This is a genomic window from Pseudaestuariivita rosea (assembly GCF_017592335.1).
In the GTDB taxonomy this organism is placed as follows: domain Bacteria; phylum Pseudomonadota; class Alphaproteobacteria; order Rhodobacterales; family Rhodobacteraceae; genus Parasulfitobacter; species Parasulfitobacter rosea.
Window position 1 is genome coordinate 1 of sequence record NZ_JACNMP010000021.1, and the last position, 56,599, is coordinate 56,599.

A 56,599-nucleotide genomic window follows, 5' to 3' on the forward strand; every position below is an offset into this window, starting at 1 on the left:
CGACGCAAAGATCCTGAAAATGAGAGAGGAGATCAAAAAGAAGACAATCCAAACACGTCGCTTGCAGCACCAATCAGCTGCCGCATAAACTCAAACTCAAACTCAAACTCAAACTCAAACTCAAACTCAAACTCAAACTGAAACTCAAACTGAAACTGAAACTGAAACTGAAACTGAAACTGAACCAGAGCCTCCACTACCAAACAGCCTCAGTTCTCCGAAAAACTCTGAAGACGGACACAAGTTTTCGAAGTGCCGCATCTGAGAATTATATCTGACGAGATGTGGGACGCCGTTAAGCAACGTCAAGCGAACTATGAAGCAAATAACTCTAAGTCATCTCCCTCGACCCGGGAAAAACTCGACCTTAACCAAGCTCTGCGGCGCAAAAAATATCTGCTGTCGGGGTTATTGGAGTGTGGTCAGTGTGGTGGTAAACTCACTATTGCAGGTAGCGGCGCTAGAAGGCGTTACTATTGTGCGAACGCAAAAGAAAAAGGTCCGGCAGTCTGTGTGGGCTTCAAAGGGATACTACAAACCGAGGTCGAAAAACTTGTTTTGACCGGTCTCCGCGATAAATTGCTGGAGCCAAAAGCCTTTGAAATATTTGTAAAAGAATTCAAATCACATATCCGAAGCTATAATAAAGATCTAGAAAATGTTATCTCTCAGGGTGACAAAAGCATAAGAGAGACTGAGGACAAGCTTCGACATATCATATCAGCGATCGAGAATGGCGCCTTTGCTCCTGCTTTGAACGACCGTTTGAAGGCACTTCAATGTGAACTGGAGGAAAAGCGTGCCAGACGAGAAGCTATTAGTTCAAGTGAAGTTCCGTTTCCATCAAATCTTCCAGCCCTCTATCGCACATACATTGATGATCTTGCGAAGACACTGGCAAAGGAAGCAATTTCTGGAAGAGCGGGCGAAGAACTTCGTTCGATGATACAGCGCATCGAAGTACAATACGATAGGCAATCCAAACACCACTGTATCGACATAGAAGGCGACATAATAGCAATGCTGAGCGCCGCCAATCCCTCAAGCGCAGATGAATATGAACTCTCCAAAAGTTCGATAAAGTTGGTTGCGGGAGTAGGATTTGAACCTACGACCTTCAGGTTATGAGCCTGACGAGCTACCGGGCTGCTCCATCCCGCGCCAACAGTGGCTAGTTATGCCAAGTTGTCAGCAGGTTCAACCCCTGTCTGGGACAAAATGTAACCGATTTATTACAAGGCGACGTAAGCCCTTTGTTTCTTGATCTGCCGCGCAAAACTTTAATCTATCTTGCTCGAAGGGCTTCTGATTTTGTCAGTCATCGCATACCCGCTTTGGGCATGTTGTCGGATGATAGATACAGGAACTCTGCGGATTGTCGGACGACCTGTGACAGTTGCAGCAGTTGCTTTGCCATCGGGCTGGTCTTGCGCCAGATCATTCCGATGGTCCGCGATGGTTGAGGTTCTTTAAATCGGGCGACCGAGACGGCGGCTGATCGTCGTTCTACTGATAGCGCCATTTCCGGGATCAATGTGACGCCTATGCCGACGCTGACCATCTGAACCAGAGTTGATAGCGAACTGCCTTCCAGCATTTCACGCGGCAGCGCAGATTGGATGTTGCAGAACGACAGGGCCTGATCGCGAAAGCAGTGGCCCTCCTCTAACAGCAACAGGCGCATTTCGCGCAGGGCGTCGCGATCAGGGGTCGGTTTGTTCTGATCTGCCATAGGCCTGACAAGAACGAAATTTTCCTTGAACAATTCGACCTCGGTAAAGGATGGCTCGGACACGGGCAAGGCGACAATCGCAGCGTCCAGGCGGCCCCGTGACAGTTCTTCGATCAGGTTCGGGGTAATCGTTTCGCGCAGATAGATGTCCAGTTCGGTATGCGTTTTTGACAGCTCGCTGATCAGCGTAGGCAACAGATAGGGCGCCACCGTCGGAATGACGCCCATGCGCAGCCGGCCCGCCAGTTCATCCTGCGAGGCGCGTGCCAGATCGCCCAGTTCATCGACCGCCCGCAGAATATCGCGCACGCGTTCTGCAAACTCTTCGCCCAGTGTTGTCAGCCGGACCTGCCGTGCACTGCGTTCAAACAGCGTTGCGCCAAGGGTTTCTTCAAGGTCCTTGATCTGAACTGACAAAGCCGGTTGGGTAATGGAACAGACAGCCGCAGCGTGTCCGAAATGCCCGTGCCGGGCCAGGGCCTCAAAATATCGAAGCTGTTTCAGGGTTAAATTCTTCATAAGGGAAACTAATCGCACCTATTAGTTTATTCAACTTAATCTTATGATTGTCGTCTGGTAAACTATTAACTGAACATCGGAGTTATCAATATGTCAGATCATTCGACTATCGCGGCCTGACGATTTTCCTCTGATGATCATCATCCACGTATCAGCTCACGCAGACCAAATCGGAGATTATCATGGACGGAGCCCCACTCGAAGAGAAAGGTCAGTGCCCTGTTTTCGGCGGTACCAACAGGAACAAAGCCATGGGCAGCAACGCAAATCAGCATTGGTGGCCGAACCAGTTGAACCTGAAAATCCTACATCAGAATTCACCTGCGTCCAATCCGATGGCCAAAAATTTCAACTATGCGAAAGAATTTGAAAGCCTCGATTTCAAGGCGCTGAAAGAGGATCTGTATGCACTGATGACAGATTCGCAGGATTGGTGGCCTGCGGATTACGGGCACTATGGTCCGCTGTTCATTCGGATGGCGTGGCATAGCGCGGGCACCTACCGTATTTCTGATGGTCGCGGTGGCGGTGCTTCGGGCACGCAACGGTTTGCGCCCCTGAACAGCTGGCCCGACAATGCCAACCTGGACAAGGCACGCCGCCTGCTTTGGCCGATTAAGCAGAAGTACGGCAACAAGATTTCCTGGGCCGACCTGATGCTGTTGGCGGGCAACTGTGCCATCGAATCGATGGGGGGCAAGACATTCGGTTTCGGCGGTGGCCGCGAAGATGTGTGGGAACCTGAAGAAGATATCTATTGGGGCCCTGAGGCCGAATGGCTGGGCGACGCGCGCTATTCCGGCGATCGTGAGCTGGCAAACCCGCTGGCCGCTGTCCAGATGGGTCTAATCTATGTGAACCCAGAAGGTCCCAATGGCGAACCTGACCCTGTCGCCTCGGCCCGTGATATTCGGGAAACTTTTGCGCGTATGGCGATGAACGACGAAGAAACCGTCGCCCTGGTCGCTGGTGGTCATACCTTTGGTAAGTGCCACGGCGCGGGTGATGCGGGCCTGGTCGGCCCCGAACCCGAAGGTGCGACAATCGTGGAACAGGGTCTGGGTTGGACCAGCACATTCGAAAGTGGTCGCGGCATGCACACGATCACCAGCGGGCTGGAGGGCGCCTGGACACCGACCCCGACCAAGTGGGACATGAGCTATTTCGACATGCTGTTCGGCCATGAGTGGGAACTGGTGAAAAGCCCCGCAGGCGCCTGGCAGTGGGCCCCGAAAGACGTGGCCGAAAAAGATATGGCACCCGATGCCCACAATCCGGACAAGCGCGTGCTGACTATGATGTCGACAGCCGATATGGCGCTGCGGATGGACCCGGCCTATGAAAAGGTTTCGCGTCGGTATCATGAAAACCCCGATGAGTTTGCCGATGCTTTCGCGCGCGCGTGGTTCAAACTGACCCACCGCGATATGGGCCCGCGCGACCGTTATCTGGGCGAAGAGGTGCCAGCCGAAGAGTTGATCTGGCAAGATCCCGTACCCGCCGTTGATCACGATCTGATTGACGATCAGGACATTGCAGATCTTAAGGCGAAGATTCTGGAAACAGGTCTTTCCTTGCAGGAACTTGCATCTACAGCCTGGGCGTCGGCATCGACCTTCCGCGGCAGTGACAAACGCGGTGGCGCCAACGGCGCGCGTATCCGTCTAGCCCCGCAGAAAGACTGGGCGGCGAATAATCCCGACCAGTTGTCCCGCGTGTTCAATGCGTTGGAAGGCGTTCAAACGGCGTTCAATGATGCTCAATCCGGTGGGAAAAAAGTATCGATGGCCGACCTGATTGTTCTGGGTGGTTGCGCCGCCATTGAGCAAGCTGCAAAGGTCGCCGGGCATGATATCACAGTTCCTTTCGCACCGGGGCGTACGGACGCAACGGACGAACAGACTGATGTCGAATCCTTTGCCGTGCTTGAACCCAAAGCCGACGGTTTCCGCAATTACCTGGCCAGCGATGTTCAGGGGGAACCTGCCGATTTGCTGGTCGACAAAGCCAATCTGCTGACACTGACCGCACCTGAGATGACAGTGCTGATCGGTGGCATGCGCGCCTTGGGCCTGAACGCCGACGGCTCAAAACACGGGGTCTTCACAGATCGCCCCGGCACGCTGACCAATGATTTCTTTGTCAACCTGCTGGACATGGGCACCGAATGGAAACCCGCGCCGGACAGCGACGAAGTGTTGGAAGGTCGGGATCGCAAAACCGGTGATCTGAAATGGACAGCGACCGTGGTCGATCTGGTCTTCGGATCGAATTCGCAGCTGCGCGCCCTGTCCGAGGTTTATGCGACAGATCAGGCCGGGCTGAGCTTTGTTCAGGATTTCGTGGCCGCCTGGACCAAGGTCATGAACCTGGATCGGTTTGATCTGGCAAAGTAAGTTCACCGTCACAGACCAACATAAAAAACGACACCTCGATTTTTCATTGAGGTGTCGCATTTTCGAACCGGCACCGAAATGCCGCAAAGCCCTTCTTGACTTATAGCGGGTTATCCACGCGGGCGGTCAGCATAACCGTGCCACGACAATTCTGGGGCCATCGCAATTCGATCTCGCTTCCTGATGCACCTTGGCTCAGTTCAACATAGGGCTGCGAATAAATCGTGGTGTTACCGCTGCTGATCGGGCCATCGTTAACCACACTTTCACACCAACGTGCGCGACCCCCAAATGGCAGATGTGGCGCAAGATCGATCCGCCAGACCGACTGGTCAGAATTCTGTTCATGCCGGATGGATACCGGGTTCTGTGTGACTTCATCGACTGAGTTATAGGTATTCCCCTCAATCAAAATATTCCGCAGCCGGTTATAGTTCAGATCAGCAAAGCTGGTGTCCACCTTTTCGATCCGCCGAATATTGTTGTTCAACGATTTGTAGACATTGCAGGACATGTTCAGCCCGTGCACAAAATGTCCCGCGCCATAGGGCTTGATTACAAAGAAGCTGAAGTCGCTTGATACATCGTTGCAGGTAAAGATGTTACCCGTAACAGTCAGCCCGCCGAATGAGAACTGTGAATTATACTCAGGCGTTGGATCGTGTTCGTTGGTCCATTCGATGAAGTTGTTATCGATGTAATTGCCAGTGATCGCCGATTTCACATTTGGCGTGGTGAAGATAAGACCACCGATTGCAACGCCTTCGGGTTCGTCATCGCCCTGAAACCAGTGATTGCCCACAATCAGATTGCCTTCACCGCACAGCATCGCAAAGTGCTTGAACTTCATCGCGCGGTTGTTGCGCAGCTTGACGTCGTTCTTATTGGCGTTCAGCGCAACCGTTGTCCGATCCTGAACCCGCAAAGCGGTCTCATTCGACAAGAATTGGCAGGCCTCGATAATCATGCCTTGGCAGGCCGAACCGGCTGATGTGATCCCACGATCCTTGGGTTTGTTGATCGTGCAATTGTGCATCTCAAAAATGCTGCCGGACTTCGCCATGATCAGGCCACTGCTGCGCCCGTTACACTGCAGCTCGATGCTGTCCAGAACCAGTCTGGAATATCTTTCAAACCCCAGGAAATCCAACAGATACTTGAACCGCTTGAAGGTATAGGTCTGGGTACCGGCTGCACCATAAAGCGGTTGTGTCAGCGTCAGTGTGCCTGCTGCGATGTTGCGATCAGCCACGTAAACCTCACGCCCCACGCCGTTGCCTTCGATCAGTGAACCCACCTCAATGTTTGCGACATTCACTACATTTATCAGCATGCGGTCGTTCTGTATCGAATAGGATGCGGTTGATGTGACCTCGGTCGTGTCCCAGCCACTGCTGGATAGGGCGTCCAACTGGCCATTCCGGATCACCCGACGGATCTGATAGGCATCGCGATTGTTGACCGCCGCCTGCATATCAATCGGACGATCCAGTTGAACCCGGCGACCACCCATATCCAGACTTTCATGATCACCGCTGTTCAGCATCGCCTGAAACGCTTTTTCGAAGGCCCGGCGTTCGTCCTTGAAGGCTTCGATATAGGTTGGCAGATCGAAGTTTTTGCGCAGGTTCAACCTGTTTTCGTCAGGCATGATAATACGGCCTTCGAACCGAATGCGGGAATCGATCGTGACGTCATCGGCCAGCAGATATGTTCCCTCTGGCACCACGATGACCCGACCGTTGGCAGCCCGATCTGCGGCCTCAAACGCCGCAGCGTCATTGGCCACGCCATCACCAATTGCGCCGTAATCCTGAACGTCGACAATATCGATCATGTCCCGCAGGAACAGGTTTGTTACATCTTCAATGATCAGATCATCGATCCGCACAACACCCCCGGCAGGTCCGGTCAGATCCAGACCGAAGTGGCCATAAACCACGTCACTGTTCCACGGCATGTCGACGCCGTCCCGTGTGCCGGTTCCGACGATCGCCGATACCTCAACCACCTGACCGTATTGCGTCAAACTTGTCGCCGGGCCCACGGCGGTCAGTCCCGTCACATTCGACCCGCCAGCATCCCCGGCCCAACCGGCAATACGAACGTTGGGCAGGTTGCCCGCAATCGCCTTGATCCTGGCCGTCACTCGCAGATAGCACCCCGGCAAAATCGGCGTCTGCCCCATATAGCGCAGCTTCTGCACGTCCAACTCGGTCTTGACCATCTCAAGACAGCCGCCAAAGTCCTGATCGGCCGGCACAAAAGCCGCGTTCGCAGCGCCGTCATACGTATCCGATCCGGGCGTTCCGTCGCCGCTGGACCATTGATCCAAACCAAATTGGAATGCGGGCGGCATAAAGACCAACCCATCGGTGATTGCTTTGTTCATCAAAACCCCTTTCAGGCCGCAAGGGACAGGCCTGCGCGCTATCCTTCTCTTAGCCGTTTGCACGGAAATCCCTGATCCGAAGACCCTGCGCCTTCGGTTGCGAAAAGAAGTATCAACGAATGGTAAACAGCTTCTCATACCACCGTACGGTGGGTCGCCGGGACGATTTTGCATCTTGCAGCCGGGGAACCAGCGCGATACCGACAGTGCTATCGTGATCCGGTTTTTTGCCCATATCGCATTGCTGCCCCGCGGTCTTTTGATCGCCTGTATCGTCTTGGGCGTTCTTGTCCCGCGTATGGGGGCCGTCATCGGCGAAGCTGTCGGGCTTCAGACCTTTGTGATCTGCACGGGCGATGGCTTGCGGGCCGTCACTCTTGACCAAAACGGTGATCCAATCGAAACCGAGATCGAAGATCACGGTCCATGCCTTGCCGCCATTGTGCAGGCGCAACTGACCGCACCGCCGTCTGCATGGCAGCGATTGATTGGTCAGCCCGACGGCCCGCCCAAGGCACTCGGCACAATCATAACCACAACTGTCTGGGATGGCCCGCCGCCCAAAAGGGGACCCCCTGCGATCGTCTGAAATCATTCAATTTTCAACGATACTGATAGGAAAACCTATGACAGAAATCTCCGCCTCGGGCCCCGAGCGGCGTGATGCTGCACATGGCGGCACTCTTTACCGCATGGTATGGAAATGGCACTTTCTCGCTTCACTTTATGTCTTGCCGTTTATGGCAATGCTGTCGCTGACCGGCGGCATTTATCTGTACAAACCACAAATCGAAGCCTGGCTTTATGCCGACCGCATGACCGTCACCCCGCAGGACGACACGCTATCGCTTGAAGAACAGGCAGCCACACTACAGGTCGGTCGCATCCGCGGCATCACGCTGACAGGTGCCGACGATACCTCAACCGTCATCGAATATGATACATCTGATGGTGTCCGTTCATTGGCCTGGGTCAACCCATATGACGGAAATATTCTAGGTAGTGTCGCTCGTGATGAAATGGCTATGCAGGTCGTCCGCAAGATACATGGCGAACTGCTTTTGGGCGATTTCGGCACTAAGTTTGTAGAACTGGCCGCACATTGGGCTGTGGTCATGTTTGTCACCGGCATCATCCTGTGGTGGCCGCGTGGATCACGCCGCCTGTCCGACGCCATACGCCCGCCGCGCGGATCACCCAAAACACGCAACTGGTGGCGCGAAACACATCTGTTCACCGGTATGCTGGCCACTATTTTGATCGTTCCTATCATAATTTCCGGTCTGCCATGGACCGATATCTGGGGCGGCAGTCTTGATCGCGTGCAGCAGGCGACCGGGCAATCCTCAAAAAGCCTGCGGTTTGGCAGCGACACCCCGAAAAGCCTGGCGTCCCAGGGGGATACGATCCCTTGGGCACAAGTTATTGAGACCGCAAGGGCCCAGGATCTGGTTTATCCATTGGAAATGCGTCCGCCCCGTAAAGCCGATGACGCCTTCTGGATCCGCAGCGCCTCAACCAACAGGACCGATCAGACCGAACTGGTCATCGACCGCTACAGTGGCGCCGTGTTGGCCCGTGTTGATTTTGCTGATAATCCGCCCGTCGCTAGGGCTGTCAGTTGGGGTATTTCGTTCCATCAGGGCGAAGCCTACGGCTGGTTGAATCTGGCCCAGAACACCATCGCAGCGATACTGGGCGTCGCCCTGTCGCTGTCAGGGTTTGTCGCCTGGTGGAAACGACGGCCTGCGGGATCATTAGGCGTGCCTGCAGCGCCTGAGGCATCGCTGGGAACCGGAATGATCATACTGGCCATCGCCCTGATGATCCTGTTCCCGTTGATGGGCGCATCCCTGATCATCGTTCTAATCCTGGATTGGCTGATCTTTCAAAGGGTTGGATGGTTTCGACCTAAAGCACTCTGACAAAAAGGCTGGTCCGGCACCGGGCCACAAAATCATCGAAAAAGGATATCAAAATGGACAGACGCACTTTTACCGCCATCGCAGCCCTTGGTTTGATAGCTGCACCTACGCTGCGATCACAGGCGAACCAACCGTTACCAACGGGATCAGTTCGGGAAAATCTGGACACACCCTTGCATGATATGTCGGGCTGGCCCGAAGACTGGGTGGGCGATGAACAGGTTGTCATGCTGGCCTATCCAGGTATGACTGCGCTGGATCTGGTCGGGCCACAGTACATGTTTGGCAGTCTTTGGGGCGCGACTGTAAAGGTTGCTGCCAAAACTCTGGACCCCATTGTCAGTGACACCAGATTGACAATTCTACCGGATGTCACGTTCGAACAAGCCCATGATCGCCCTGATATCCTGTTCGTACCCGGTGGTATCAGCGGTACATTGAACGCGATGGAGGATCAGGAAACGGTCGATTTTCTGGCGTCTCGGGGCGCGGCGGCGTCCTATGTCACGTCTGTCTGCACAGGGGCGCTTTTGCTGGGTCAGGCCGGACTGCTTGATGGGTATCGGGTCGCAACCCACTGGCTGTCGGCGTCCGTCATGGATGCCTTTGGTGCCACCGCAGTCAACGAACGCGTCGTTCGCGACCGAAACCGCATCACAGGCGGTGGTGTCACGGCGGGTATCGATTTCGGCCTGGCCATGATCAAGGAATTGCGCGGTACCGAATACGCCCAAAGCATACAGCTTCTGGCCGAATACGCGCCCGAGCCACCTTTGAACGCGGGTACCCTGGAAACCGCCCCTGCAGATGTGACCGAACGAATGACCGCCATGTTTGCCGGTTTTGAAACCCACGCCCGGGCGGTGGCCGACCTAAGGCTGAAGTAGCACTTTAGGCGCTGCAACCTGTCCCAAGGCCAGTTCGGCAAAGGCCTTGGGTCCCTCTTCCAGCGGGCGGGTTTCGGTTAGCGCCTCAAGGTGATCACTCACGGGCAGTCGCCCATCAAAAATCGCCTGGGCCGTGTCCCGAAAATCATCAGCGGTATAGGTGTAAGTACCGAAAAACGTGATTTCCTGCAGCGTCGCATAGCGCGGATCAAATCCGCCGTTTCCCCCGCCCAGGCCGATATGGGCAATCACACCACCGGGACGCACGTGCGAAAAGGCGGTGGTGCGGGTGGCATCAATGCCCACGGCGTCAATCACTGTGTCGGCCATAACCGGACTATCCAGAACATCTACATCAGGCAAATCCATCAGACGCTTTGCACGGTCCGTATTTGGCTCAACAACCGTCACCCTATCCGCGCCCATCGCGCGCAGTGACAAAGCTGCACCCAGTCCGATTGCGCCGCCGCCCAGCACCATCGCCTCACCCAACGGCGCGATGTTCATGGCCAATCGAACCGCATGCAAGCCGCAGGCAATCGGTTCAGTCAGCGACGCGGCCTCAAGCGGGATACCATCTAGAACAGGCACGCAGTTCGCCTTTGGCGCAGAAACAACCTCAGCAAATCCGCCCGGCCGCGGGGGCATCGACAAGATCTGGCGGTCAGGGCAAAGGTTGTCGCGGCCCGTCGTGCAATACTTACAGACGCCACATGTGACCAGCGGATTAACTGTGACCGGCCGACCATCGCTATCCCATCCGGCGACTTCATGTCCCAGCACGATAGGCGTGGGTCTGCGGGGATCATGGCCTGCATAGGCGTGCATATCTGATCCGCATATCCCACAGAACGCCACGCGGATGGCATTGTTCTCGGGCTCAGAAACCTCTTGCATTTCCAAGGCGTTAGGGGCGGTCTGAACAAGGGCCCTCATTTCGCTGTGAACCCCCCGTCCACATGCAACACCTGGCCCGTCACATAACCAGACGCGTCTGAGGCCAGAAAAACCGCTGGCCCTGTCAGATCATCCAGCACTCCGTTTCGACCAATACAGGTTTGCGCGGCATTGCGGGCGGCGCGGTCCGGATCGGAAAAGACGGGCCCCGTCAGTTCAGTCGGAAAGAACCCCGGCGCGATGGCGTTGACTGTGATGCCCTGGGGCGACCAGGCCTCAGCCATGGCGCGGGTCAGTTGGGCGATGCCACCTTTCGACGCGCCATAAGGGATTGAGTTTGGAAAGGCGCGGCTGGATTGCAGCGATGCAAAAGTGATGATGCGCCCCCAGCCATCCATTGCGGGCATCAGCGCACGCGACAGGAAGAAGGGCACCTTCAGATTCAGGTCCAAAGTCTTGTCCCAACTGTCATTGCTGATCTGCTCGGCGGGTTCGCGAAAATTCACACCAGCCGCATGCAACACGATCTGCGGCGGGCCAAAGGGACCCGCCAGATCGCGTGCCAGCGTATCCCAATCGTCGATCTGCAACAGATCAGCGGGGCAGGCCGCGATCCTATCATTGGCCAGTGCCTCAAGCTGATCGGCGCGCCGGGCAACCGCCACAACCCGGGCCCCGTGATCGGCCAAGGCGCCCGCCAGATGCGCACCGATGCCGGATGAGGCACCGGTGACAACAGCTACACGCCCCGACAGATCAAAAAGCCGCATCAGTCAGCGGCAGACAGATCGAAGTTTTCGCCAGGGAAGTACTTGGCCAAGCGGACATCTGCGGTGCGTGCGTGGCCTTCCATCCCTTCCAGACGGCTGATCCGAGCGCAAGCCTGGCCAATGCTGCGGTTCGCTTCACGTGTCGACCTTTGCCATGTCACCGTCTTGATGAATTTGCCCACCGATAGACCGCCGGTGTAGTGCGCAGCCCCCTTGGTTGGCAGAACGTGGTTGGTGCCGGAACACTTGTCGCCATAGGCCACGGTCGTTTCCTCGCCCAAAAACAGCGATCCATAGTTTTGCAAGTTGGCCAGCCACCAATCCAGATCGTCTGCCTGCACCTGAAGATGTTCCGAGGCATATTCATCACTGATCTTGGCGGCCTCATCCCGGTCTTTCGCGACGATGATTTCGCCATATTCATCCCAGGCCCGAACAGCGTTTTCGCGGTTCAGTTCAGGCAGTTCCTGAATGAACATCGGCACCAGTTTTTCGACCTCTTTCGCGAGTTCTAGATCGGTCGAGATCAGCCAAACGGGCGAGTTATACCCATGTTCGGCCTGCCCGACCAAATCCCATGCGACAATGACAGGATCGGCGGTTTTATCGGCGATCACCATGCTTTCGGTGGGGCCTGCAAACATATCGATGCCAACGCGCCCGAACAGAATGCGCTTGGCCTCGGCCACGAACTGATTGCCGGGGCCCGCCAGAACGCGGGCAGGGGGTGTGCCAAACAGACCGAACGCCATGGCCGCGATGCCCTGCACGCCACCCAAATTCAGGATTGTATCTGCGCCGCAAACATCCAGCGCGTAAAGAATCGCGGGGTTCATGCCTTCGCCCGGTTTCGGGGGCGAACAGGCCGTCACATGGGGCACGCCCGCAACCTTGGCCGTTGTCACCGTCATGATCGCACTGGCGACATGGCTGTACCGCCCACCGGGCGCATAACAACCGGCAGCTGACACGGGGATCTGCTTTTGCCCGGCGATGAGGCCTTCGACCACCTCATATTCTGTATCCCGTAGCGACGCGCGCTGTTGTTCGGCAAAGCGGCGCACATTATCGCGGGCAAACAGAATGTCGTCTTTCAGTTTCTGACTAACTTTGCCAGACGCAGCAGCCCGTTCTTCGGCTGACACAACAATCTCGCCTTCGAACCCATCGAACTTGGCTGCGTATCGGCGGGCGGCATCATCTCCGCCCGCCTCAATCTCATCAAGGATGGACTGCACGGTATCACGCACATCACGCTCACCGGTCGCCGCTGTCTTTGAGGCTTTCTTCAGGTAGTCCATCCTTGTCGTCTCCTTTTTTATCTACAAACGTTATTCGCCGCGGGCAAAGGCGGCCAGTTCAGGGGTATCTGCAACAAGCTGCATGTATTGCGCATCAATAAAGCTGGCTGCATCCAGTTCCTGTTCAAGGGTGCCGGTCGATGTCATGTAACCGCCCAGACCATTGAACCATTGAACCGCAGTCGGATTATCGCCCGCCATCAGTTCAAGCTGTTCGTCCAGTGTAAACATCGGACGTGTGTCGATTTCACGCTGAAGGTACTGTTCGTCCAGTTCAACACCGGTCAGTGCATAAAAATCAGCCATCATGGACACGGCTTCATCATTATTGTCGCGGATGTACTGAACACCGCGCAGGAACACCGCCAGATAACGCGCGACCATCTCGGGGTTCGCTTCGGCATAGTCACGGCGTGCAATCAGGGCGCCGGGTACAATGGCGCCTGCATCCTGACCCGAACATAGCAGTGTCGCACCAGCGCGTGCTTCCAGCGTATAGATATTCGGGGCCCAAAGACCGGCCATAGCCCCGGTGCCTGATGCAAATGCGCTGATGATTTCACCCTGGTTCAGGTTCACGACCTCGACATCCTCGGGGTAGTTCAGGCCAAAGCTTTCGATACAGGCGGCTGACGCATATTCACCGGTCGAATTCGTCGTGACCAGCAACTGCTGACCGCGCAGCGCTTCGGCTGGGTTGGCGCGAATGGCCTCGGCATCGGCGCCGCGCACCATCATGGCGTTTCCGGCGGATTCGTTGTTGGTGATACCGATGGTGATGATGTCAAAGCGCGCAGCCCCCAGAACCGCAGGCGCAGACCCGGTGCCGCCCACATCCCAGTCACCTGCCGCAGCTGCCGCGACCTGAGGCGCACCCGATGGGAATGTCGAATAGTTGGGCGACAGCCCCACTTCATCCCACCAGCCCTTCTGGTCGGCAATATAATAAGGCAACGCCCAGTAAAGCGCAGGCTGGTACGATACGTTAACCTCGGTCGTGTGCCCGGCCGCGAATGCTGTTGTCGGCAGGGTCATCGCCCCCGCCACCATTGCGCTTTTCAAGAAGTTAAAAGTCATTTCGGTCATCCTCCCTGGTTGGACCTACATGTCATCGCCCATCTGTTCGCGCAGCAGGCGCCAGACCTGTCCGCGCAGATGCGTGAAGCTTGATTTTTCCATCACATCGTCGATGGGCTCTTCGGACCACTTTTCGGCCTGCCGCGTCTGGGCGACATCGATCACCTCGCGGATATGGCCGGGGTTGCGGCCCATCACCACCACGCGGTCGGCCAGATAGACGGCTTCTTCTACCGAGTGGGTAATGAACATAACGGTGCGCGGATTATCCTTGCTGACGCGCACCAGTTCTTCCTGCATGATTGTTCGGGTCTGGGCGTCCAGCGCGCCAAAGGGTTCGTCCATCAGCAAAACGCCCGGATCGGTTGCGTAACTGCGGGCGATCGCCACACGTTGCTGCATGCCACCTGACAGTTGATGGGGGTACTTATCTTCGGTCCCTTCCATCTTCATCAGGGTCAGATAATGATGAACGGCCTTGTCCCGTTCAGCCTTGCTGGCGCCCTTGGACCGCATTCCGAAAACGATATTTTCCCTTACGGTTTTCCATGGAAACAGCGCAAACTGCTGGAAAACCACCGCCCGGTCGGGACCCGGGCCTTTGACAGGTTTGCCCGCCACGCGGATTTCACCGCGACTGACCGTTTCCAGCCCCGCCACCATTCGCATCAGGGTCGTCTTGCCACAACCCGACGGACCCACGACCGAGATGAATTCCCTGTCTTTCACATGAAAATCGACATCCTTGATTGCAGTAAAGGGCTTGGCCCCGCCTTCGCCGAAAATCTTGGTGATATTATCGATGACAATCTCGCTCATTGTCCCTCCCACTTGCGGCGAACGGCCGTTTCTGCGGCTCTTAGTCCAAAATCGATCGCCAGTCCGACCAGTCCGATGACCAGCATGGATGTGACAACGGTTTCGGGGCTTAGGTTTGATTGCCCCTGGATCATCACATAACCGATGCCTGAACTGACAACGATCAGTTCCGCCCCGATCAGCGATTGCCATCCAAGCCCGGCGGATATGCGCAGGCCCGCGACGATGGATGGCAAGGCGCCGGGCAACAGAACCTCCCACCCGATGCGCAACTCGCTGGCACCATGGGTTTGTGCGGCCTCGATCAGATGACGGTCAACCAGACGCGCGCCACGATAGGCGTTGATGACACAGGGCGCAAAGGCCCCCGTGAAAATAACCATGATCGCGCCACCGATGCCGGTGCCGAACCAAAGTGCTGCAAAGGGCACCCAGGCCAGCGGGGCAACATAACGATATCCTTCAAACAGGGGTGTCACAATGTCTTCCAGCAGACGGAACCGGCCCATCATCAGGCCCAGGGGAATACCGATTGCAGCTGCCAGGCCAAATCCCCCCAGAAAGCGCCCGATCGATGACAGTGCGTGTTCCCACAACAAGGCACCTGCAAAGGGTCGGATCATCATCGTGATTGTGCGGTCGATCACATCGATGGGCGACGGCAGCACAAAGCTGGACACCAGACCGGCCGACACTACTGCCTGCCATCCGCCAAAAAACAGAACCAGACTGGCAATCGAATAGGCCAGCAGGGGAATACGACGCTTCATGTCGTGGCCCTCCAACGGATGACCCGTTTTTCGACGTGACCCAGAAGGATCGTCGTGATTGCGCCTGCGATGGCGATGGCGACCATGGTCACAAGGATCATGGATGTGTTCACATCACGATAGGCGGTCTGCAACGCGCGGCCCAATCCAAGGAAAGCGCCAACCAGTTCGGCGGCCACCAGCGTTGTCCAACTGGCCTGCAGGGATAGGCGCAGGCCGGTGAATATCATGGGGGCTGAGTCCGGCAAATAAACTTCGCTGATCACGCGGGCCTCGGTCGCGCCATGAACGCGCGCGGCCTCGATCAGCGTTTTCCGTACGTTCCTGACGCCAGTATATGTGTTGATGACCGATGGCACAAAGGCGGAAACAAAGATCACAAAGACCTTCGATGCATCGTTCAGGCCGAACCAGACGATGGCAAGTGGAATCCACGCCAAAGGCGGAATGGGACGCAACAGCAGGAAAATCGGGTTTACAAAGGCTTCGATCCGCCGGTCATAGCCCATCAGAAAGCCAAGCGGCATGCCAACGACAACAGCGGTCAGAAACCCGATCAGCACCAGTCGCAGGCTTTGCCAGATGTGTTCCATCAGCGTGCCGCCCGCATAGCCGTCCGACCAGATGCGCCCAAGCGCCGATGCGAACCCTTCGGGGGACGGGAAACGCAGGGGATTGATCAGGCCCGTGCCACTGGTCAGCAGCCACCATAACATAAAAACAACCACAACTGTGATCGCCCCGGTCAGGGTCGAGCGGTTCATCAAGCGGGTCACGCGCTGGCCTTGCGACTTTCAGAATTAGCGAAAACGATTTTCATGCGAATCCCCCTTCTATATTATTGTATGCGCTTACAATTGAGTGTAATAGCATAAAACCATGACTGACAAGCGGGATAATGCAAATTCTGGTACCGGACCGGTCACGCAGGCCGATGTCGCGCGATTTGCCAATGTGTCCACCGCAACCGTCAGTCGAGTGCTGAATGGATCATCGCTTGTTCGGCCCAAGGTGCGTGAAACGGTGGAACAGGCCATCGCTCAGCTTGGGTATGTTCCGAACGAAGGGGCCCGGGCGCTGGCCCGTCGGCGCAGCAATACGCTGGGGGCCATTATTCCGACCCTGAACAATGCGATGTTCGCGGCCGGTATGAACGCGTTTGAGGAAGAAGCGCGTCAGAACGGTTATGGCCTGTTTATCTCGGTTTCCAACTATGATGCCGCGCAGGAAAGTTTTCTGATCCGCCAGATGATCGAACGTGGGGTCGAGGGGTTGCTGTTGGTCGGCAACACCCGCATGGACGAGGCGCGTGATCTGTTGCAGCAATCCGCTATGCGCCACGTCTGCGCCTGGGCTTATGATCCCGCCGCCGGTGCGCCGAACGTCGGTTTTGATAATGCGAAAGCGATGTATGATCTGGTCGATCATGTGGTGGATTGCGGCTATCGAAAAATCGCGATGCTGGCCGCGATGCAGGCGGGCAACGACCGGGCGCAACAGCGTGTGCAGGGGGTCCGGGCCAGACTGGCCCACCACGGATTGAAACTGCATGCCTTTGCTGAGACGCGATATTCGGTCCAATGGGCCAAAAAGGCTGTCGTCCGGATCCTGTCATCGGGTGCTGACGCCATAATTTGCGGGAATGATGTGATCGCCTATGGCGTTCTGTCGTCGGTCAAGGCAAAGGCGTTGACCGTCCCGCGCGATATCGCCGTTGTGGGGTTTGATGATCTGCCGCTGTCTGCCGATCTGGATCCGGCCCTGACCACAGTCCGGGTACCAGCGCATCAGATGGGTCAGCGGGCGGCCTTGGAACTGCTGAACGCGATTGAAGAGGACCGCGATGTCCGGGGCTATCAGCTGGAAACGCATCTGGTTATCCGTGACAGTACGATGCAGCTTTGACCGGGTTGCATCCTGCGCGACATCGGATCAAAGTCGGCGCAGGGGGACAGATGTATGTCTTTGAAAAAAGCAGCGACGGCCGTGCGCGAAAAAGCCTATGCACCTTATTCGAACTTCAAGGTCGGGGCGGCCGTGCGTGGTGCCTCGGGCGCGATCTATTCCGGGTGCAACGTGGAAAACGTGGCTTATCCCGAAGGCACTTGTGCCGAGGCAGGCGCCATCGCCGCCATGGTTGCCGCCGGTGAAACAAAACTGACCGAGGTTGTCGTAATCGCCGACAGCCCCCTGCCGATCAGCCCCTGCGGAGGGTGTCGTCAGAAACTGGCCGAATTCGGGGGCCCCGATACGCCTGTGATCTTGCTGACTGTACAGGGACAGGAACAGGTCACAAACCTTGCCGAATTGCTGCCCGGTGCCTTTTCGACTGAGCATATGGAAAAAAGCTAAGATGCAGGCACATCAAATCCTTGAGCGTTTACGGTACGGTAAACGGCTTGGCGCCGATGAATTAACCTGGTTTGCCACAGGTCTGGCCAGTGGTGCTGTGTCTGATGCGCAAGCCGGCGCCTTTGCTATGGGCCTTTGTCTGCAAGGGCTGGATGATACAGGCCGTGTGGCATTGACCAAAGCCATGCGCGACAGCGGAACGGTTTTGCGCTGGGATCTGGATGCGCCGGTTCTGGACAAACATTCAACGGGGGGTGTGGGCGACAGCACGTCGTTTCTGATTGCGCCCGCCCTGGCTGTGTGTGGGGCCTATGTGCCCATGATTTCGGGACGCGGGTTGGGCCACACAGGCGGCACGCTGGATAAGCTGGAAGCGATCCCCGGCGTCAAAACCGAAGTGACTGAGGCGCTGTTTCGCAAGATCGTGGGCGAAATCGGCTGCGCGATTGTCAGTGCCACGGGCGATATGGCACCTGCTGACAAGAAGCTTTATGCCGTGCGTGATGTCACCGGAACCGTGGCCAGCATCGACCTGATCACGCCATCGATCCTATCCAAGAAACTGGCCGCAGGTCTGGAAGGTCTGGTGCTTGACGTCAAGGTCGGCAGTGGTGCGTTCATGAAAACGATGGAGGATGCCCAAGCTCTGGCCGAGGCACTTGTGAACACGGCCAATGACGCGGGCTGCAAGACCACTGCGCTGATCACTGACATGAACCAGCCGCTGGCAAAATCCATGGGCAACGCGCTTGAGATCATGGAGTGTATGCAGGCCCTGACCGGGGATGAGCATGATCATGAGCTGCCCGATCTGTCCGCCGCCCTTGCGGGCGAATTGCTGGCCAGCGCCGGGCTGGCCGATGATGCCGACGAAGGCGCGACGCAGGTCATGGACAGCTTTTTCGACGGCAGCGCGGCTGAATGTTTTCAGAAGATGATCGCGATGCTGGGCGGCCCACGTGATTTTGTCGAACGCTGGCACGACCGATTGCCCGCAGCCCCTGTTCAGCGGGAGGTCTTTCTTGAGGAAAACGGATATATCACCGCAATGGACGGCCAGGCGCTGGGTCAGGCTGTTGTCAGTTTGGGCGGCGGACGCTTGCGCGAAGGCGATCGGATCGATCCGTCGGTTGGGCTTTCTGATATCATATCCCTCGGTGATCCTGTCGATAGATCCACGCCCGTCATGATGATCCATGCAGCGAGTGAGACCGCCGCGGATCAGGCCGAGGCGGCGGTGAAGGCCGCGATCACCGTGGGGGACGCGGAACCCGATATCCCGCCCACAATCTATCAAAGGGTATCCTGATGCCGCGTGCGTTTCTGGTGGTCATGGACAGTGTCGGATGTGGTGGCGCACCCGATGCCGACGCCTTTGGCGACGCCGGCGCGAACACCCTGGCCCATATTGCCGAGGCGTGCGCGGCCGGTCGCGCGGACGAAGGGCGCAGCGGCCCATTGCAGATGCCAAATCTGGATCGATTGGGGTTGGGGGCGGCGGTGCGACTGGCATCAGACGTGGAAATGCGGGGGTTCAATGCAACGCCCAAGGGTCTTTGGGGCGCCGCGACCGAGGTGTCGAAGGGCAAGGATACCCCGTCAGGTCACTGGGAACTGGCCGGTGTGCCGGTGCCGTTTGACTGGCATTATTTCCCTGATGAAATCCCTTGTTTTTCCGACGATCTGGTGGCCGAAGTCTGCCGTCATGCGGGCGTCGACGGGATTCTGGGCAACCGCCATGCCTCGGGCACGCAGATACTGGTCGAAGAGGGCGCAGAACATATGCAATCGGGCTGGCCCATCTGCTATACCTCGGCCGACAGCGTCTTTCAGATTGCCGCGCATGAGGAAACCTTTGGCCTGGACCGGCTATTGCAGCTGTGTCAGGACATGGCCCCGACCCTGCACGCGATGAAGGTGGGCCGGGTTATTGCGCGCCCCTTCGTCGGCACGCCTGAGGTTGGCTTTACCCGCACCACCAACCGCCATGACTATGCCGTCGCACCCCCAAGCCCTACGCTATGTGATTGGGTTCAGGGCGCGGGGCATCCGGTGCATGCGGTCGGGAAAATCGGGGATATCTTTTCGATGCAGGGCATTGATGATGTGCGCAAGGGCGCGGATGCTGACCTAATGAAGCACCTGATCGATCTGGCAAAAACCGCCGCCGACAACGCCCTGATCTTCGCCAATTTTGTCGAGTTCGACAGCCTTTACGGCCATCGCCGCGACGTCGCCGGATACGCTCGCGCGCTGGAATGGTTCGACGCTCAAATCCCGCGTGTGCTGGAACACTTGCGCGCTGATGATCTGATCATATTCACCGCTGATCATGGCAACGATCCGACTTGGACGGGTACTGATCACACCCGCGAACGGGTGCCTGTGGTGGGGAATATCCCACGTCAGGCCGGACTGATTGGCTTTGCCGATGTCGCGGCCAGCATCGCCATGCATCTGGGTATTCCCAACCAAGGACCGGGGCGCAGTTTTCTATGAACAAGATCGAATTGCACCTGCATCTGGAAGGCGCTGCACCACCTGCCTTTATCCGTGGTTTAGCCCAGGAAAAGGGGATGCGGCTGGACGGCGTATTTGATGAAAACGGCCATTACGCGCACACAGATTTCGCGCATTTCTTGGAAGTTTACGAAGCCGCGACAGCAGCGCTGAAAACGCCCGAGGATTATCATCGCCTGACCCTAGCCGTTCTGGAAGAAAGTGCGAAACATGGCGTGATCTATTCCGAAACCTTCCTGTCACCCGATTTCTGCGGGGGTGGCGATGTTGCGGCCTGGCGGGAATATCTGCAAGCCATTCAAGAGGCCGCAGATCAGGCGGAACGCACCCACGGCATCGTGCTGCGCGGGATTGTCACCTGCATCCGTCATTTCGGCCCGGATCAGGCCAAGCGCGCAGCCCTTTGTGCTGCGGAAACGGCAAGTGATTGGCTGGTGGGTTTTGGCATCGCGGGGGCTGAAACGGTCGGTGAACCCATTGATTTTGCCTACAGCTTCGACATGGCGCGCGAGGCGGATTTGCATCTGACCGCCCATGCCGGCGAATGGCGCGGACCAAAAGGGATCAGGGATACGATCCGTGATCTACGCGTCGAACGGATCGGCCACGGCGTTCGCGCGATTGAGGACCCCGCGCTGGTGGATGAACTGGCCGAAAGTGAAATCGTGCTTGAGGTTTGCCCGGGGTCAAATGTGGCCCTTGGTGTGTATCCCGATTGGGCCAGCCACCCGATCGGAAAGTTGTATAGCGCAGGGGTCAAGGTGACGGTTTCGACCGACGATCCCCCGTTTTTCCATACCACGATGACCCACGAATATGATCGCCTGGCCGAAACTTTTGGCTGGGATGACGGCGTGTTTCTTGAGCTGAACAAAACCGCGTTGCAGGCGGCCTTTTGTCGTGATGATCTGAAAACCGACCTGATGAAAAGACTGGAGCCGCCCGATGTCTGACCACCTGACCGTTGTCACCCACCCGCTGGTGCAACACAAACTGACGCTGATGCGGCGACGCGAAACCTCAACAGCTGAATTCCGGCGCCTTTTGCGCGAAATCAGCCAGCTTCTGGCCTATGAGATCACGCGCGAACTGCCCTTGGCGCATCGCACGATTGAAACCCCGTTGACCGAGATGGAAGCGCCTGTTTTAGCAGGTAAAAAGCTGGCGCTGGTGTCGATCCTGCGGGCCGGTAACGGGCTGTTGGATGGTGTTCTGGAACTTATCCCGTCAGCGCGCGTGGGGTTCGTGGGGCTTTACCGCGATGAAGAGACTTTGCAGCCGGTTCAGTACTACTGCAAATTGCCTGATGCGCTGGAAGACCGTCTGGTGATCGCCGTTGACCCGATGCTGGCCACCGGCAATTCATCGGCCGCCGCGGTCGATCTGATGAAACAGGCGGGGGCCACGAACATCCGTTTCATGTGCCTTCTGGCCGCGCCCGAAGGCGTCGCCCGCATGAAAGAGGCGCACCCCGACGTACCAATCGTCACCGCCGCACTGGACAAGAAGCTGAATGATAAAGGGTACATCGTGCCCGGCCTGGGGGACGCCGGGGATCGGATGTTTGGGACGAAGTAGCAGCTTCGCCCCGTTCATAGCAAGTGTCGGCCCGGACTCGCAGTTCGTGTAAAATCACAACTGAAAATGAATGTGATCGTCGTGCCGTGCGGCGAGGCAGCCTTGGAAGCGGATTTTGGGGGATGTCAGGCCAAGGCTGATTTTCAGGTGCGGTTCCAGCAGGATTTTTGACACTCGCGGATCGGCGGCCAGCCATTCCAATGCGGCTTTTGTGCGCTCGGCATCAAACGTGGCCTCACGCCACAGTGGCTTTAGCCAGCCCATGTCCCATCTCAGGGTCGGCCAGACAGGACGGCAGTTGGTCGCGCCATCCTCAAACGCGAAGTATCCGATGGTTGAGGGCGGGCGGTTGTCCGCATAATAAAATGCCAGGTCCAGTTTTTCGCCGTCATCATGGCTTAGGTGCGGGGCCAGCGGGAAGCCGTCAAAGAATGGAAAGCTGCCGTCCAGGGTCAGCGTCTGCGCGCCGGGAAAACGGGCGGCCATGTGACCCGCCAGATCATTCGCCACATCGGCCATCTCAGGGGTGACATAGTGCCTGTTTAACGCGCAATAGATCGGGCTGGCCGAGGTCAGTGCCGCATCACCAAAGCAGCGTAAAGGCTGGCGTCCGAACTGGGGTGCGATGAAGGCCGCGCCAATACTCAGCGCTGTATAGATGACCAGAAATGCCAGCAGTCGGCGCCGTATCAGCAGTGCAAGCAGCCAGGCGATACCACCGATCTGGGTCACAATCGTCAGAACCGCCACGATCAGAATGTGGCCGATGATCCGTATGACCCACCTCATTGGCGTGACGCGGGCTTGGGGCTGGGGCTGGTCAGACCGTCCAGTGCCTCAAGTGGGCGGGAAACGGCGGCGGGCAATCCCGGTTTGCGGGGGGCATAGACCTGTTTGCTGACCTCGACCATCAGAATGCCGCCCGCGGCCAGAATAGGAATACGTTGACCGGCACCTTCCCAGAACCATGCCGTCTTGCGCCAGAATTTGCGTTCGGTCGGGGGCTGATACAGCGCCGATACCGAATGTTCGATCGCAAAAGAATGGCGCTTTAACTGTGCCTCAAGCTGGCCCAGTGAATAGGGCCTGCCATAGCCGAAAGGCGTGCGGTCACTGCGCGACCAAAGCCCTGCGCGGTTGGGCACGACAAAGATCGCACGCCCACCCGGACCAAGGCAGCGAAAGCATTCATCCAGCAAGGCCGAGGGCTGTTCGCAGGTTTCCAACCCATGCAACAGGACCAGCTTATCGATTTGACCGGTCTGGATCGGCCAATGGATTTCTTCGCACAGCACGCTGACATTTTCCTGCCCGCCAGGCCATGGCATCACACCCTGCGGCCCCGGCATCAGGCAGAGCACCCGACGCGCATCACCCAGGTAGGGGCGCAGCAGCGGCGCGGCAAAGCCAAAGCCCGCGACGGTCTGGCCGTGCGCCTCGGGCCAGAAATGTGTCAGATGGTTGCGCAGAACCGTCTGTGTGGCGCGGCCCAACTGGCTGCGATAGTAGAAAGATTTCAGATCCTGCACATCAAGATGCATTGCAAGCGTCTCATATATTGGGCACCCTTGGGGCAACCTTATCAGTTGAAAAAGGAAAGGCCATGCCTCTTGAGATTCTGACCGTTCCCTGTCGCACTGATAACTACGCCTTTTTGATCCATAATCCGGATACGGATGAAACAGCACTGGTTGACGCGCCTGAACTGGCCCCGATTGAGGCTGCGCTGGAAAAACACGGCTGGACCCTGACGGATTTGCTGATCACCCATCATCACTATGATCATGTCGAGGCCGTCCAACCACTGCGCCAAACCTATAACTGCAAGGTCATCGGGGCGCGGGCGGATGTTGAACGTCTGCCGCGTCTGGACCACGGGGTTGAAGACGGCGACACATTGACCATCTGTGGTGCGCAGTGTCAGGTGATGGATGTATCCGGTCACACCCTGGGGCATCTGGCTTTTTATTTCCCCTCGTCCGATGCTGTTTTCACCGCAGACAGTCTGATGGCTCTTGGATGTGGCCGCTTGTTCGAAGGAACGCCGGAACAGATGTGGACCAGCCTGTCGAAACTGAAAGCGCTGCCACCTGAAACGATGGTCTATTCCGGTCACGAATATACGCAGGCCAACGCAAAATTCGCGCTGACTATTGAACCGGACAACGCAGCCCTTATATCCCGTGTCGAACAGATCGCCGATTTGCGACGTCAGAACATCCCAACCGTCCCATCCCGTCTGTCAGATGAACTTGAGACAAACCCCTTTTTGCGGGCGGACTTGCCCGTCGTACAGGATGCCATACATATGAAAGAACAAGGCGCGGCGCAGGTTTTTGCCGAAATCCGTCGGCAAAAAGACAATTTCTGACATCTGACAGCGCTTATTCGCAGTTGACGCGACGGCATTGCCAAGAAAGCGGGCGTTTTTGCAAGCCTTGCCCAGAAAGTGATCCGCCGCGACGAAAAAACTCTTGAAGGTTTCGCAAAACAACCGAACCTTAACACTTAAGAGGCCACGGTCGTAACGGGGCCATGCCCCACCCCGACCCCGATCAGAGGAGCACAGAACCGTGCCGTCATTCTCAAACACGCTGGAACAGGCTATTCATTCCGCACTGGCCCTGGCCAATGCCCGCAACCATGAACTGGCTACGCTGGAACATCTTCTGTTGGCCCTGATTGACGAACCCGATGCGGCAAAAGTCATGCAGGCGTGCAGTGTTGACCTTGAATCACTGCGAAAAACACTGGTTGAGTTTATCGAAGATGACCTGTCGACTCTGGTGACGGACGTCGAGGGGTCCGAGGCTGTTCCGACGGCCGCGTTTCAACGTGTGATCCAACGGGCTGCCATTCATGTCCAAAGCTCGGGCCGGACCGAAGTGACCGGTGCCAATGTGCTGGTCGCCATTTTCGCCGAACGCGAATCAAATGCGGCCTACTTCCTGCAGGAACAGGATATGACCCGCTATGATGCGGTCAATTTCATCGCTCACGGTGTGGCCAAGGACCCGTCCTTTGGCGAAGCGCGCCCCGTGACCGGTGCCACTGAACTGGAGGAAGAAGCCGCCGCACCCGAGGGCGAGGGCAAAGAATCAGCCTTGGCCAAGTATTGCGTCGATCTGAATGCCAAAGCCCGCAAAGGTGATGTTGACCCGCTGATCGGTCGCGATCACGAGGTTGAGCGCTGCGTTCAGGTTCTGTGCCGTCGTCGCAAGAATAACCCGCTTCTGGTCGGTGATCCGGGCGTTGGTAAAACCGCCATTGCCGAAGGTCTGGCGCGCAAGATCGTGCAGGGCGAAACACCCGAGGTTCTGTCAAATGCCACGATTTATTCGCTTGATATGGGCGCATTGCTGGCCGGCACACGCTATCGCGGGGATTTCGAAGAACGTCTGAAAGCTGTGGTGACCGAACTGGAAAACCACCCTGACGCGGTGCTGTTTATCGATGAAATCCATACTGTAATCGGTGCCGGTGCGACGTCGGGCGGGGCCATGGATGCCTCAAACCTGCTGAAACCTGCGTTGCAGGGCGGCAAACTGCGTTGCATGGGGTCGACGACCTATAAGGAATTCCGCCAGCATTTCGAAAAAGACCGCGCCTTGTCGCGCCGGTTCCAGAAGATCGATGTGACCGAACCATCGGTTGAAGATGCGGTGAAGATTCTGAAGGGGTTAAAGCCCTATTTCGAAGATCACCACTCGATCAAATACACATCGGATGCGATCAAGACCGCTGTGGAACTATCGGCGCGTTATATCAATGACCGCAAGCTGCCCGATAAAGCCATCGATGTGATTGACGAAGCGGGCGCCGCCCAGCATCTGGTCGCTGAATCGAAGCGCCGCAAAACCATCGGCGCGAAAGAGATCGAAGCGGTGGTTGCCAAAATCGCGCGTATCCCGCCCAAGAACGTGTCGAAAGACGATGCCGAAGTGCTGAAAGACCTGGAAGTCAGCCTGAAGCGCGTTGTCTTTGGTCAGGATCCCGCGATCGAGGCGCTCAGCAGCGCGATCAAACTGGCTCGTGCGGGTCTGCGCGAACCTGAAAAACCCATCGGCAACTATCTGTTCGCTGGTCCAACTGGCGTGGGTAAAACCGAGGTCGCAAAGCAATTGGCCGATACCCTGGGTGTCGAACTGCTGCGCTTCGATATGTCGGAGTATATGGAGAAGCACGCTGTCAGCCGTCTGATCGGTGCCCCCCCCGGCTATGTTGGCTTTGATCAGGGTGGTCTGCTGACCGACGGTGTCGACCAACACCCGCACTGTGTGTTGTTGCTGGATGAGATCGAAAAAGCGCATCCGGATGTCTTCAACATCCTGCTGCAGGTCATGGACCACGGCACGTTGACCGATCACAATGGCCGGTCCGTCGATTTCCGCAATGTGATCCTGATCATGACGTCGAATGCCGGCGCCGCGGAACAGGCAAAAGCTGCGATCGGCTTTGGTCGTGACCGTCGCGAAGGTGAAGATACAGCCGCGATCGAACGCACTTTCACGCCTGAATTCCGCAACCGTCTGGACGCCGTAATCAGCTTTGCGCCACTGCCGAAAGAGGTCATTCTGCAGGTTGTCGAAAAATTCGTTCTGCAGCTTGAGGCCCAGTTGATGGACCGCAACGTGACGATCGAGCTGTCGACAGAGGCCGCAGCATGGCTGGGCGACAAGGGTTATGATGATAAAATGGGCGCGCGCCCCTTGGGCCGCGTGATCCAGGAAAACATCAAGAAACCTCTGGCCGAAGAACTGTTGTTCGGCAAACTGGCCAAAGGCGGTGTCGTCAAGGTCGGCATCAAGGATGGCGAGCTGGACCTTCAAATCGAAGAACCCGGCAACCCGCGGCTATCATCCAAAAAGCCGCCGCTGTTGACGGCTGACTAAGTCAGATAAAAATTGATCAGAGGCCCCGGAGTAAATCCGGGGCTTTTTTTATGTTGTGGAAGTCGCTGACAATAGCCTGATAAGTAAAGGCCGCAGACTGACGGGCATCGTGGGATAAGCACATTGCATACAATAGAAATTTCCGGTTGGACGCTTTGGATACAGGATAAAGAATTGCCAGATCTATATCCTGACTATCTTAAACACGCGCGTTTCATTGATCAGATCGATATCCATAATCCAGCAGGCCAGTTTTTCTTTCTTGCAATATCTAATGTCGAAGCTGCCAGCGATTGGCCTTCGACAGTCATTGTCCAAAAATATCAAAATGAATGGGGGGCAACGCCAGGCATTTTAATTGTTCCAGAAACCAATATTCTTTTCATAGGGGCCGGGGATCGTTTGCTTTGCTACGACATCGGCAAGCAAAAACGCCTTTGGGAAGATAGCTGTGATCTTTGTTTTTGGGAACTGCATAGGTCGGGCCCATACGTCTTGATGTCCGCAGAATTAGAATTTGGCGTATGGACCATAGAAGGCGAAAAACTCTGGTCGACATTCGTTGAGCCACCGTGGAGCTATAAGGTGTCAGGCGATATCGTTGCGTTGGACGTGATGGGGAATACCCGCTTGCTCAATCTGTCTGATGGGTCATCAGCAAAATAGTTACCGCTGCTTAGTCAATCCCCAAGCGCCACTTGCCCAAATCTACTTCTCAGTAAACTTCAGCTCAATCCGGCGGTTCTGGGCGCGGGCGGCGGGGGTGTTGGCGGGGTTGATGGGTTGGTATTCACCGAAACCGTTTGCGGACAGGCGATTGGGCGGGATGCCCAGGTTTTCGGACATCAGCCGAACGACCGACAGCGCGCGGGCCTGGCTAAGCTCCCAGTTGTCCTCAAAGGCGCTGCTGACCGATATGGGCACGTTGTCGGTGTGGCCGTCGACCTGCAGCACCCAGTCGATATCTGTCGGGATTTCATCAGAAATCGTCCGCAAAAGACGTGCGACATTCGCAATCTCAGACCGTCCCGCGGGCGACAGACGCGCGCTGCCGGGGGGGAACAGAACCTCGGACGAAAAGACAAAGCGGTCACCGACGATCCGCACACCTTCCTGCGTGCCGATCAGATCGCGCATGCGGCCAAAGAATTCAGACCGATAGCGTTCAAGGTTCTGCGCTTCGGCTTCAAGCCGTCTACGCTCGGCCTCTTCCAGCTCACGCCGACGACGTTCTTCGGATGCGGCGCGAGCCAGTGCGGCGTTCAACTGATTTCCAAGCGCCTCGATCTGGACATTCGCCTGTAGATCTGCCTCGGCCGAGGCATCGATGATGTTCTGCAGCGTCGACATTTGTTCCCGCAGGGCAGCAAGTTGCCGGTTCATCAAGGTAAGCTTGCGCTGATCTTCGGCGGACTGCGCCTCGGTTTCCGACAGACGATCATTCGCAACGGCCAGCAACGCCTCTCGCCGATCCAACTCGGATTGCACCTCTTCTTCGGCATTGCGCGCGGCGGCCAGCAAGGTCAGCGTTTCCTCGGCCCGCCTGCGTTCTTCCTCAAGCGAAAGGGTCATGGCGGTCAGCTCATCTTCGGCGCCTTCCAGTCGTTCCCGCAACGCCGCGGCGGCGGCTGCATCGGCCAGACGTGCGGCTTCGGCATCAGACAATGCCTCTTGCGTGGATTGCAGATCGCCTTCCAGATTGGCGATCAAGGCCTCTAACGCCTCGCGCCGGGCCGCAGCTAGACGCGCGGCCTCTTGTCCCGCATCGATTTCTTCCTGTGCGGCCACCAGCGCGCCGGTCAGTTCATCCCGTTCCGACAACAGTCCCGCGACGCGTGCCTCAAACGACGTGATCTGACCCTGCGCCGTTTCCAAAGCATCCTGCGTATCTGCCAATGTAGTCGTCAAAAGCCCAAGCTGATTTTCCAGATCCTCGGTCCGGGTGCGTTCCACCCCAAGGGCGTCGGACAGGCTGATCACTTCACTTGCCAGTTCGTTCAGCTCACTTTCCTGACCGCTGATCGTTTCGCGCAGCATGAATTGCACGATCATAAAGATCGTAAGAACAAACATCAGTACCAGCAAAAGCGCGGTCATCGCGTCCACAAACCCCGGCCAGATCGAGGCCTGGAACCGCTGTCCGGTACGCCGTGACAGGGCCATCTAGCTGCGCTCGCCTTGGGCGGCCTTGCGGATGGTCTGGGTCAGATTGGCCAGATCGCCGCGCAGATCGATCATGGATTCCTGACGACCGCTTGACAGCTCTTCCAGGATTTTCAGCAGATGCGTATCGATGGACCGCAGACGCATGCGGGCTTCGGTATCAAGCCCATCGCCATCTGTGCCCTCTTCCAGTTTGGCCAGCAGGGTGGCCTGCACAAGATTGTCGCTATCGACATGACTGGCCAATGCCTCAACTGCGTCGGCCAGCCGGTTCAGTTTATCATCCAGCGCGATCCGTCGTTCTTCGGACGCGGCAAAGACGGCTTGCATGTGTTCCATCTGTTCCGACATCGAATCCAGCACACCCGCCATGAAATTCTGTTCAGACCCGCTGTCGCCATCGCCAGCCGAAAATCCAACGCGGGTAAAGGTCGACAACCATTCCTCAAGCTCGCGGTAAAAGCGGTTCTGACCGTGACTTGCGAACAGCTCCAGCAAACCGACAATCAACGACCCCGCCAGCCCCAACAGGGACGAGGCAAAGGCAACGCCCATGCCGCCCAACTGCGCCTCAAGCCCGCCCATCAGGCGCGAAAAGATCTCAACCCCGCCTTCGCCTTCCTGCGGGGCCAGCGACCGGATGGTCTCAACCACCGCAGGCACCGTGGTCGCAAGGCCATAGAACGTGCCCAGCAGGCCCAGAAAAATCAGCAGATTAACGATATATCGCGTGATTTCACGGACTTCGTCGATCCGTGTCGCCACCGAATCCAGCAGCGACCGCGTCGACATCGCCGACACTTTCATATTCACCCCACGACTGCGCAGCATGGCGGCCACGGGCGCCAGCAATTGCGGCGGCGTCGTGATTTCATGGCCCGTACGGTGGGCGGCAAATCCTTCGATCCAGGCGATCGAGGATGACAATTGAAATACCTGCCAGAAACAGGCAAAGACCCCTATGACAAAAACCAGAAAGATAAAGCCGTTCAGATAGGGATTGGCCAGAAAAACCGGCGCAACACTGGGATAGGCCAGATAAGCACCTGCGCCCACAAGCCCAAGGGTCACCAGCATCAGAAAGATCTGGCGGATCGGGCGGGAAAAATACGGCTCGGCCTCGCGGTCGGTGATGTCCATGTGGACTTATCCTGACACAGTTTCTTCTTTCGCCTTAACCTACGCCAGCCATGCGGCTTCGCCAAGCACTATCAGACCAATGCACGCACACGTTGTGACAACCATGTCAGGTCCGTGTCTTCTATGCCCAATTCGGTCAAATGTGCTGCTGTATTGAACAGATATTCGGTGTTTGGCCCCCGCCCGCCGACGGCAGTGGCAATAATCCGCGCTTGTTCCTCCAGCGCCAGTCCGCCGCAATATTGCACGTGATGCGGATCAACCACATAGCTGACCGCCTGCACATGGCGCCGATCACGCAGTTGTAAATCAAGTGTTTTTTCCACATAGGCAGACGAAATCAGTTCACGTTCCCGCAGATAATCCAACGTCTGGTCAGCTTGATCGTCCGGCACCCGCAGGGCCAGTCCGTCGCATGTCGCATCCTTCAGCGCATCCAGCGCCAGAACCAGCCCCGGCTTTTCGACAGTGCCGCGATGATGGATCGACCGCATGCAGAATGACCTGTGAAATCCGTGCAGAGTGGCAATGACCCGTTCATCCACATCAAAACCGGGGTTCCACATCAGCGACCCATAGCCGAAAACCCACAATGTCATATTTTCTGGTCCCGATCCATTTGGGTCTATAAACACCAAAGGGGTTGAATACGAAAGGGGCCAAAATGCGTGGGGCCATCAGAATATTTATCATCGTGGCCGTACTTTATGGCGGGTACTGGTTTGTTGTGTCCACCGCGATTGAGCAGGGGGCAAACACCTGGCTGGAAGACCGCCGGACCGAAGGTTGGGTTGCGGACGCTGATGTTCAAACCACGGGTTTTCCGTTGTCTTTCAATACGATGCTGGAAAACATCCAGCTGGCTGACCCCGAAACCGGTCTGGCCTGGACGGCGCCGTCGTTTCAGTTTCAGGCCCAAAGCTATACACCCAGCTACATCGATGTGGTCTTTGCAGACCGGCAAAGTTTGGCGTCGCCCTATGAAACGCTTGATCTACAAAGCGAGGTGATGCAGGCCAGCGTCGGTTTTCAGCCTGGTCCATCCCTGACACTGGATCTGTCATCGGTGTCGGTGCGCAACATGCAGATTAGGTCGTCGCAGGGCTGGCAGTCGCGGTTTGCAGTGGGTGATTTTACAACGGCGCAGGCGGAAGCTGTGCCCGATGCCCATGATATCAAAGCAGAATTGACCGAATTGGTGTTGGATCGCCAGCTGAAGCGGCGGCTTGATCCGGCGGGTTTGCTGCCAGACGATATTCAGATGATGCAGGTCGATATGACCGCCGGATTTGATAAACCCTGGGACAGATTTGCGGTGGAGCAGGCCCGGCCGCAGCCTACATTTTTTGATGTTGAGCTGATCCGGGCGAACTGGGGCGATCTGGAGCTGCGCGCGACGGGGCGGGTAGATATCGACGACCAAGGGGTGCCGGACGGGCGGATTCACATTAAGGCTGAAAACTGGCGCGAAATCCTGGGCGTTGCCGTTCAGGCCGGTTTCGTGCCGCAGGATATCCTGCCCACCATCGAAAATGCCCTGCAGATTTTGGCGGGATTATCGGGTAATCCCAACAGCTTAGATGTGCCGATGACCTTTCAGAACGGCACCATGTTCTTTGGCCCGATCCCGCTTGGCCCCGCGCCTGTGATCCGGCTGAGGTGATATAGGCAGGCTATCATTAAGGGTAACGCGCTGGTCTGCATGATTTTGCACTCGATGCGAGCCGTCCCAGCGGAGGACCGGGGGACGGCGCCGCCGAATTTCCCGCGGTTGCGATTTATGGCTGCCAATCACATCCGATGAATGGCTTTGTCAATAAACCACAAAAGCGCCGGCCCATTGGGCCGGTCCGGCGCTGGCACGGCGGGCCGTTGGTCCTTGATTCCGTGCTGACTAAGGGGTGGAATTACTCTGACCCCAATTCCCGTCTTGCGGCGGGGACGGCGAAATCGCTGATGATTTTGACAGGCAGTTGCCAGGCCATTGGATCGTTGTAGTTGCCCGCAAAGACGACCGTCAGGAAATCGACGTCGGGCTGCACGGTCAGCCGTTGCCCGCCGTTGCCGAACCCGGCCATCCAGATGGGCGGGTCACCCTGGTCGGACAGCCACCAGAAATAGCCATATCGCAGCCCATGCGATGTGGTGACATGCGGGGTGAATGACGCCTCAAACCAGTCTTTCGGCACAATCTGTTGGCCGTTCCACATGCCGTCCTGATTGATCATCTGCCCGATCCGGGCCAGATCGCGCGCGGTCAGGCGCAGGCCAGAGGCCGCTGACGGTTCCCCATCCGCGCCCCGCACCCATTCGAACCGCGTGATCCCAAGGGGCGCGAACAGTTCCTGCTGTGCATAGGCGTCAATCGGCTGGCCCGTGCCATCGGCAATCAGCTTGGCGATCAGGGCCACGGCCCCGCCATTATAGACCCAAGCTTCGCCCGGCGCGCCGGTGATGGACCGGTCCAGCGCATAGCGATAGCGGTCGTCCGACAGCTCCATCGCGACTTCGCTGTTCAGCGGGTTGGTGTAGGGCAGGTCTTCGTTCCATTCGATGCCCATCTGCATCGTCAGCGCATGTTCGATCAGGATCGCGCGGCGCTGCGGGTCGGCGTTCAGGTCGGTGTATTCGGGAAACTGCGCAATCAGGCCGTGATCGACGGGGGGCACTTTGCCTTCGGCCAGGGCGATGCCGTATAGCAGCCCAACGATGGATTTCGTGACCGATCGAAGGTCATGCAGTGTGTCCGGTCCATGATCACGCGGGCCGATAGGCTGACCCCAGCGTTCGTCTTCGCCGGTAAAATAGACCTCGGCCAGGGTTTTGTCGCCCACGGCAATCAGGGCGCTGTGCAGTCCGGGCAATTCATTGGCCGCGAAGGCATCCTGCAGCGTCTGGTCCAATGCGCGCGGTTCGGCCTGGGCTGTTGACCCAACAAGCAATAGGAAAAGCAGAGTGTGCAATCTGATCATCTTAGTCCCCCGTTTCGATGCCAGTGTAACCGGCGAAAGCCATTGCGGCCAGCGATTGATGGGCTATCTTGCGCCAAACCAAGGGGGATTTTTCATGAGCATTCATATCGGCGCAAAGCCCGGCGATATCGCGGAAACGGTTCTGATGCCGGGCGACCCGCTGCGGGCGAAATGGGCCGCCGAGACATTTCTGGACAACCCCGTGCTGGTGAATGAGGTGCGCGGGATGCTGGGCTTTACCGGCACCTGGAACGGGCACCGCGTGACGATCCACGGGTCGGGCATGGGGATGCCGTCGCTGTCGATCTACGCCAATGAGCTGATCCGCGATTACGATGTGCAAACGCTGATCCGCATCGGGTCGACGGGCGCGATGCAGGATTTCATCAAGCTGCGCGATGTGGTGATTGCGATGACGGCCTCGACCATGTCGACACCGTCGCGGGGGATTTTCAAGGACCTCAGCTATGCGCCTTGCGCCGACTGGGGGCTGCTGCGCGGGGCCGTTGCGGCGGCCGAGGCGCGCGATGTGACGACCCATGTGGGCGGTATCTATTCGTCGGATGTGTTCTATGACGAACGGCCCGATTTGAACGAAGAAATGACGCGCCACGGCATTTTGGCGGTCGAGATGGAGGCGGCTGAGTTGTATACCCTGGCCGCCCGCTATAAACGCCGCGCGCTGGCGGTGCTGACGGTATCAGATCACCTGCTGACGGGCGAAGCGATGGCATCCGAAGACCGCCAGACCAGTTTCGGCGACATGGTCCAAATCGCCCTTGAAGCAGCGTTTGGGTCGGCGTCCTAGGAATGGCCCCGCGCAGTCCCGGACTTGATCCGGGACCTCACCGATCTGATGATTGCACCTTTTGTGTAATCACCGCCCGCCATATCCCACCCGCTGCAAGGCTGACGTGATCTCATCCAAAATCACCGGATCGTCGATGGTTGCGGGCGTTTTGTAGTCTTCGCCATCGGCGATCTTGGCCATCGTGCCGCGCAGGATTTTGCCGGATCGCGTCTTGGGCAGCCGGTCGACCACCACGGCCAGTTTGAAGGCCGCGACGGGGCCGATTTTGTCGCGGACCAGTTTGATGACTTCGCCCGTGACCTCGGCCTCATCCCGGTTGGCGCCTGCATTCATGCATAGAAAACCAAGGGGCAGTTGGCCTTTCAGATCGTCCTTGACCCCGATCACCGCGCATTCGGCGACGTTGGGGTGGGCGGCCAGGACCTCTTCCATGGCGCCCGTGCTTAGGCGGTGCCCGGCCACGTTGATCACGTCATCGGTGCGCGCCATGATGTAAAGGTACCCGTCCTCATCCTTCATACCCGCATCACCGGTTGCGTAATAGCCGGGGAACTGGTCCAGATAGCTTTTCTGATACCGCTCGGCCGCGTTCCACAACGTGGGCAGGGTGCCTGGGGGCAAGGGCAGTTTGATGGCAATCGCGCCCAGTTCACCCGGTGCCACGGGGTGTCCGCCTTCGTCCAGGATCTGGACGTCATAGCCCGGCATCGGGACCGAGGGCGAGCCGATCTTGACCGGCAGCGCCTCAACCCCCAAGGGGCTGGCTGCGATGGCAAAGCCGGTTTCCGTCTGCCACCAGTGGTCGATCACCGGCACGCCCAGATGGCGCTGCGCCCATTCGATGGTGTCGGGGTCAGCGCGTTCGCCCGCCAGAAACAGGCTTTGCAGGCTGGACAGATCATAGTCGCCCATCAGTTTGCCTTCGGGGTCCTCACGCTTGATCGCGCGGAACGCCGTGGGTGCGGTGAACAGGCACTTGATCTTGTATTCCTCGATCATCCGCCAGAAGGCCCCGGCGTCGGGGGTGCCGACGGGCTTGCCTTCGTAGATGACGGTCGTGTTGCCGTGGACCAGCGGCGCATAGCAGATATAGGAATGACCCACGACCCACCCCACATCGCTGGCAGCCCAATACACACCACCCGGCTGGACGTTATAGATGTTCTTCATCGTCCAGTGCAGCGATACCAGATGCCCGGCCGTGTGCCGCACGACGCCCTTGGGCTGGCCCGTCGTGCCCGAGGTATAAAGGATATAGGCCGGGTGGTTGCCCGCGACGGGCACGCACTCGGCGGGGTCGACGCCGTATTGAAACGCGTGCCAATCGACATCGCGGCCCGGTTCCAGTTTGGCCACTTCCTGATCGCGCTGGAAAATTACGCAGAAATCGGGCTGATGGCTGGCGATGTCCAGCGCGCCGTCCAGCAGCGGTTTATAGTGCACGATCCGCCCCGGTTCGATCCCGCAGGACGCCGCGATGATGCATTTGGGCTGCGCGTCATCTACTCGGACGGCCAGTTCATTTGCCGCAAAACCGCCGAAGACCACCGAATGGATGGCGCCCAGGCGTGCGCAGGCCAGCATCGCCTCGACCGCTTCGGGCACCATGGGCATATAGATCAGAACGCGGTCGCCCTTTTCTACGCCTTTGGCACGCAGCGCACCCGCCAGCGATGCGACGCGCGTTTGCAATTCGGCATAGGTGATCTGCTGTTTCGTCTGGGTGACGGGGCTGTCATAGATGATGGCCGCCTGATCGCCGCGGCCGGCCTGCACATGGCGGTCAACGGCGTTCCAGCAGCCGTTCAACTGTCCGTCGGCGTACCATTCGTAAAACGGCGCCTTGTCATCAAATAGCGCTTTTGAGGGCGGTTTGACCCAGTCAATCGCCTGCGCCGCGCCCATCCAGAATGCCGCGGGGTTGTCTTGCCAGCTTTTATAAAGGGCCTTGTAGCTCATATCCGTCCTCCCAAACGCTGGCATGTATTAACACCCGGGGAATGGCGTGGGGCAAGGGGTGAGTGATGATCCGTTGAAATAGGTTTGGTTTAGAAACCTGCCCGGTGGGCACCACCGGGCCGCGCCGACCCGCCCCCCAGGGCGGCGCGTTTGCGCCCCCTTCGGGTCGGCGCTGCCCTCAGTCTATGTGGTAAACAATTCTACTTCTGATCATCCATCTCAATATAATCCTGCAGCGCCATGATCTGCCACCACAGGAAGGCCAGCGTCGCCAGCGGAAAGCCAAATGTTTCGATCTTGACCCACAGATCGGTCGACATCGTGCGCCAGATGATCTCATTGGCGACGGCCAGCACCACAAAAGCCAGCGTCAGGCGCTTGGTGAAGATCATCCAGCCTTCGTCCTTCATCGGCAGCGCCTCGGACAGGACAAACTGCAGATAGCTTTTGCCCTGCAGCAGCCCGATGCCCAGAATGCCCGCAAAAACGCCGTAGACCAGCGTGGTCTTCATCTTGAAGAACGCCTCATTGTTGAACCAGGCCGTCAGCCCGCCAAAGAAAATCACCATGATGGCGGTGAAAATCTGCATCCGCGACAGTTTGCCCGTCAGCCACCACAATATCGCCATCGCGGTCAGCAGGATCGGCACAAAGATCAGGGTGGACACGATAAAGCCGGAATATTCGACTGTGCCAAAGGTAAAACTTTGATCGCGCAGGCGCATGTAGATGATGAAAAACAGAATGGGCGGACCCAGTTCCAGAACCATCTTCACGGTCGGGTTGATCTGTTTTTCCATGCCTGCTCCTTTTGACCTGCCGCCTGACCTAGCATAATTTCGGGGCATCGCAATGCCTGGCCGTTGCTATCCCGCGACGCCCTGCCACATATAGGGTGATGGAGCGTTTGATCGAAGACCTAAGGGCCTGCACCCTGTGCAAAGACCGTTTTGCCGAAACCGCCACAGCCCATGGTCCCAATCCCGTTGTATGGTTTCAGCCCCAGGCGCGTATCCTGATTGCCAGTCAGGCGCCGGGAATGCGTGTGCATCAGGCGAATACGCCGTTCTGGGATGCGTCGGGCAAGCGGTTGCGGCAGTGGCTGGGGATGACGGATGCCGAGTTTTACGACCGGACCCGCGTGGCGATCGTGCCGATGGCCTTCTGCTTTCCTGGGTATAACGCGGCCGGGTCCGACCTGCCGCCCCCGGCCATTTGCGCGAAAACCTGGCGGGCGAATATTCTGAAAGGCTTGCGGCAGATCAGGTTGACCGTGCTGATCGGCGGCTACGCGCAGAAGTATCATCTGGATCAGCCCGGGTCTGTGACCGAGACGGTGCAGGGCTGGCGTGAACATGCACCGCGCATCTTTCCCTTGCCTCACCCGTCGTGGCGCAATACGGCGTGGCTGAAGAAAAATCCGTGGTTTGAGGAACAGCTGCTGCGCGTTCTGCAGACCCGTGTGCGTGAGGTTCTGAATGACGAACAAGACGCCGCTTGATGTGGCTTTTGCAGCGATTGAGCACAGCGATGCCGACCGCCTGCGGTTCTACGAACGGCTGGTCGATGCCGAGTTGTTCGTGTTGCTTGAGGCCGAGCCGGTGGGCGATCAGATCAGCCCCAGCCTGTTTGAGGTCGAAGGCACCGGCTTTGTTCTGGCCTTCGATCTGGAAGAACGGCTGGCGGCGTTTGCCGGTCAGACGTCACCTTATGTGGCGCTGTCCGGGCGGGCCTTGGTCGGGATGCTGCAGGGGCAGAGCTTGGGGCTTGGTCTGAACCTGGGGGCGCCCTCGGAATATCTGCTGCCGCCGGATGTGATCGCATGGGTGGTTGCAACACTGGATAACGCGCCCGAAGAGCTGCAGGCGCGGCCGCAGGAGCTGAAGCCGCCTGCCGGCCTGCCCGAGGGGTTGATCACCGGCCTGGACACCAAACTGGCGCTGGCCGCGGGCCGCGCACATTCCGCCTATCTGGTGCAGGTGATCTATGACACCGGCGTGGCCGGACACATGCTGGCCTTTATCGATCCTGCGCCCGACGCCGAACCCGCGCTGGCCCAGGCCGTGGCCGAGGCGCTGACGTTTAGCGGCGTCGAAGCAGGCATGCTGGACGTGGCCTTTTTCGCCGCCAGTGATGGGATGGCGGCACGGCTGGCCAAGGTCGGCCTGCGGTTTGACCTGCCCGATCCTGCGCCCGAAGAGTATAAGCCGAAACCGCCGGGGTCCGATCCGGACAAACCACCGATTTTAAGGTAGTATGGCGGGGGCTCTGCCCCCGCGCCGTTGGCGCTCCCCCGGAGTACTTATGGAACAATAAAGCGGGTATTGTCATTATTGTTCCACAAATACTCAAATCCCACCGTACGCAACTGCAATCCGTTGTTAGCATCTTTGGCCTAAAACCCCATCCCACGACGTCGGACTAAAATGGTTTTCAGACATCGTGTTTCGGACTGACACCCCGCAGCACGGGCCACCTGCAAAATCATGCATGAGATCAAAAGGTGGGGGCGTAGCGACCCCGATCTGGCAAACCAGCCCAAAGCGGGCGGCGCCGCCTTTCTTACTTAGATGATACACATCCCCCCGCCACCGGTTCGGTCGTGGGGCAACGGGCGTGGCCTAATAGGCGCGGTCGCGGTCAACGATGTGCAGCAGGGGCAATCCGGCCTCAGCCCGCCGGATGTTTTCAGCAATCGTCTGTGATGAGGTTTCGGCGCGGGTTTCGGATGCGACGTGGGGCGTGACGGTGACCTTGGGGTGGCTCCAATACGGATGATCGGCAGGCAGGGGTTCGGTGCGAAATACGTCCAATGTTGCATGTTTCAGATGCCCGCTGTCCAGTGCGGCCAGCAGGGCATCGTCATCGATCAGCGCGCCGCGGCCGGGGTTCAGAACGACAGCGCCTTTTGCCAGCAATGCGATCCGGTCCGCGTTCAGGATATCTTCGGTCGCGGGCGTCAACGGCAAAAGCAGCACCAGAATATCCGTGCCGGTCAGCGCCTGATCCAGTTCGTCGCCTGAAAAACAGTGTACGCCTTCGATGGACTTGGCGCTGCGGCTCCAGCCCCTAACATCGAACTTCAACTGCACCAGCATTTTCGCGCAGGCCGCGCCCAGTTCGCCCAGGCCCAGAATGGTCACCCTGCGATCCTTGGCCAGCGGCGGGACCTCTTGCCGCCACACACCATCCTGTCGCCGCAGATTGGTGTCGATCCCGATATGGTGGCGCAGCACATGGGCCGTGACCCATTCGACCATCCCGTCGGTCAGGCCCGTTTCGACCATCCGCGCCAGCGGGATATTCAGCGTTTCATCATGCACGACGTTTTCAACCCCGGCCCACAGGTTCAGCACCGCCTTTGCGCGTGTGAAGGGGGTGAAATCAGTCACACCGGAATTGGGCGCATAGATGATATAATCCACCTGATCGGGCGCATGATCCAGTGACAGGTCAACCGTCAGCCCGGCCTCGGCAAAAGCCTTGCGCAGGGCGTCTTCATAGATTGGCCAGCGCGCCGGGGCGGCGGCGAAAAACACGTTGATCATCGATTATCCCTGACGCGGACGGTGAACATGGGCGCTTTGCACAAGGCCGAAGGCCACCATCAGAACCAGCATCGCCGATCCGCCGTAACTGACCAGCGGCAGGGGCACGCCCACGACCGGCGCCAGACCCATGACCATCGCCATGTTGACGGCGAAGAACAGAAAGAACGTGCCGCCGATGCCAAGGGTCAGCAGCGATGCAAAGCGGTCCTTGTTATTGAACGCCGACACGCAGCAGAAAATCAGGATCAGACTGTACAGCACCAGCAGGGAAAAGGCGCCGACAAAGCCGAATTCCTCGGCCAGGGTGGTGAATATAAAGTCGGTGTGCTTTTCGGGCAGGAAGTTCAGGCGCGATTGGGTGCCTTCCATGAAACCTCGGCCGGAAAACCCACCGGACCCAAGCGCGATTTTCGACTGTGTGATGTGATAGCCAGTGCCAAGCGGATCAGTGCCGGGGTTCAGGAAGGTGTCGATGCGTCGGTATTGATAGTCCTCCAGCAATTGCCAGGCCGTCCCCCGACTGGCAAAGACCGCTGTCACCAGCCCGACGCCGGACGCGAAAATCGCCGCGAAATAGCCCCAGTGCACACCGGCCAGCCAGATCACGATGCCTCCACCCATCAAAAGCAGCAGCGACGTGCCCAGATCGGGTTGCCGCAGCACCAGAAACACCGGCAGAAGGATCAGCAGAACGGGAATCAGGACCGCCAGCGGTGACGACACGCGGTTGACCGGCAGCCAGTCGTAATAGGCCGCCAGCAGCATCACCAGCGTGATTTTCATCAACTCGGACGGTTGCAGGCGCATAAAACCCAGATCGATCCAGCGTTGTGCGCCCATGCCGACATCACCAAAAAACTCAACCATGATCAGCAGCACCAGCGATACCGCATAGGCCAGCCCCGCCATATTGCGCCAGAACCAGATCGGCACCATCGCAACGATGAACATCAGCGCCAGTCCCATGCCAAAGCGCTTCATCTGCGGTTCGACCCAAGGCGACACAGACCCGCCCGCAACCGAATACAACATCAGAAACCCAAAGCTGGCCACCGTGATCAAAAGCAGCACAAGCGGCCAGTTCAGATACAGAACCTTGCGGATGCCCGTGGGGACAGTTTTGACGTTGTACTCAAGATAGCTCATGCGCGGTCGCTTTTGGGGGGGCTTGTATCGAAATCACGCAGGCTCATCCGGCGGTGCATTTCGGTGATGCGATCCCGATCCTTGGTCGGATAAGCCTCGACCGGGGGCAGATCGCCATAAAGCGCGCGCAGGGTCACATCACGCCCGATGGGGGCCGCGGCGCGTGATCCGCCACCGCCGTGTTCGACAACGACTGCGACTGCGATGCGCGGGTTTTCAAAGGGTGCATAATTGACCCACAGCGCATGGTCACGGCGTTCCCAGGGCAGGTCTTCGTTCCGGGTGATGCCCTGACGGCGTTCTTCCAGCGTGATACGGCGCACCTGGCTGGTGCCGGTTTTGCCTGCCATGCGGAATTCGTCGGCCACGATACGCGATCCATAGGCGGTGCCCTTGCGGTCGTTCGAGGTGGCGTACATGGCCCGGCGAATGTACCGCAAACCGCTTGGCGATATGGTCAGATCCGGCTGTTCGTCCAGGGGCGTTTCAACGGTGTTTACAGACTTGATCAGGCGCGGTTCCACCGACCGGCCCGTTGCCAGCCGCGCCGTCATTACCGCCAGTTGCAGGGGCGAGGCCAGCACATAACCCTGCCCGATCGAGGCATTGACCGTATCGCCGATCCGCCAGATTTCGCCCCGCACAGACCGCTTCCACTGCTTGTCGGGGGTCAGACCTTCGGCGACGGCCAGCATGGGGATGTCGTGGCGGGTGCCCAGACCCAGCTTGCGGGCCATTTCAGCGATTTTGTCGATACCGACCCGCTGTGCGATATCATAGAAATAAACATCGCAGCTTTCTTTCAGCGCCTTGTGCAGATCGACATGGCCATGTCCGCCGCCCTTCCAGCAGTGGAACCGCTGACCGCCGGTACCCACGACCATATGTCCGGGACACCAGGCGGTTTCCTCGGGTGTGACCAGACCGGCTTCAATTGCGGCCAGCGCAGTGATCATCTTGAAGGTCGATCCGGGCGGATAGACATCCTGCACGGCTTTGCAGCGGAAGGGCCGGTATTTGTTGTCGCGCAACAGATTGTAATTCTGGCTGGAAATGCCGCGCACGAATTGATTGGGATCAAAAGACGGTGCCGAGCATAGCGCCAGAATATCACCTGTCGCGCAGTCCATCACCACAACGGATGCCGCTTCGCCCTTCAGCCGTTCGGCGACGTAGTTCTGCAGGGACGTGTCCAGCGTCAGTTGCAAATCTTGGCCCGCATCGCCTTCGTTCCGGTCCAGTTCGCGCATGACGCGGCCGACGGCGTTGACCTCGATCCGTTTGGTGCCGGCTGACCCGCGCAGGCGTTCTTCCCACCGGGCCTCAACCCCGGTCTTGCCGATCTGAAACCGCGGAATCTGCAACAACGGGTCGGGGTTTTCCAGCCGTTCCAGATCATAATCGCTGACCGGCCCGACATAACCCACCACATGGGCTGTTTCCTGACCATAGGGATAATGACGCGACAACCCGACCTCGGCCGTGATGCCGGGCAGGACGGGGGCGTTGACCGAAACTTCGGCAATGTCTTCCCAGGTCATCCAGTCCTTGATCGTCACAGGCACAAAGGGGCTGCGGCGCTTTGCATTGGATATCGCCTCGGATATCTCCTGATCGGTCAACGGCACGATCTGCGCCAGCCGGTGCAGCACCGCTTCGACGTCGCCTGCATCTTCGCGCACCAGTGTCACGCGGTAGTTCTGTTCGTTGATTGCCAGGGGCAGACCGTTGCGGTCAAAGATCAGCCCGCGCGATGGCGGGATCAGGCGCATGTTGATGCGGTTTTCTTCGGCCAGCAGGCGGAACTGATCCGATTGCCGGATTTGCAGATCATGCATCCGCCAGCCCAGAACGCCCAGCAATCCGATCTGCGCGCCCCCCAGCAACAGCCCGCGCCGGGTGATTGTCTTTGTGCTCATCGCCATATCCCGCGCTGTCTGTTTCATAGCCGCCCTCTGGCCTCGTCCCCGCCGCCGGGACCAATATGGTAAATGCCAAAGACCGCGCGCGATACAAAAGTAACAAGCGGATAAAGTGCCACTGTTGTCATCGACTGGATAAACAGCAACAGAAAATCGGGACGCACGATCATCGTGATCGAACAGGCAAAGAAATACAAAAGCCCGATCATATAGATCACGGCGGCTACGGTCAGATATTCTGCGATAAAGAATCCGTTGCGCAGCTCAAACGCGCGGGTGCGCAGGAATTCGGTGCCCAGAATGACAATCACCGCATATAGACCCGGCGGGCGTTGCAACAGCAGGTCGGCCAGCAGAAAAATGACGCCCACCAGGATCACCGGCACATAATCCGGGCGGCGCATGATCCACGCACAGGTGATCGCCAGCAAGATATCCGGGGTCAGCCAGGATCGGATTGAGGCGGTCAGTGATGGCAAGGACTGGCCTGACAATGGAAAGCCCAGCCTTAGTTCGCTGAATAGCCTGATTGGCGACAATTGCAGCGGCAAAAGCTGGATCACAACAATACCGCAGGCAATGCAGATATAAAGCAGCCAGTATCCGAGTTTTTGCGAAAGCGGTGTTTCAACCATCTGCCAACTCCTCGGTCAGGGGTTGGGGGCCGGACACCGGCGGCAGCACGGGCAGCAGTAAAGAACCGGGATCCTGGATCGGTTCCCTGGGGCGGCTGCGCAGGATGCGCAGGAATTTCAGGCGTTCGTAGTCCGCTGCCAGCCGGACGCGCATCCGGCCATCGGGGTCAAAGGCCACCTGTCCGACCAGCAGATCGGCGGGAAAGATGCCGCCGTCGCCTGACGACACAACCCGGTCGCCAGCCCGCACCAGATCGGGGCTTTCCAGAAATTCAACCAGTGGTGTGGCGGCGTTATCCCCGGCCAGAATGGCGCGTTGCCCCGACGGTTGGATCGTCACCGGAATGCGGCTGTGGCTGTCGGTCAGCAGGATCACCCGCGACGTGTTGCGCCCTACCCCGGAAATGCGCCCGACCAGTCCGATGCCATCCATCGTGGCCCAGCCATCAATGATCCCGTCGCGCGATCCCACGTTCAGCAGGACCGATTGGCGAAAGGGGGATCCGCTGTCAGCCATCACCACGCCGGTGACATGGGTCAGCTTTGGGTCAAGCCGCAGGTTGTTCAGATCCAGCAGGCGCGCGTTTTCCTGTTCTAACTGCAGCGCCGCTTCGCGCCAGGCTTTCATCTGCTGCAATTCGCGCCGCAGTTCCTGATTTTGTTCATAGATTTTCTGATAGCTTTGAAAGTCGCTGGCAATATTCGCAGCCCCCGTTGCCGGCGCCATCATCCAGTCAAAATTCGGTACGAACCGGTCGGTGATATCGGCCCGCAGCCGTTCCACGCGGGGGCTGTCGATGCGCCACAGAATGAAGATGCCGACCAGCACAGCCAGCGTCAGCCCGACCAGCAAACGCCGGACGGGGCGGAAATAGAGCTCGGATGCGCTTTTCTCAGTTGCCAAATGGGTTTCCCCTAGCGGTGACCCGGATTACCCGCACTTTAGACCGGTCGCGGGATCAAAACCAAAGAAAATCAGCTGTCATAGTCAATGACATGCCGCAGTTTGTGTTCGTATTCCAACGCCTTGCCGGTGCCAAGCGCCACGCAGTTCAAACTTTCGTTGGCAATCGAAATGGCCAGGCCCGTCTGTTCGCGCAGCGCCAGATCCAATTCACCCAGCAGCGCGCCACCCCCGGTCAGCATCACACCGCGGTCCACGATGTCGGCGGCCAGATCGGGGGGGGTGGCCTCTAGCGCGGTCATGACGGCCTCGCAAATCTGCTGGACGGGTTCGGCCAGCGCCTCGGCGACCTGGGCCTGGCTGATCTCAATTTCCTTGGGCACACCGTTCAACAGATCGCGTCCCCGGATCTGCATACTGGCGCCGCGTCCATCGTCGGGCATCCGGGCTGTGCCGATTGAGGTCTTGATGCGTTCCGCTGTCGCCTCGCCGATCAGCAGGTTCTGCTGGCGACGCAGGTAGCTGATGATCGCCTCGTCCATGCGGTCACCACCGACGCGGACGGAGCGGGCATAGACGATGTCGCCTAGTGACAAAACCGCAACTTCGGTGGTGCCGCCACCGATGTCGACGACCATGTTGCCGGTGGGATCCGTGATCGGCATGCCCGCGCCGATGGCCGCTGCGATGGGTTCGGCAATCAGCCCCGCGCGCCGCGCACCGGCCGACAGCACCGACTGGCGGATCGCACGCTTTTCGACCGGAGTGGCCCCATGGGGCACACAGACGATGATCTTGGGCTTGGAAAAGGTCGTGCGTTTGTGCACCTTGCGGATGAAGTGCTTGATCATCTCTTCTGCGACATCAAAGTCGGCAATCACACCGTCGCGCATGGGGCGGATCGCTTCGATACTGCCGGGGGTCCGGCCCAGCATCAGCTTGGCATCTTCGCCCACGGCCAGAACCTTTTTCACCCCGTCTTTCACCTGATAGGCCACCACCGACGGTTCGCTTAGAATTACGCCCTTGCCCTTGACATAGACCAGCGTGTTCGCTGTGCCCAGGTCGATGGCCATGTCCGACGAAAAGACGCCACCCAATCCCAACATTTTTTTACCTACCCCAATTCCGTGCCCGCGGGCGACTCTGCCCCGTTGATCTGATTAGACGTCTTTATACGCAGGCCTGTGCGGCGCGAAAAGGCCCATGACACGTGAAAAATGCGCATTGAGGATTATGTGTCGGGATTTTGCCAACACGGCAACAGATCGCCGGGCGCGGAAGTGGCACTGAAAACGCCGCGTGCGATGGCACGGGCCATGGTTGTTGCGGCCGCATGGCCGATGTCCAGCAGGTCCAGATCACTGGCAGGTTTGGTGCCTGTGGCCGCCGAAAAGACCAGATCACCGTCAAAGGGCGTGTGGGCGGGCACAATCGCACGGGCCAACCCGTCATGGGCTGCGATAGCAATTCGGGTCGCTTGTGCCTGGGTCAGGGCGGCGTCTGTCGCAACGATGCCGATGGTTGTGTTAGCGCGGGGGCTAAGTTTGGTGCGTGGGAATTGCGACGGGTTTTGCGGTGTTGTGGGGCCAAGGGCGCCGAATTCATCGTCGATCTCAAACGGGGCGGCCCAGAAATGTGGCGTGTTGTCCACCGTGACGGACCCCACAGCGTTGACCGCAACCAGGGCGCCGACGGTGAGGCCGCTGTCCAGAACAGCCGAGGCCGACCCAAGCCCGCCCTTCAGATTAGCCGTCGTCGCACCAGTGCCTGCGCCCACCGTGCCAAGGGCGAAATCCGAGGCGGCCGCATCAAGGGCGGCGCGACCTAGCGGCCGATAAGGGTTTTCCACCCAATCCTTCTGCCCGCCGTTCAACAGATCAAACAGGATCGCACCCGGCACGATGGGCACACGCTGACCGGCGACCTCATACCCCCGACCCATCGCCCGCAGCCCATCCGCCACGCCCGAAGCCGCATCCAACCCAAAGGCCGATCCGCCAGACAGGACCAGCGCATCGACTTCCTGCACCAGCCTGTCGGGCGCCAGCAGCTCGGTCTCTCGCGTGCCCGGTGCGCCGCCCATGATGTGCACACCGGCCACGAAGGGACGGCCCGCGGTCAGAACGGTGCAGCCGGTTTTGATGGTGTCATCCTGCGCGTGGCCAACCAGCAACCCCGCGACATCCGTGATCAGATTGCGTGGGCCCGGTTTCATGGCGCGGCCCGATGCCGGTGCCCGATGAAGGTGAAAAGCCGCGTCAGCAGGGGGCTGGTTTTCAGGTGCTCGGCGCTCACCCCCGCCCCGGGCAAGACCAGCACACAGGTATCGTTCAGGCCCATCGCATCTTCGATCCTGTTGGATGCGGGCTGATCAAAGAAATGCAACAGACGCGGAGCGGGATTCGTGCGGCAGATGACCTCGACATGGTCCAGATCGATGATCCCCGGCGCGGTGATATCGGCCAGATGCGCATAGACCAGCGGCTGACTGGCAAACGTGCCGCAATAGACATCAATTTCTACGGGGGTTTTGGTCATCTGTGTGTTGTCCAAATTTGTGATACCGACGTGATATCTTTACGGTATAGTTAGCAACAGAAAAGCCACACTGGCGGTTTTTCGCAGTGAAATGTCATGCGGGCGCGGATAAATGCCACCATATATAGCGCAAGCATTTTGGAGATGAGGATACATAGATGGCAGATTTTGACGCCCAGATTCGCAAGTCGCAACAAGAGGTTGCAGATGCCCAGAATAAAATTGCCGAGCTGACAAGCCGGATTGAGACCGCCCGCGGCAAGATGAAATCGGGTCAGGACATCAATATCGATATCGAAAACGCCTCGTTGGACGACGTGCATCAGCATACCGAATTGATGAATGCCAATATCGCTGAACTGATCATGGGCCTTGATGATGTGACGGCGGGCTTTTCCAAGGATTTCGACGAAATGCGGTCGAAAACCGGGTGGGAAAGCGTTGTCGGCATTTTTTCCAAGGCCAAGGCGGAATCGATGCGTCAGGAACGGATGCGCACCGCCAGCATTGATGACAAGCTGCAGGATCTGATCGGCAAATCCGACGTGATCGTCAGACTGTTGGAGGGTCAGCTGGACACCCTGAACACCCAGAAAGACAAGGTCGAGAAAAACCTGACCGTCACGCTGGAAGAACGCGAAACCGTCGTGGGTGAGCTTGAGTCGGTCAAGACTGAAATCCAGTCGATGGACCCGCAGATTATCGAGCTGGAAAACAAGATATCCGTCGAACAGGACGCCGCCACGCGCACCCAGCTGGAAACCCAACTGGCCGAACTGAACACGCGCTATAACGAACTGGTCCAGCAGGAACAGGTGAAACTGGCCGAATCGCAGACGCTGGAACGCTATATCGAAAAGGGCAAAACCTGGACGGATTCGCTGCAGAACCAGGCAGCGACGCAGATGGTGCTGATCAACAAGCTGCAGACAGATACGAAACAGCGGGTCGTTCTGTATGATGCGCTGACCAAATCGCTGAAAACCGCGCAGCAGCAGGACGTGGCCCACCGCATCAACGAAATCGGCGTGCAGACCGACCAGGAAGCGCAATCCGCGATGGCCGGTATCGGTGCGGCAACGAACGCGCGGATGGCCGAGATGATGGAGGCCCACGAAGACCACATGATCTTCGCCCGCGAGGTGTTGGAGGCCAAAGCCAAAGCCGACGAACGCTTCATGCGACGGTTCGAGAAGATCGTCGAAAAACACGACAAGAACGCTTACGGGGCGCAATCTTGATCTGTTGCGGCCCCGGACGTGATCCGGGGCCTCGGATCTTGCGCCATGGGGTCCCGGATCACGTCCGGGACAGAACGACACTGAATTGAACAAGAATGCGTGAAACTGAAACACCGATAGGCCAAGACGCAGCATCAAATAGTCGCTGGCAGCTACACGTTTTGTCTCTTCTTGGTTTCTTCGTTATCTCGCATCTTTTGGTGGGTGGCGTTGTGATTGATGCGCGCGTTGAAAACGGTCAAGCTGCTTTCGTTTATCGGGATGCTGGGGGTGCCGCCACGCAGACACCATCAGGTCAACTGGTTTGGACTGATGTCAGTTGGTTCGTATATTATCTTGAGAAGGTCACAGGCTATCTGCTCGCGATTATAGTTCTAAGCGGCCTTGTTGCCTTTGTTTTACTTGGTGGTTTCAAAAAGGTTCGGAATGGCTGACCACGATACCTCGTCGCGCCGCTTCAAGATGTTGTTCCGGCTGACATTATTGGGTGGTGCCGTGATGGTATCGCTTGTTTTCAGTTTAGAGGTCGTCAGAATATCGTTTCTGAGTTTTATCTTAATGGTGTCGCTTGCATTGATCATAACTGCGTTTTTTACGATTGCATTTGCACCGACTGTTTTGAGGGGTCTTGGTTATTGGTTTCCTAAAGTCGAATTACTATCCGCGCGGTTTGACCGCTGGCTTCAGGTGGACACAACAGGAAATGGAGCATCGTGAGATATTTCCTGATCTTCGTCGCAATCGTGTTGTCGATTTCAGCTCTGGGCACGCTCTGGGGTGTTTATGTCAATGATATGGAATGGATGCCTGCGGCGGCTGTGGTGGCTTTTGTGGGCAGCATCGCCTTTGCGGGTTTCGGAACCTTGTTTCTGTCGATTTTCCTGAGCGTTTTGCGGATTTTATGGGGGGTTCTGCCGCGGGATATGACGCAGCAATTGGTTGAGGGGATCGACTACTTCATGCCCAGGCGACGTTCGCGCACAGATCAAAAGGCGTTGACTGACAATGACTAAAGACGCCCTGAAACTGGATCACCATCAGCTGGACGACACCCGCGTCGTGCGGCGGTATTTCAGTAAGTTCAATGCGATCACCACCCATCTGACCCGTGTGGCCGCCACGATGGAGGTTGAGGGACGCCTGTCCAAGGCTGATGTTGCGATCCTGGGGCGGTATCTGGCGGGGCTGACCTTTACCTTCCGCGCGCTCAGCAACAAGTATCTGTTTGCGGGCCGGATCGAACGGGCGGGGCAGTTGACCTTTGACCGGCATGAAAGCGGGTTTCCGGTGTTTCAGGAACTGCTGACCATGGCCAGCGATGCCCAGCAGGCCGAACGGCATCTGCGCAATATGCCCGATGCCGACGCGCTGAAAGATGACATGATCCGCCAGATTGTGGGCGATTTGTCGATCCCGGAAAAGCTGCAATATGCGCTGAGCCAGCGTCTTTACTACGAAGAACTTCTGAAGGGCGAGCTGTTCTGGGCCCGCAACGACCCCGAAGCACTGTGGCAGCGTAACCTGCACGACCGACGGCGCGATTTTCTGGTGCATTGGGCGGTCTATGACAGCCAGCAGAACCTGCCTACGATTTACCTGATGGAGGTCGAGGATACCGGCCGCGTGGCCTTGCCCAAGGATCAGCGGCGCTGGCCCGAGGTGCAGTCGCATCTGATGGCCCAGTCCTTTGCTGGGCTGAAGCTGGTCACGATTGCGCAGGGGTTCGATCAGGATTTCAGTGATCTGCACCCCAAACGGCTGCGGCGGTTTCATCTGGGGCCGATGTATTCACACGCCTTCACCCGGCAAACGGGGCCGATCCGCCAGGTGCTGGAACAGGCCCGCGCGCCCGAGGGCCAAGACTGGGCGCTGGTCTGGACGACCGAAGAGCTGCTAAGCAAGGACGTGCGTCAGGAAAAGTCCGGTTTTTTCGGCTCGGTCCAACGCGAGGTCTACGCGCTGGACCCCTTTTCGCCGGATGGATCGGACAGCGGCGCGACAGGCATCGAACGGTCCATCATCCTGCCCCAGCGCCCCTTTCAGGTGTTGGAAGAACAACGCCCGCCGGGCTTTTCCGACGTGCGCAAGTTTGTCGTCAGCCCACAGGGGCGGGTGTTGAGTTATAGGTGAGTGCTCGCGTTGACTGTTTCAGCAATATCCATAGGGCAGTGCCCGACCTCGGGTGGGCGAGAAGCGCCCTCCGTCGTGCTGGAAGCACGCCTTTGGCGTGACGGGGGAGGTCGGGCGCTGCCCGGTGTTTCACACCTGGCGCGTTATTTGAATTAAGAGATTGGAGATAAAACCATGACCCATTCCGCCGATCAGATGGAACTGCGCGAAGACGATATCGTCAAGCACTACACCGCTGCCCTCGGTATGCTGGATGGCTTCGACCACGCCCCCCGCATCGCCAAAGCCAAATCCGCCCCCGCCCCCGAAAAATCATCGGGCATCGGCACGCGGCGCCGGTTTCGCAGCACCACGCCGGGGCTTGTCACCAAACCCACGGCCCGCACCGAGGGCGTGCATCTGATCGACCGCATCGAAAGCGGGGATGACGCGCTGACCTCACCCCTGCAGGCGACGGTTCTGCAGTCCCTGCGCCGGGCGCTGTCAATCGCGTTGGCCGTGGGTGAGGCCTATGCCGACCGCACGGGCCTGGCCGATCTGAAACGCGAGAACCTGCAAGGATCGCTGGCCGCCGGCAAGAAAACCGAATTCAGCGAATTGCTGACGGCCGAGGCGCTGGTGACGCTTTATGTCTTCGGCTCGGCCACGGCCTTCCTTCTGGCCCCGCACGCCAGTGAAGTCACGGTCGAAATCGGCGATATCGAGGAAGTGCTGACCGATAACGCTCAGCTGGCCCTGCACGGCATTCTGTGGGAGTTGGATCAGGACCTGGGCCTGTTCGTCGATGATGACAGCAAACTGGTCGCCTGCGTCCTGGCCTATGCCGAGGCGCTGATGGAAAAGGTGGCCTTGCGTGCCTCAACCGCTGGCCGTCTGGAACCCTTTAACGCGGCCAGTTGGCGGGTCGAGGAAGAGGGCTTTACCGTATCGGGCTTCACCCCCGCCCGCGCCGCCAAGGGTACGACGCTGACGATGACCTTCAAAAAACCGAATGAGGTCGTCGGCAACCATATCGCCAAATATCAGGCGATGAAGCTGTCGAAAATGCTGATGGCCTATGACTTTGACCGCCGCCTGAACCCCTTTGCCGAACTGGGCGGGTTCATCTTTACCTTCATGGGCGACGGCGCGCCGGGCACGGGGAAAACCACGCTGATCCAGATGATGGCGGGGATGATCAATGACTATTGCCAGAATGCGGGCTATGTCTTTCGCTATCAGAACCTGAGCACTGACAACATCGACAGCTATCAGGGCAAATCGGGCCAGAACGCCAAGGCCTTTATCAACAATGTCATCGACCCTGGCGTGATCGGCTTTGGCACCATCGACGACATCGACCAGCTGGCGGGCAAGCGCGGCGACCGGCAATCCAGCGCGGGCCAGCTTGAGATTACGGCCGTGCTGATGGAAAGTTTCGCGGGCGCGAATACTGTTGTGCGCGGGAATTGCACGTTTGGGATGTTCTCGAACTATCCCGAAAATGTCGATGACGCCCTGCGCCAACGGGCGGGCGCTCGGTTTCTGGTCGATGGGCCGCAGACGCGCGAGGATTACATCGACATCCTGCATCTGCTGATGGGCCGCAACCATGATATCCCGCTGGGCGATCATGAGGTTTTCGCCGCGCAAGAGATCAAGAAAGCCGTCGCCGCCAGTTTCGAAAGCCACAACCGCCCGCACGAGGAAGGCCTGATGCGCGTCTACGACCGCGTTGCGGCGGATCTGGGGCAGCTGGATACGATTGCGAAATTGGGCACTTATCTGAAAGGTATCCAAGAGGCCGACGAACGTTTCACCGGCCGCGCCATCAAGAACATCACCGACGCGATCAAGGTCCGCGCGATGGACTTTGAGCTGCCCGATGAATGGATGGAAAACCCCGACCTGTTCCTGCGCAAGGATTACGACACCAAGAAAGCCATGATCGAAGACATGCGCCAGCCGATCACGGTCGAAATGGTCATCCAGGAAATCAACCGCTACGCCGACAGCGAATTCCGCTATGCGGATAAGTCGGATGAGGTCGCGATTGAGACCATGGTCCGAGACTTCGGCCGCCAGGAAGAAGCCAAACGGCGGTATGTGGAGGGGAAGGGGTGAGTATCATGAAGCTGAAAGCGATCACCGGCTTCATATGCCTTACCTTTGTGTTATCATCTGGCACATTTGCTGAAGCAGAAACCCAAGCAGTAGTCGTGCCAGAAACTCCAATTGTTGAGTGTCGTGGCGGCAGATCGAAACTATATGATGAGTGTGGTTCTCAGGTCGCGCTTTTCAAGCGCGCCCAAGATATTGCAAGGCAAGAAAATAAGGTGCTTTTGGTCTCGTACGGTGCCGAGTGGTGTATATGGTGCCACGTTTTTCATGCCCATATTCAGGGCGTGAGTGACGAATTCAACTATACTTATTCTGATCCCGAAGATGCAGAGAAGTATCAAAGCACACTTCGCGAAAGATCATCCGAAGATCAAACTCAGAAGGCTACAGACCTGGCATCCTTTTTTGCCGACAACTTCGTGCTTGTGCATATTGATACCCGGTATGCAGATGATGGTTTTACTGTCTTAGAGTTAAGTGGTGCTGAACATCACTATAATGGTTGGCTGCCGTTTATATTCAGCGTCAAAAGCAATGGCGATATCGCAGCCGTGCTGGATGCGCAGAAAGTGCAAATAAGAGCAGATGAGTTGTTTTACTGGTATAGAGGATATGACCGCGATCTTTTGCAACAAGATTTAGAACGTCTTAGGGTTGAGGCGGTGAGTAATTGATTGCGGCGTATCATATGCTTTCAGAACACCGGGCGGGATGGTGATGGCAGTGCGGTGCTTTGAATGAACCCCATGGGCGTTGACATAAACCCCAATGACGTGGCGCGGGATGAGGCGATTGATTGGGTGCTCAGCGCGGGGGGCGTTGTTGTGCCGTTGATTATCATCTGCGTCCTGGCGGTTTGGGTGCCGCGGCGGATTGGGGCTTTGTTTCCCGAAACGGCGGGCGGGTTGATCCTGAACGGGGTGGTCACAGCGGCCCTGATGCTGACCCTGGCCATGGGGTATTTCTGGGCGGCCTATGCGCTGCAATCGGACGCGATTTTCCAGCTGATCGGGGATGTGCCTCTGCAATCCTTCCTGCATTTTCTGCGCCTTGGCATGCTGTCGGCCTTCCTCTGGGGGCCGCTTGTGGTACTGTCGGCCGCAAACCAGCACCGCCACTGGAAGGAGAATACCTGGTAATGCAATGGCAGCAGCTTGCATATTACGCGCTGATGATCGTTTTGCCGTTTTTTATCGGCAAGGCCGCGGCCCGGCGCGTTTCGCTTGGCTGGCTGCCAGGGTTAGTGATCACGATCGCAGCCTCCACCGCCATCATGTTTGCCCTTTGGATGTTGATGCGTGTCTATATCGGACGGCGCGGCGGAAGCCTGGGGCTGATGCTGAACCTTGAGTTTTCGGCGCCTTATCTGATTATTGCGGCAATCATCGGCGCGCTGACCTTCACCATCGTCAAACTGATGCGGCGGAGGGCGGCATGAGGCACCTGATCGAACGCGGCCTGATGTTTGGCAACCTGATCGAGGTCAGCAGCCCTGTTCTGGTCGAACGCTATAACCGCGCGCTGCGGCATCTGACGGGGCGGGAAACGGGGCTGGAGGATTTTCACATCGATATCTCGGGCTATTCCCCCGAGATCGGGCATGAGCTGGGCGATGATCTGTATTTGAACCACGCGGGTGTGAACCGGCAATTTATCCTGCTGACGACCGAACAGAAAACCGCCCCGCTGCTGGACGCGAAATTTTCGACCTCTCGTGGTATTCTGCGGCAGTTTATCGAACAAAACGAGGCGCAGCTTTTTGCTCTGACTGCGCGCGATGCCGTGGCGGGTGAACTGGTGAATTCGGTCTACGATGCCTCGACCCCCGCCAGCCTGCTGGATATCCGGCGTGTTAAGGTTGAGGCCGACACGACCGAAGGCACCGTCAAACAGGCGGCCAAGCTGGGCCATCTGATCGACCGGTTCAAGCGGGACGAGGACGCCTGGTTCGACGACGTTCTGATCGCAGATATGATCACCATGGCCAAGAAAACCGGCGACGTCACGCGCAACCCGGTCAAGCTGACGGCGGCCAGTTTTCAGCAGAAAAGCTTCTGGACGTCGCATTTCGGGGGGCTTTATGTGTTCCGCGATCTGGACCGCGAAGCGGTGATCACATCGGGCGATGCGGATGATCTGGGTGATATGCCGATTGCGAATGTCTTCAGCCTGTCATCACGCAATCAGATCGCGGCGTTTCTGCAGGCAAACGATCTGGTCGAACCGATTGTCAGCGCCCGCGGCATCGACGCCACCGCGATCCTGCGTCAGAAGATGGATTTCATCCTGGTCCATGTCGCGGCCACGATGGATGAACCCATCGGCCAGATGAACCGCACCGCACTGCGCCAGTTTGCGCGCCGATACCTGAAGCTGCTGCCCGAAGAATTCAACGGCCTGGCGGCCTTGCTGCGCTGGGCCGAAGATAACGGACCCTGGCCGCGCATCACCTCGGATCATCCGGCGTATTTTTACACTCTGCGCTCGAAACCACATGATCACCACGATCTGGTCAACATGCTGCTGTCTGAACTGGCCCCGCTGGACGTGCGGCAGCTGTTTATCTGCCATAAGGAATTGTTTTATAAGCGCTATGCAGGCTGGACCGACGAAAAGCAGAAGTTCGTGGCCGAGTTTCTGGAACGCGAATATCTGGTCGACAAGGTCGCCGCCCGACAGGCGCTGTTCGGGCACGAAGCCCCGATGGAGGAGATGCCAAGCATGATCGACATGATGAGCCCCTGGCGCGCGGTAAGGGGGCGATAAATGGCGCTTCTGCGGGTTATCTTTATCGGATTTATCTTTCTGACGATCGTCTATGTCGTTCTGTCGCTTTATTCCCGCAGCGTGCGCCGGTCGAAACTGGCGCGCGAATGGGATCAGGAGGTGCGCATCGGCGACCGCGATGCCTTTATCCGCGAAGGGATGGAGGATTACGATAATTCGTTTCGCAAGAAACTTCTTTGGGGCGTTTATATTGTGCCCGTCGTATTAATGATTACGATTATATACATCACGAATTTTGTGAACTAGGGGGACGGGATGCGGTATATCAAATGGGGTTTCAGGATCGTTTTTTGGACGTTCGTCCTGGCCTTTCTGCATTATACGCTGCCTCAGAAAGACGTCGTGCGGATTGTGAATACGTACGAAGAACGCATTGATCTGGCTGACTGGACACGCATTTTCTGGTCTATTCCTGACGATCAGTCAGAGACATTGGTCAATCGCGATGTTCAGTTCATTCAAGCAATCAGGCCGAACGAAGGGCGAGTTGTTTACCGAAATGAAGACACTGGCTGGAACTGGCCGCCCTATTTCAAGTTTGACACCGCCGATCTTTATACCGATGCGAATGACTATATCTCGACAAGTGCCGATCCCGTCTGGGTCGTGATCACGCACTACGGTTGGCGTAACAGGTTCCTGTCGATCTTTCCCAATGCCATCAGCATTCGCCCGGTCGAGGGGCCGGATGTTTACCCCATCCCGTGGGTCAGCATCATTATTCTGATTGTGCTGTTTGCGGTCTATTGGGCAATCCGGGTGCGATGGATCCGGTTCCGCAAGGCGCGGATTGATCCTCTGGTCGAAGGGGCGGGGGATACGTTTCATGCGGTCGATCAGCGCTATGATGAAACCCGCGGGCGGTTTCGGCGGTGGCTGGACAGCTGGAAAAGCAAACCCCGCTGATCTTTGGACAGGGCCTTTATCTTTGATGTCTTTGGCACCCTGGTCGATTGGCGGACGGGGGTGGCGGATGTCGCGGCGGGAATGTTTGCGGATCGTGGTCTGACCACTGACCCTTACGATTTCGCGATGTACTGGCGGTCACGCTATCAGCCCGCGATGGAACGTGTCCGATCCGGTGGGCGCGGCTATGTACCGCTGGATCAGCTGCATCTGGAAAATCTGAACGAAACGCTGGATCATTTCGGTATAGAAGGCGCCTTTGACCCGGCCGCGCGCGGCCAGCTGAACCGCGCCTGGGAACAGCTGCCGCCCTGGCCTGATGCGGTGCCCGGTCTGACTGCGTTGCGGCAGAGGGCGTTTATTGCGCCCTGTTCGAACGGCTCAATCGCGCTGATGGCTCGGTTAGCCCGGTTCGCGGGGTTTCCGTGGGACGCCATTCTGGGGGCTGAGGTTGCGCAGGACTATAAGCCCAAATCGCAGGTCTATCTGGCCTCATGCGCCGCACTGGGCCTGGCGCCGGAGCGGGTTGTGATGGTGGCTGCCCATAACGACGATCTAACGGTGGCGCGGGCTGCGGGGCTGAAAACGGCCTTTATCCCGCGGGTGTCCGAATATGGGCTGGATGTTGAAGCTGAAAGCGCCCCGACACAAGACTGGGATATGGTGGTTGAGCGGATCGGTGATCTGGCGGTTTGAAGAGCCGCGCCCGTATTTCAGCTGATATGATGCAAATGGACTTTCGCCTGGCCGCATTGCTTCGGATGATCGCGCGGGAACTGCAAATCACACCAATGACGGTGGTCGAGTTGCCTGACACCAACCAAATCCAATACCAAACCACCGAACCGCAACAAGCGCTTCTGC

The 56,599-nt window shown here is 57.9% G+C and carries 58 protein-coding genes and 1 tRNA gene (1 of these 59 cut by a window edge); 31 read left to right on the top strand and 28 right to left on the bottom strand.

Annotated features, from left to right (window positions below; genetic code table 11):
* Positions 1-32: 32 nt before the first annotated feature.
* Entirely contained in the window at positions 33-197 is a 165-nt protein-coding gene (locus H7848_RS13615; RefSeq protein ID WP_208352462.1) for a hypothetical protein, read from the bottom strand.
* Between the two features lie 85 nt (positions 198-282).
* On the opposite strand from H7848_RS13615, the gene H7848_RS20330 reads away from it, so the two are divergent.
* Positions 283-1,128: a recombinase zinc ribbon domain-containing protein gene (locus tag H7848_RS20330; RefSeq protein ID WP_208352625.1), complete on the top strand. Its 846-nt coding sequence runs from the start codon at positions 283-285 to the stop codon at positions 1,126-1,128.
* Here H7848_RS20330 and H7848_RS13625 read toward each other — a convergent pair.
* Positions 1,085-1,161, bottom strand: a tRNA-Met gene (locus H7848_RS13625). The two genes, H7848_RS20330 and H7848_RS13625, sit on opposite strands and share 44 nt — an antisense overlap.
* A 157-nt stretch (positions 1,162-1,318) precedes the next feature.
* Positions 1,319-2,251 (bottom strand): hydrogen peroxide-inducible genes activator, encoded by a 933-nt coding sequence (locus tag H7848_RS13630; RefSeq protein WP_208352464.1) that lies wholly within the window; start codon positions 2,249-2,251, stop codon positions 1,319-1,321.
* 182 nt (positions 2,252-2,433) lie between these two features.
* On the opposite strand from H7848_RS13630, the gene katG reads away from it, so the two are divergent.
* Entirely contained in the window at positions 2,434-4,647 is a 2,214-nt protein-coding gene (gene katG, locus H7848_RS13635; RefSeq protein WP_208352465.1) for a catalase/peroxidase HPI, read from the top strand.
* Positions 4,648-4,747: 100 nt separating this feature from the next.
* Here katG and H7848_RS13640 read toward each other — a convergent pair whose 3' ends face one another.
* Positions 4,748-7,039, bottom strand: a complete 2,292-nt coding sequence (locus H7848_RS13640) for a glycosyl hydrolase family 28-related protein (RefSeq protein WP_208352467.1) — start codon at positions 7,037-7,039, stop codon at positions 4,748-4,750.
* A 175-nt stretch (positions 7,040-7,214) separates the two neighbouring features.
* Here H7848_RS13640 and H7848_RS13645 point away from each other — a divergent pair, with 175 nt between their 5' ends.
* Genes H7848_RS13645 through H7848_RS13655 form a run of 3 tightly spaced genes read left to right on the top strand, consistent with a single transcriptional unit; the run spans position 7,215 to position 9,851 of the window.
* Entirely contained in the window at positions 7,215-7,628 is a 414-nt protein-coding gene (locus tag H7848_RS13645; protein WP_208352469.1) for a hypothetical protein, read from the top strand.
* 37 nt (positions 7,629-7,665) lie between these two features.
* Positions 7,666-8,964: a PepSY-associated TM helix domain-containing protein gene (locus tag H7848_RS13650; RefSeq protein WP_208352470.1), complete on the top strand. Its 1,299-nt coding sequence runs from the start codon at positions 7,666-7,668 to the stop codon at positions 8,962-8,964.
* A gap of 53 nt (positions 8,965-9,017) precedes the next feature.
* Positions 9,018-9,851 carry a DJ-1/PfpI family protein gene (locus tag H7848_RS13655; protein WP_208352473.1) on the top strand — a complete coding sequence of 278 codons (834 nt, stop codon included), beginning with the start codon at positions 9,018-9,020 and terminating at the stop codon, positions 9,849-9,851.
* Here the strand turns inward: H7848_RS13655 and H7848_RS13660 are convergent.
* From H7848_RS13660 to H7848_RS13690, 7 genes are read right to left on the bottom strand one after another with little or no spacing between them, the layout of a single operon-like run.
* Entirely contained in the window at positions 9,837-10,787 is a 951-nt protein-coding gene (locus H7848_RS13660; RefSeq protein ID WP_208352475.1) for a zinc-dependent alcohol dehydrogenase, read from the bottom strand. The genes H7848_RS13655 and H7848_RS13660 overlap by 15 nt on opposite strands.
* Positions 10,784-11,518: an SDR family NAD(P)-dependent oxidoreductase gene (locus tag H7848_RS13665; RefSeq protein ID WP_208352476.1), complete on the bottom strand. Its 735-nt coding sequence runs from the start codon at positions 11,516-11,518 to the stop codon at positions 10,784-10,786. Before H7848_RS13665 ends, H7848_RS13660 begins: the two co-directional genes overlap by 4 nt.
* Positions 11,518-12,819, bottom strand: a complete 1,302-nt coding sequence (gene hisD, locus H7848_RS13670) for a histidinol dehydrogenase (RefSeq protein WP_208352477.1) — start codon at positions 12,817-12,819, stop codon at positions 11,518-11,520. The genes H7848_RS13665 and hisD overlap by 1 nt, the downstream gene beginning before the upstream one ends.
* A gap of 30 nt (positions 12,820-12,849) precedes the next feature.
* Positions 12,850-13,896 carry an ABC transporter substrate-binding protein gene (locus H7848_RS13675; RefSeq protein ID WP_208352479.1) on the bottom strand — a complete coding sequence of 349 codons (1,047 nt, stop codon included), beginning with the start codon at positions 13,894-13,896 and terminating at the stop codon, positions 12,850-12,852.
* 24 nt (positions 13,897-13,920) lie between these two features.
* Positions 13,921-14,715, bottom strand: a complete 795-nt coding sequence (locus H7848_RS13680) for an ABC transporter ATP-binding protein (protein WP_208352482.1) — start codon at positions 14,713-14,715, stop codon at positions 13,921-13,923.
* Positions 14,712-15,485: an ABC transporter permease gene (locus tag H7848_RS13685; protein WP_208352485.1), complete on the bottom strand. Its 774-nt coding sequence runs from the start codon at positions 15,483-15,485 to the stop codon at positions 14,712-14,714. Before H7848_RS13685 ends, H7848_RS13680 begins: the two co-directional genes overlap by 4 nt.
* On the bottom strand, positions 15,482-16,249 hold the full coding sequence (locus H7848_RS13690) for an ABC transporter permease (RefSeq protein ID WP_208352488.1): 768 nt from the start codon (positions 16,247-16,249) through the stop codon (positions 15,482-15,484). The genes H7848_RS13685 and H7848_RS13690 overlap by 4 nt, the downstream gene beginning before the upstream one ends.
* A 115-nt stretch (positions 16,250-16,364) precedes the next feature.
* Here H7848_RS13690 and H7848_RS13695 point away from each other — a divergent pair, with 115 nt between their 5' ends.
* The 6 genes from H7848_RS13695 to upp are packed head-to-tail and all read left to right on the top strand — an operon-like array spanning position 16,365 to position 21,935.
* Complete coding sequence (locus H7848_RS13695) at positions 16,365-17,390, top strand: LacI family DNA-binding transcriptional regulator (RefSeq protein WP_208352490.1); 1,026 nt, start codon at positions 16,365-16,367, stop codon at positions 17,388-17,390.
* A 21-nt stretch (positions 17,391-17,411) separates the two neighbouring features.
* Positions 17,412-17,837, top strand: a complete 426-nt coding sequence (locus H7848_RS13700; protein WP_419555512.1) for a cytidine deaminase — start codon at positions 17,412-17,414, stop codon at positions 17,835-17,837.
* 1 nt (position 17,838) lies between these two features.
* A complete protein-coding gene (locus H7848_RS13705) occupies positions 17,839-19,146 on the top strand; it encodes a thymidine phosphorylase (RefSeq protein WP_208352494.1) in 1,308 nt (435 codons plus the stop codon).
* Complete coding sequence (locus tag H7848_RS13710) at positions 19,146-20,336, top strand: phosphopentomutase (protein WP_208352496.1); 1,191 nt, start codon at positions 19,146-19,148, stop codon at positions 20,334-20,336. Before H7848_RS13705 ends, H7848_RS13710 begins: the two co-directional genes overlap by 1 nt.
* Positions 20,333-21,310, top strand: a complete 978-nt coding sequence (locus tag H7848_RS13715; protein WP_208352499.1) for an adenosine deaminase — start codon at positions 20,333-20,335, stop codon at positions 21,308-21,310. The genes H7848_RS13710 and H7848_RS13715 overlap by 4 nt, the downstream gene beginning before the upstream one ends.
* Entirely contained in the window at positions 21,303-21,935 is a 633-nt protein-coding gene (gene upp / locus H7848_RS13720) for a uracil phosphoribosyltransferase (RefSeq protein ID WP_208352501.1), read from the top strand. Before H7848_RS13715 ends, upp begins: the two co-directional genes overlap by 8 nt.
* Positions 21,936-21,989: 54 nt before the next feature.
* Here the strand turns inward: upp and H7848_RS13725 are convergent, their stop codons facing one another.
* Both H7848_RS13725 and H7848_RS13730 read right to left on the bottom strand, forming a co-directional pair.
* Entirely contained in the window at positions 21,990-22,724 is a 735-nt protein-coding gene (locus tag H7848_RS13725) for a hypothetical protein (protein WP_208352504.1), read from the bottom strand.
* Positions 22,721-23,476, bottom strand: coding sequence for a methyltransferase domain-containing protein (locus H7848_RS13730; RefSeq protein WP_208352507.1), 756 nt, complete (start codon positions 23,474-23,476; stop codon positions 22,721-22,723). The genes H7848_RS13725 and H7848_RS13730 overlap by 4 nt, the downstream gene beginning before the upstream one ends.
* Positions 23,477-23,538: 62 nt before the next feature.
* Between H7848_RS13730 and gloB the strand changes: the two genes are divergently transcribed.
* From gloB to H7848_RS13745, 3 genes are all read left to right on the top strand, one after another.
* Positions 23,539-24,306 (top strand): hydroxyacylglutathione hydrolase, encoded by a 768-nt coding sequence (gloB, locus tag H7848_RS13735; protein WP_208352510.1) that lies wholly within the window; start codon positions 23,539-23,541, stop codon positions 24,304-24,306.
* Between the two features lie 202 nt (positions 24,307-24,508).
* Complete coding sequence (clpA, locus tag H7848_RS13740) at positions 24,509-26,827, top strand: ATP-dependent Clp protease ATP-binding subunit ClpA (RefSeq protein WP_208352512.1); 2,319 nt, start codon at positions 24,509-24,511, stop codon at positions 26,825-26,827.
* 123 nt (positions 26,828-26,950) lie between these two features.
* Positions 26,951-27,493: a hypothetical protein gene (locus H7848_RS13745; protein WP_208352514.1), complete on the top strand. Its 543-nt coding sequence runs from the start codon at positions 26,951-26,953 to the stop codon at positions 27,491-27,493.
* Positions 27,494-27,535: 42 nt separating this feature from the next.
* On the opposite strand, the gene H7848_RS13750 is transcribed toward H7848_RS13745, so the two are convergent.
* The 3 genes from H7848_RS13750 to H7848_RS13760 all read right to left on the bottom strand — a co-directional run bounded on the left by H7848_RS13750 (position 27,536) and on the right by H7848_RS13760 (position 30,729).
* On the bottom strand, positions 27,536-28,990 hold the full coding sequence (locus H7848_RS13750; RefSeq protein ID WP_208352516.1) for a peptidoglycan -binding protein: 1,455 nt from the start codon (positions 28,988-28,990) through the stop codon (positions 27,536-27,538).
* Positions 28,991-30,130: a biopolymer transporter ExbB gene (locus H7848_RS13755; protein ID WP_208352518.1), complete on the bottom strand. Its 1,140-nt coding sequence runs from the start codon at positions 30,128-30,130 to the stop codon at positions 28,991-28,993.
* A 71-nt stretch (positions 30,131-30,201) separates the two neighbouring features.
* Positions 30,202-30,729, bottom strand: coding sequence for a gamma-glutamylcyclotransferase (locus H7848_RS13760; RefSeq protein WP_208352520.1), 528 nt, complete (start codon positions 30,727-30,729; stop codon positions 30,202-30,204).
* A 65-nt stretch (positions 30,730-30,794) separates the two neighbouring features.
* Between H7848_RS13760 and H7848_RS13765 the strand changes: the two genes are divergently transcribed.
* Positions 30,795-31,793, top strand: a complete 999-nt coding sequence (locus tag H7848_RS13765) for a DUF2125 domain-containing protein (RefSeq protein WP_208352523.1) — start codon at positions 30,795-30,797, stop codon at positions 31,791-31,793.
* Between the two features lie 244 nt (positions 31,794-32,037).
* On the opposite strand, the gene H7848_RS13770 is transcribed toward H7848_RS13765, so the two are convergent.
* On the bottom strand, positions 32,038-33,102 hold the full coding sequence (locus H7848_RS13770) for a serine hydrolase domain-containing protein (RefSeq protein WP_208352525.1): 1,065 nt from the start codon (positions 33,100-33,102) through the stop codon (positions 32,038-32,040).
* Between the two features lie 94 nt (positions 33,103-33,196).
* Here H7848_RS13770 and deoD point away from each other — a divergent pair, with 94 nt between their 5' ends.
* Positions 33,197-33,910, top strand: a complete 714-nt coding sequence (gene deoD / locus H7848_RS13775) for a purine-nucleoside phosphorylase (protein ID WP_208352528.1) — start codon at positions 33,197-33,199, stop codon at positions 33,908-33,910.
* A gap of 69 nt (positions 33,911-33,979) precedes the next feature.
* Here deoD and H7848_RS13780 read toward each other — a convergent pair whose 3' ends face one another.
* Positions 33,980-35,872: a propionyl-CoA synthetase gene (locus H7848_RS13780; protein ID WP_208352530.1), complete on the bottom strand. Its 1,893-nt coding sequence runs from the start codon at positions 35,870-35,872 to the stop codon at positions 33,980-33,982.
* A gap of 200 nt (positions 35,873-36,072) precedes the next feature.
* Positions 36,073-36,672: an inner membrane-spanning protein YciB gene (locus tag H7848_RS13785; protein ID WP_208352532.1), complete on the bottom strand. Its 600-nt coding sequence runs from the start codon at positions 36,670-36,672 to the stop codon at positions 36,073-36,075.
* A gap of 98 nt (positions 36,673-36,770) precedes the next feature.
* Here H7848_RS13785 and H7848_RS13790 point away from each other — a divergent pair, with 98 nt between their 5' ends.
* Complete coding sequence (locus H7848_RS13790) at positions 36,771-37,373, top strand: uracil-DNA glycosylase family protein (protein ID WP_208352533.1); 603 nt, start codon at positions 36,771-36,773, stop codon at positions 37,371-37,373.
* Positions 37,351-38,127 (top strand): SseB family protein, encoded by a 777-nt coding sequence (locus H7848_RS13795; protein ID WP_208352534.1) that lies wholly within the window; start codon positions 37,351-37,353, stop codon positions 38,125-38,127. Before H7848_RS13790 ends, H7848_RS13795 begins: the two co-directional genes overlap by 23 nt.
* Positions 38,128-38,493: 366 nt before the next feature.
* Here H7848_RS13795 and H7848_RS13800 read toward each other — a convergent pair whose 3' ends face one another.
* From H7848_RS13800 to H7848_RS13835, 8 genes are all read right to left on the bottom strand, one after another.
* The gene (locus H7848_RS13800; protein ID WP_208352536.1) at positions 38,494-39,420 is read right to left on the bottom strand and encodes a 2-hydroxyacid dehydrogenase; all 927 of its coding nucleotides are present in this window, start codon (positions 39,418-39,420) and stop codon (positions 38,494-38,496) included.
* 3 nt (positions 39,421-39,423) lie between these two features.
* Complete coding sequence (rodA, locus tag H7848_RS13805) at positions 39,424-40,569, bottom strand: rod shape-determining protein RodA (RefSeq protein WP_208352538.1); 1,146 nt, start codon at positions 40,567-40,569, stop codon at positions 39,424-39,426.
* Positions 40,566-42,515, bottom strand: coding sequence for a penicillin-binding protein 2 (gene mrdA / locus H7848_RS13810; RefSeq protein WP_208352542.1), 1,950 nt, complete (start codon positions 42,513-42,515; stop codon positions 40,566-40,568). The genes rodA and mrdA overlap by 4 nt, the downstream gene beginning before the upstream one ends.
* A complete protein-coding gene (locus H7848_RS13815; RefSeq protein ID WP_208352544.1) occupies positions 42,512-43,126 on the bottom strand; it encodes a rod shape-determining protein MreD in 615 nt (204 codons plus the stop codon). The genes mrdA and H7848_RS13815 overlap by 4 nt, the downstream gene beginning before the upstream one ends.
* Entirely contained in the window at positions 43,119-44,030 is a 912-nt protein-coding gene (gene mreC, locus H7848_RS13820; RefSeq protein ID WP_208352546.1) for a rod shape-determining protein MreC, read from the bottom strand. The genes H7848_RS13815 and mreC overlap by 8 nt, the downstream gene beginning before the upstream one ends.
* 71 nt (positions 44,031-44,101) lie before the next feature.
* Positions 44,102-45,139, bottom strand: a complete 1,038-nt coding sequence (locus H7848_RS13825) for a rod shape-determining protein (RefSeq protein WP_208352548.1) — start codon at positions 45,137-45,139, stop codon at positions 44,102-44,104.
* Positions 45,140-45,264: 125 nt separating this feature from the next.
* Positions 45,265-46,248 carry a P1 family peptidase gene (locus tag H7848_RS13830; protein WP_208352551.1) on the bottom strand — a complete coding sequence of 328 codons (984 nt, stop codon included), beginning with the start codon at positions 46,246-46,248 and terminating at the stop codon, positions 45,265-45,267.
* Complete coding sequence (locus tag H7848_RS13835; RefSeq protein WP_208352554.1) at positions 46,245-46,571, bottom strand: hypothetical protein; 327 nt, start codon at positions 46,569-46,571, stop codon at positions 46,245-46,247. Before H7848_RS13835 ends, H7848_RS13830 begins: the two co-directional genes overlap by 4 nt.
* Positions 46,572-46,729: 158 nt before the next feature.
* On the opposite strand from H7848_RS13835, the gene H7848_RS13840 reads away from it, so the two are divergent.
* The 13 genes from H7848_RS13840 to H7848_RS13900 all read left to right on the top strand — a co-directional run bounded on the left by H7848_RS13840 (position 46,730) and on the right by H7848_RS13900 (position 56,431).
* Positions 46,730-47,812 (top strand): coiled-coil domain-containing protein, encoded by a 1,083-nt coding sequence (locus H7848_RS13840; protein WP_208352557.1) that lies wholly within the window; start codon positions 46,730-46,732, stop codon positions 47,810-47,812.
* A gap of 95 nt (positions 47,813-47,907) precedes the next feature.
* Positions 47,908-48,246, top strand: coding sequence for a hypothetical protein (locus H7848_RS13845; RefSeq protein ID WP_208352560.1), 339 nt, complete (start codon positions 47,908-47,910; stop codon positions 48,244-48,246).
* Positions 48,239-48,529, top strand: a complete 291-nt coding sequence (locus H7848_RS13850; protein ID WP_208352562.1) for a hypothetical protein — start codon at positions 48,239-48,241, stop codon at positions 48,527-48,529. The genes H7848_RS13845 and H7848_RS13850 overlap by 8 nt, the downstream gene beginning before the upstream one ends.
* Complete coding sequence (locus H7848_RS13855) at positions 48,526-48,825, top strand: hypothetical protein (RefSeq protein ID WP_208352565.1); 300 nt, start codon at positions 48,526-48,528, stop codon at positions 48,823-48,825. The genes H7848_RS13850 and H7848_RS13855 overlap by 4 nt, the downstream gene beginning before the upstream one ends.
* Positions 48,818-49,942 carry a hypothetical protein gene (locus H7848_RS13860; RefSeq protein WP_208352567.1) on the top strand — a complete coding sequence of 375 codons (1,125 nt, stop codon included), beginning with the start codon at positions 48,818-48,820 and terminating at the stop codon, positions 49,940-49,942. The genes H7848_RS13855 and H7848_RS13860 overlap by 8 nt, the downstream gene beginning before the upstream one ends.
* 174 nt (positions 49,943-50,116) lie before the next feature.
* Positions 50,117-52,045, top strand: a complete 1,929-nt coding sequence (locus H7848_RS13865) for an AAA family ATPase (RefSeq protein WP_208352570.1) — start codon at positions 50,117-50,119, stop codon at positions 52,043-52,045.
* Between the two features lie 5 nt (positions 52,046-52,050).
* Positions 52,051-52,716: a DUF255 domain-containing protein gene (locus tag H7848_RS13870; RefSeq protein ID WP_208352573.1), complete on the top strand. Its 666-nt coding sequence runs from the start codon at positions 52,051-52,053 to the stop codon at positions 52,714-52,716.
* Between the two features lie 72 nt (positions 52,717-52,788).
* Positions 52,789-53,181: a hypothetical protein gene (locus H7848_RS13875; RefSeq protein WP_208352575.1), complete on the top strand. Its 393-nt coding sequence runs from the start codon at positions 52,789-52,791 to the stop codon at positions 53,179-53,181.
* Positions 53,181-53,480: a hypothetical protein gene (locus tag H7848_RS13880; RefSeq protein ID WP_208352577.1), complete on the top strand. Its 300-nt coding sequence runs from the start codon at positions 53,181-53,183 to the stop codon at positions 53,478-53,480. Before H7848_RS13875 ends, H7848_RS13880 begins: the two co-directional genes overlap by 1 nt.
* Positions 53,477-54,808: a DUF6638 family protein gene (locus tag H7848_RS13885; protein WP_208352594.1), complete on the top strand. Its 1,332-nt coding sequence runs from the start codon at positions 53,477-53,479 to the stop codon at positions 54,806-54,808. The genes H7848_RS13880 and H7848_RS13885 overlap by 4 nt, the downstream gene beginning before the upstream one ends.
* The gene (locus tag H7848_RS13890) at positions 54,809-55,075 is read left to right on the top strand and encodes a hypothetical protein (protein WP_208352607.1); all 267 of its coding nucleotides are present in this window, start codon (positions 54,809-54,811) and stop codon (positions 55,073-55,075) included. It abuts the gene before it with no gap.
* A gap of 9 nt (positions 55,076-55,084) precedes the next feature.
* Complete coding sequence (locus H7848_RS13895; RefSeq protein ID WP_208352610.1) at positions 55,085-55,735, top strand: DUF1523 family protein; 651 nt, start codon at positions 55,085-55,087, stop codon at positions 55,733-55,735.
* A 3-nt stretch (positions 55,736-55,738) separates the two neighbouring features.
* Positions 55,739-56,431: a haloacid dehalogenase type II gene (locus H7848_RS13900; RefSeq protein ID WP_208352616.1), complete on the top strand. Its 693-nt coding sequence runs from the start codon at positions 55,739-55,741 to the stop codon at positions 56,429-56,431.
* 17 nt (positions 56,432-56,448) lie between these two features.
* Here the strand turns inward: H7848_RS13900 and H7848_RS13905 are convergent, their stop codons facing one another.
* Positions 56,449-56,599 carry the 3' end of a hypothetical protein gene (locus H7848_RS13905; protein WP_208352619.1) on the bottom strand. 200 nt of this gene lie beyond the right edge of the window, so the window shows 151 of its 351 coding nt (coding positions 201-351); its start codon lies off the right edge, out of view; it ends in the stop codon at positions 56,449-56,451.

Excerpts from the sequence above, each read along its gene's own strand:
- H7848_RS13780 (WP_208352530.1), bottom strand. The coding sequence starts at position 35,872 with ATGAGCTACAAGGCCCTTTATAAAAGCTGGCAAGACAACCCCGCGGCA.
- H7848_RS13640 (WP_208352467.1), bottom strand. The coding sequence starts at position 7,039 with ATGAACAAAGCAATCACCGATGGGTTGGTCTTTATGCCGCCCGCATTC.
- H7848_RS13665 (WP_208352476.1), bottom strand. The coding sequence starts at position 11,518 with ATGCGGCTTTTTGATCTGTCGGGGCGTGTAGCTGTTGTCACCGGTGCC.
- mrdA (WP_208352542.1), bottom strand. The coding sequence starts at position 42,515 with ATGAAACAGACAGCGCGGGATATGGCGATGAGCACAAAGACAATCACC.
- H7848_RS13840 (WP_208352557.1), top strand. The coding sequence starts at position 46,730 with ATGGCAGATTTTGACGCCCAGATTCGCAAGTCGCAACAAGAGGTTGCA.
- H7848_RS13650 (WP_208352470.1), top strand. The coding sequence starts at position 7,666 with ATGACAGAAATCTCCGCCTCGGGCCCCGAGCGGCGTGATGCTGCACAT.
- H7848_RS13875 (WP_208352575.1), top strand. The coding sequence starts at position 52,789 with ATGGGCGTTGACATAAACCCCAATGACGTGGCGCGGGATGAGGCGATT.
- H7848_RS13655 (WP_208352473.1), top strand. The coding sequence starts at position 9,018 with ATGGACAGACGCACTTTTACCGCCATCGCAGCCCTTGGTTTGATAGCT.
- H7848_RS13845 (WP_208352560.1), top strand. The coding sequence starts at position 47,908 with ATGCGTGAAACTGAAACACCGATAGGCCAAGACGCAGCATCAAATAGT.
- H7848_RS13800 (WP_208352536.1), bottom strand. The coding sequence starts at position 39,420 with ATGATCAACGTGTTTTTCGCCGCCGCCCCGGCGCGCTGGCCAATCTAT.
- H7848_RS13825 (WP_208352548.1), bottom strand. The coding sequence starts at position 45,139 with ATGTTGGGATTGGGTGGCGTCTTTTCGTCGGACATGGCCATCGACCTG.
- H7848_RS13760 (WP_208352520.1), bottom strand. The coding sequence starts at position 30,729 with ATGACATTGTGGGTTTTCGGCTATGGGTCGCTGATGTGGAACCCCGGT.
- H7848_RS13770 (WP_208352525.1), bottom strand. The coding sequence starts at position 33,102 with ATGATCAGATTGCACACTCTGCTTTTCCTATTGCTTGTTGGGTCAACA.
- H7848_RS13765 (WP_208352523.1), top strand. The coding sequence starts at position 30,795 with ATGCGTGGGGCCATCAGAATATTTATCATCGTGGCCGTACTTTATGGC.
- deoD (WP_208352528.1), top strand. The coding sequence starts at position 33,197 with ATGAGCATTCATATCGGCGCAAAGCCCGGCGATATCGCGGAAACGGTT.
- H7848_RS13865 (WP_208352570.1), top strand. The coding sequence starts at position 50,117 with ATGACCCATTCCGCCGATCAGATGGAACTGCGCGAAGACGATATCGTC.
- hisD (WP_208352477.1), bottom strand. The coding sequence starts at position 12,819 with ATGGACTACCTGAAGAAAGCCTCAAAGACAGCGGCGACCGGTGAGCGT.
- gloB (WP_208352510.1), top strand. The coding sequence starts at position 23,539 with ATGCCTCTTGAGATTCTGACCGTTCCCTGTCGCACTGATAACTACGCC.
- H7848_RS13750 (WP_208352516.1), bottom strand. The coding sequence starts at position 28,990 with ATGGCCCTGTCACGGCGTACCGGACAGCGGTTCCAGGCCTCGATCTGG.
- H7848_RS13785 (WP_208352532.1), bottom strand. The coding sequence starts at position 36,672 with ATGGAAAAACAGATCAACCCGACCGTGAAGATGGTTCTGGAACTGGGT.
- H7848_RS13680 (WP_208352482.1), bottom strand. The coding sequence starts at position 14,715 with ATGAGCGAGATTGTCATCGATAATATCACCAAGATTTTCGGCGAAGGC.
- katG (WP_208352465.1), top strand. The coding sequence starts at position 2,434 with ATGGACGGAGCCCCACTCGAAGAGAAAGGTCAGTGCCCTGTTTTCGGC.
- H7848_RS13690 (WP_208352488.1), bottom strand. The coding sequence starts at position 16,249 with ATGAACCGCTCGACCCTGACCGGGGCGATCACAGTTGTGGTTGTTTTT.
- H7848_RS13685 (WP_208352485.1), bottom strand. The coding sequence starts at position 15,485 with ATGAAGCGTCGTATTCCCCTGCTGGCCTATTCGATTGCCAGTCTGGTT.
- H7848_RS13755 (WP_208352518.1), bottom strand. The coding sequence starts at position 30,130 with ATGGACATCACCGACCGCGAGGCCGAGCCGTATTTTTCCCGCCCGATC.
- H7848_RS13705 (WP_208352494.1), top strand. The coding sequence starts at position 17,839 with ATGCAGGCACATCAAATCCTTGAGCGTTTACGGTACGGTAAACGGCTT.
- H7848_RS13895 (WP_208352610.1), top strand. The coding sequence starts at position 55,085 with ATGCGGTATATCAAATGGGGTTTCAGGATCGTTTTTTGGACGTTCGTC.
- H7848_RS13675 (WP_208352479.1), bottom strand. The coding sequence starts at position 13,896 with ATGACTTTTAACTTCTTGAAAAGCGCAATGGTGGCGGGGGCGATGACC.
- H7848_RS13630 (WP_208352464.1), bottom strand. The coding sequence starts at position 2,251 with ATGAAGAATTTAACCCTGAAACAGCTTCGATATTTTGAGGCCCTGGCC.
- H7848_RS13790 (WP_208352533.1), top strand. The coding sequence starts at position 36,771 with ATGGAGCGTTTGATCGAAGACCTAAGGGCCTGCACCCTGTGCAAAGAC.
- H7848_RS13880 (WP_208352577.1), top strand. The coding sequence starts at position 53,181 with ATGCAATGGCAGCAGCTTGCATATTACGCGCTGATGATCGTTTTGCCG.
- H7848_RS13815 (WP_208352544.1), bottom strand. The coding sequence starts at position 43,126 with ATGGTTGAAACACCGCTTTCGCAAAAACTCGGATACTGGCTGCTTTAT.
- H7848_RS13710 (WP_208352496.1), top strand. The coding sequence starts at position 19,146 with ATGCCGCGTGCGTTTCTGGTGGTCATGGACAGTGTCGGATGTGGTGGC.
- H7848_RS13890 (WP_208352607.1), top strand. The coding sequence starts at position 54,809 with ATGGCGCTTCTGCGGGTTATCTTTATCGGATTTATCTTTCTGACGATC.
- H7848_RS13725 (WP_208352504.1), bottom strand. The coding sequence starts at position 22,724 with ATGAGGTGGGTCATACGGATCATCGGCCACATTCTGATCGTGGCGGTT.
- H7848_RS20330 (WP_208352625.1), top strand. The coding sequence starts at position 283 with ATGTGGGACGCCGTTAAGCAACGTCAAGCGAACTATGAAGCAAATAAC.
- H7848_RS13715 (WP_208352499.1), top strand. The coding sequence starts at position 20,333 with ATGAACAAGATCGAATTGCACCTGCATCTGGAAGGCGCTGCACCACCT.
- H7848_RS13795 (WP_208352534.1), top strand. The coding sequence starts at position 37,351 with ATGACGAACAAGACGCCGCTTGATGTGGCTTTTGCAGCGATTGAGCAC.
- H7848_RS13730 (WP_208352507.1), bottom strand. The coding sequence starts at position 23,476 with ATGCATCTTGATGTGCAGGATCTGAAATCTTTCTACTATCGCAGCCAG.
- rodA (WP_208352538.1), bottom strand. The coding sequence starts at position 40,569 with ATGAGCTATCTTGAGTACAACGTCAAAACTGTCCCCACGGGCATCCGC.
- H7848_RS13830 (WP_208352551.1), bottom strand. The coding sequence starts at position 46,248 with ATGAAACCGGGCCCACGCAATCTGATCACGGATGTCGCGGGGTTGCTG.
- H7848_RS13885 (WP_208352594.1), top strand. The coding sequence starts at position 53,477 with ATGAGGCACCTGATCGAACGCGGCCTGATGTTTGGCAACCTGATCGAG.
- H7848_RS13660 (WP_208352475.1), bottom strand. The coding sequence starts at position 10,787 with ATGAGGGCCCTTGTTCAGACCGCCCCTAACGCCTTGGAAATGCAAGAG.
- H7848_RS13860 (WP_208352567.1), top strand. The coding sequence starts at position 48,818 with ATGACTAAAGACGCCCTGAAACTGGATCACCATCAGCTGGACGACACC.
- H7848_RS13870 (WP_208352573.1), top strand. The coding sequence starts at position 52,051 with ATGAAGCTGAAAGCGATCACCGGCTTCATATGCCTTACCTTTGTGTTA.
- upp (WP_208352501.1), top strand. The coding sequence starts at position 21,303 with ATGTCTGACCACCTGACCGTTGTCACCCACCCGCTGGTGCAACACAAA.
- H7848_RS13835 (WP_208352554.1), bottom strand. The coding sequence starts at position 46,571 with ATGACCAAAACCCCCGTAGAAATTGATGTCTATTGCGGCACGTTTGCC.
- H7848_RS13850 (WP_208352562.1), top strand. The coding sequence starts at position 48,239 with ATGGCTGACCACGATACCTCGTCGCGCCGCTTCAAGATGTTGTTCCGG.
- H7848_RS13695 (WP_208352490.1), top strand. The coding sequence starts at position 16,365 with ATGACTGACAAGCGGGATAATGCAAATTCTGGTACCGGACCGGTCACG.